The organism is Psychromonas ossibalaenae ATCC BAA-1528 (assembly GCF_000381745.1).
Taxonomy (GTDB): domain Bacteria; phylum Pseudomonadota; class Gammaproteobacteria; order Enterobacterales; family Psychromonadaceae; genus Psychromonas; species Psychromonas ossibalaenae.
This window is the reverse complement of record NZ_KB906979.1, coordinates 1-57,671: the sequence shown is the minus strand read 5'-3', so window position 1 is coordinate 57,671 and position 57,671 is coordinate 1. Positions and strand designations below refer to the sequence as shown.

General features: G+C 41.8%; 48 protein-coding genes (1 of these 48 running past the window's edge). 25 read left to right on the top strand and 23 right to left on the bottom strand.

What is annotated here, in order from left to right:
• The 4 genes from G327_RS0108490 to G327_RS0108470 form a co-directional block, all read left to right on the top strand.
• Nucleotides 1–622, top strand: partial view of a substrate-binding periplasmic protein gene (locus G327_RS0108490; RefSeq protein ID WP_019614337.1) — the 3' portion only. 164 nt of this gene lie to the left of the window's left edge; only the last 622 of its 786 coding nucleotides appear in the window; the start codon falls outside the window, past its left edge; its stop codon occupies nucleotides 620–622.
• A gap of 285 nt (nucleotides 623–907) precedes the next feature.
• Complete coding sequence (locus G327_RS0108485; RefSeq protein WP_019614336.1) at nucleotides 908–2,236, top strand: anaerobic C4-dicarboxylate transporter; 1,329 nt, start codon at nucleotides 908–910, stop codon at nucleotides 2,234–2,236.
• Nucleotides 2,237–2,551: 315 nt separating this feature from the next.
• Nucleotides 2,552–3,583 carry a polyamine ABC transporter substrate-binding protein gene (locus G327_RS0108475; RefSeq protein ID WP_019614334.1) on the top strand — a complete coding sequence of 344 codons (1,032 nt, stop codon included), beginning with the start codon at nucleotides 2,552–2,554 and terminating at the stop codon, nucleotides 3,581–3,583.
• A 7-nt stretch (nucleotides 3,584–3,590) separates the two neighbouring features.
• Complete coding sequence (locus G327_RS0108470; RefSeq protein WP_019614333.1) at nucleotides 3,591–5,984, top strand: EAL domain-containing protein; 2,394 nt, start codon at nucleotides 3,591–3,593, stop codon at nucleotides 5,982–5,984.
• Nucleotides 5,985–6,119: 135 nt separating this feature from the next.
• Here G327_RS0108470 and G327_RS0108465 read toward each other — a convergent pair whose 3' ends face one another.
• Complete coding sequence (locus tag G327_RS0108465) at nucleotides 6,120–6,908, bottom strand: AraC family transcriptional regulator (protein ID WP_019614332.1); 789 nt, start codon at nucleotides 6,906–6,908, stop codon at nucleotides 6,120–6,122.
• A 98-nt stretch (nucleotides 6,909–7,006) separates the two neighbouring features.
• Between G327_RS0108465 and G327_RS0108460 the strand changes: the two genes are divergently transcribed.
• Nucleotides 7,007–7,918 (top strand): DMT family transporter, encoded by a 912-nt coding sequence (locus G327_RS0108460; protein WP_019614331.1) that lies wholly within the window; start codon nucleotides 7,007–7,009, stop codon nucleotides 7,916–7,918.
• A 58-nt stretch (nucleotides 7,919–7,976) separates the two neighbouring features.
• Here G327_RS0108460 and G327_RS0108455 read toward each other — a convergent pair whose 3' ends face one another.
• A complete protein-coding gene (locus tag G327_RS0108455) occupies nucleotides 7,977–9,857 on the bottom strand; it encodes a methyl-accepting chemotaxis protein (RefSeq protein WP_019614330.1) in 1,881 nt (626 codons plus the stop codon).
• Between the two features lie 303 nt (nucleotides 9,858–10,160).
• Between G327_RS0108455 and G327_RS0108450 the strand changes: the two genes are divergently transcribed.
• The gene (locus tag G327_RS0108450; RefSeq protein ID WP_019614329.1) at nucleotides 10,161–11,309 is read left to right on the top strand and encodes an HIT family protein; all 1,149 of its coding nucleotides are present in this window, start codon (nucleotides 10,161–10,163) and stop codon (nucleotides 11,307–11,309) included.
• 53 nt (nucleotides 11,310–11,362) lie between these two features.
• On the opposite strand, the gene punR is transcribed toward G327_RS0108450, so the two are convergent.
• Nucleotides 11,363–12,265 carry a DNA-binding transcriptional activator PunR gene (punR, locus tag G327_RS0108445; protein WP_026339266.1) on the bottom strand — a complete coding sequence of 301 codons (903 nt, stop codon included), beginning with the start codon at nucleotides 12,263–12,265 and terminating at the stop codon, nucleotides 11,363–11,365.
• Nucleotides 12,266–12,364: 99 nt separating this feature from the next.
• Here punR and punC point away from each other — a divergent pair, with 99 nt between their 5' ends.
• Entirely contained in the window at nucleotides 12,365–13,600 is a 1,236-nt protein-coding gene (gene punC, locus G327_RS0108440) for a purine nucleoside transporter PunC (RefSeq protein WP_019614327.1), read from the top strand.
• 154 nt (nucleotides 13,601–13,754) lie between these two features.
• On the opposite strand, the gene G327_RS0108435 is transcribed toward punC, so the two are convergent.
• On the bottom strand, nucleotides 13,755–14,474 hold the full coding sequence (locus tag G327_RS0108435; protein WP_019614326.1) for an SDR family oxidoreductase: 720 nt from the start codon (nucleotides 14,472–14,474) through the stop codon (nucleotides 13,755–13,757).
• Nucleotides 14,475–14,790: 316 nt separating this feature from the next.
• Between G327_RS0108435 and G327_RS0108430 the strand changes: the two genes are divergently transcribed.
• On the top strand, nucleotides 14,791–15,885 hold the full coding sequence (locus G327_RS0108430; RefSeq protein WP_019614325.1) for a YdcF family protein: 1,095 nt from the start codon (nucleotides 14,791–14,793) through the stop codon (nucleotides 15,883–15,885).
• A 66-nt stretch (nucleotides 15,886–15,951) separates the two neighbouring features.
• On the opposite strand, the gene G327_RS0108425 is transcribed toward G327_RS0108430, so the two are convergent.
• From G327_RS0108425 to G327_RS0108405, 5 genes are all read right to left on the bottom strand, one after another.
• Nucleotides 15,952–17,622, bottom strand: a complete 1,671-nt coding sequence (locus G327_RS0108425) for a putative bifunctional diguanylate cyclase/phosphodiesterase (protein WP_019614324.1) — start codon at nucleotides 17,620–17,622, stop codon at nucleotides 15,952–15,954.
• A gap of 299 nt (nucleotides 17,623–17,921) precedes the next feature.
• Nucleotides 17,922–18,545 carry a thiol:disulfide interchange protein DsbA/DsbL gene (locus tag G327_RS0108420; RefSeq protein ID WP_019614323.1) on the bottom strand — a complete coding sequence of 208 codons (624 nt, stop codon included), beginning with the start codon at nucleotides 18,543–18,545 and terminating at the stop codon, nucleotides 17,922–17,924.
• A 96-nt stretch (nucleotides 18,546–18,641) separates the two neighbouring features.
• On the bottom strand, nucleotides 18,642–18,833 hold the full coding sequence (locus tag G327_RS0108415) for a CPXCG motif-containing cysteine-rich protein (protein WP_019614322.1): 192 nt from the start codon (nucleotides 18,831–18,833) through the stop codon (nucleotides 18,642–18,644).
• A gap of 252 nt (nucleotides 18,834–19,085) precedes the next feature.
• On the bottom strand, nucleotides 19,086–20,204 hold the full coding sequence (gene gcvT, locus G327_RS0108410; RefSeq protein WP_019614321.1) for a glycine cleavage system aminomethyltransferase GcvT: 1,119 nt from the start codon (nucleotides 20,202–20,204) through the stop codon (nucleotides 19,086–19,088).
• Between the two features lie 69 nt (nucleotides 20,205–20,273).
• Complete coding sequence (locus G327_RS0108405) at nucleotides 20,274–20,900, bottom strand: helix-turn-helix domain-containing protein (RefSeq protein ID WP_019614320.1); 627 nt, start codon at nucleotides 20,898–20,900, stop codon at nucleotides 20,274–20,276.
• A gap of 531 nt (nucleotides 20,901–21,431) precedes the next feature.
• On the opposite strand from G327_RS0108405, the gene gcvH reads away from it, so the two are divergent.
• Together gcvH and gcvP are read left to right on the top strand one after the other, a co-directional pair.
• A complete protein-coding gene (gene gcvH / locus G327_RS0108400; protein ID WP_019614319.1) occupies nucleotides 21,432–21,803 on the top strand; it encodes a glycine cleavage system protein GcvH in 372 nt (123 codons plus the stop codon).
• 164 nt (nucleotides 21,804–21,967) lie between these two features.
• The gene (gene gcvP, locus G327_RS0108395) at nucleotides 21,968–24,865 is read left to right on the top strand and encodes an aminomethyl-transferring glycine dehydrogenase (protein ID WP_019614318.1); all 2,898 of its coding nucleotides are present in this window, start codon (nucleotides 21,968–21,970) and stop codon (nucleotides 24,863–24,865) included.
• Between the two features lie 284 nt (nucleotides 24,866–25,149).
• Here the strand turns inward: gcvP and G327_RS0108390 are convergent, their stop codons facing one another.
• Nucleotides 25,150–25,698 carry a hypothetical protein gene (locus G327_RS0108390; RefSeq protein WP_019614317.1) on the bottom strand — a complete coding sequence of 183 codons (549 nt, stop codon included), beginning with the start codon at nucleotides 25,696–25,698 and terminating at the stop codon, nucleotides 25,150–25,152.
• Between the two features lie 789 nt (nucleotides 25,699–26,487).
• On the opposite strand from G327_RS0108390, the gene G327_RS0108380 reads away from it, so the two are divergent.
• The 3 genes from G327_RS0108380 to ablB all read left to right on the top strand — a co-directional run bounded on the left by G327_RS0108380 (nucleotide 26,488) and on the right by ablB (nucleotide 30,062).
• Nucleotides 26,488–26,919, top strand: coding sequence for an FKBP-type peptidyl-prolyl cis-trans isomerase (locus G327_RS0108380; RefSeq protein WP_019614315.1), 432 nt, complete (start codon nucleotides 26,488–26,490; stop codon nucleotides 26,917–26,919).
• An 827-nt stretch (nucleotides 26,920–27,746) separates the two neighbouring features.
• A complete protein-coding gene (locus G327_RS0108375; protein ID WP_019614314.1) occupies nucleotides 27,747–28,940 on the top strand; it encodes a KamA family radical SAM protein in 1,194 nt (397 codons plus the stop codon).
• Nucleotides 28,941–29,183: 243 nt separating this feature from the next.
• Nucleotides 29,184–30,062: a putative beta-lysine N-acetyltransferase gene (ablB, locus tag G327_RS0108370; RefSeq protein WP_019614313.1), complete on the top strand. Its 879-nt coding sequence runs from the start codon at nucleotides 29,184–29,186 to the stop codon at nucleotides 30,060–30,062.
• Nucleotides 30,063–30,315: 253 nt separating this feature from the next.
• Here ablB and G327_RS0108365 read toward each other — a convergent pair whose 3' ends face one another.
• Nucleotides 30,316–30,738, bottom strand: a complete 423-nt coding sequence (locus G327_RS0108365; protein WP_019614312.1) for a PACE efflux transporter — start codon at nucleotides 30,736–30,738, stop codon at nucleotides 30,316–30,318.
• Nucleotides 30,739–30,826: 88 nt separating this feature from the next.
• Between G327_RS0108365 and G327_RS0108360 the strand changes: the two genes are divergently transcribed.
• On the top strand, nucleotides 30,827–31,702 hold the full coding sequence (locus tag G327_RS0108360; protein ID WP_019614311.1) for a LysR family transcriptional regulator: 876 nt from the start codon (nucleotides 30,827–30,829) through the stop codon (nucleotides 31,700–31,702).
• Between the two features lie 156 nt (nucleotides 31,703–31,858).
• Here the strand turns inward: G327_RS0108360 and G327_RS27640 are convergent, their stop codons facing one another.
• Nucleotides 31,859–31,996, bottom strand: a complete 138-nt coding sequence (locus G327_RS27640; RefSeq protein ID WP_019614310.1) for a DUF1496 domain-containing protein — start codon at nucleotides 31,994–31,996, stop codon at nucleotides 31,859–31,861.
• Nucleotides 31,997–32,585: 589 nt separating this feature from the next.
• Here G327_RS27640 and G327_RS0108350 point away from each other — a divergent pair.
• From G327_RS0108350 to G327_RS0108330, 6 genes are all read left to right on the top strand, one after another.
• Nucleotides 32,586–33,635, top strand: a complete 1,050-nt coding sequence (locus G327_RS0108350) for an HD domain-containing phosphohydrolase (protein WP_019614309.1) — start codon at nucleotides 32,586–32,588, stop codon at nucleotides 33,633–33,635.
• A 234-nt stretch (nucleotides 33,636–33,869) separates the two neighbouring features.
• Nucleotides 33,870–34,586, top strand: a complete 717-nt coding sequence (locus G327_RS0108345) for a spondin domain-containing protein (RefSeq protein WP_019614308.1) — start codon at nucleotides 33,870–33,872, stop codon at nucleotides 34,584–34,586.
• 127 nt (nucleotides 34,587–34,713) lie between these two features.
• Nucleotides 34,714–35,460: a response regulator transcription factor gene (locus tag G327_RS0108340; protein ID WP_019614307.1), complete on the top strand. Its 747-nt coding sequence runs from the start codon at nucleotides 34,714–34,716 to the stop codon at nucleotides 35,458–35,460.
• Nucleotides 35,457–35,615, top strand: coding sequence for a hypothetical protein (locus G327_RS27605; RefSeq protein WP_019614306.1), 159 nt, complete (start codon nucleotides 35,457–35,459; stop codon nucleotides 35,613–35,615). The genes G327_RS0108340 and G327_RS27605 overlap by 4 nt, the downstream gene beginning before the upstream one ends.
• Nucleotides 35,616–35,777: 162 nt before the next feature.
• Nucleotides 35,778–36,935, top strand: coding sequence for a sensor histidine kinase (locus G327_RS25625; RefSeq protein WP_342662381.1), 1,158 nt, complete (start codon nucleotides 35,778–35,780; stop codon nucleotides 36,933–36,935).
• Between the two features lie 102 nt (nucleotides 36,936–37,037).
• The gene (locus tag G327_RS0108330) at nucleotides 37,038–38,654 is read left to right on the top strand and encodes a SagB/ThcOx family dehydrogenase (RefSeq protein WP_019614304.1); all 1,617 of its coding nucleotides are present in this window, start codon (nucleotides 37,038–37,040) and stop codon (nucleotides 38,652–38,654) included.
• A 19-nt stretch (nucleotides 38,655–38,673) separates the two neighbouring features.
• Here G327_RS0108330 and G327_RS0108325 read toward each other — a convergent pair whose 3' ends face one another.
• Both G327_RS0108325 and G327_RS0108320 read right to left on the bottom strand, forming a co-directional pair.
• Nucleotides 38,674–39,393, bottom strand: coding sequence for a DUF3108 domain-containing protein (locus G327_RS0108325; RefSeq protein WP_019614303.1), 720 nt, complete (start codon nucleotides 39,391–39,393; stop codon nucleotides 38,674–38,676).
• A 77-nt stretch (nucleotides 39,394–39,470) separates the two neighbouring features.
• On the bottom strand, nucleotides 39,471–40,370 hold the full coding sequence (locus G327_RS0108320; protein WP_019614302.1) for a LysR family transcriptional regulator ArgP: 900 nt from the start codon (nucleotides 40,368–40,370) through the stop codon (nucleotides 39,471–39,473).
• Nucleotides 40,371–40,466: 96 nt separating this feature from the next.
• Here G327_RS0108320 and G327_RS0108315 point away from each other — a divergent pair, with 96 nt between their 5' ends.
• Nucleotides 40,467–41,087 carry a LysE/ArgO family amino acid transporter gene (locus tag G327_RS0108315; RefSeq protein WP_019614301.1) on the top strand — a complete coding sequence of 207 codons (621 nt, stop codon included), beginning with the start codon at nucleotides 40,467–40,469 and terminating at the stop codon, nucleotides 41,085–41,087.
• Between the two features lie 680 nt (nucleotides 41,088–41,767).
• Complete coding sequence (locus G327_RS24260) at nucleotides 41,768–44,365, top strand: glycosyl hydrolase family 18 protein (protein WP_157601042.1); 2,598 nt, start codon at nucleotides 41,768–41,770, stop codon at nucleotides 44,363–44,365.
• Nucleotides 44,366–44,547: 182 nt separating this feature from the next.
• Here G327_RS24260 and G327_RS0108300 read toward each other — a convergent pair whose 3' ends face one another.
• The 5 genes from G327_RS0108300 to G327_RS0108280 all read right to left on the bottom strand — a co-directional run bounded on the left by G327_RS0108300 (nucleotide 44,548) and on the right by G327_RS0108280 (nucleotide 51,588).
• Nucleotides 44,548–45,729 (bottom strand): response regulator, encoded by a 1,182-nt coding sequence (locus G327_RS0108300; RefSeq protein WP_019614298.1) that lies wholly within the window; start codon nucleotides 45,727–45,729, stop codon nucleotides 44,548–44,550.
• Entirely contained in the window at nucleotides 45,722–46,063 is a 342-nt protein-coding gene (locus G327_RS0108295; protein WP_019614297.1) for an Hpt domain-containing protein, read from the bottom strand. Before G327_RS0108295 ends, G327_RS0108300 begins: the two co-directional genes overlap by 8 nt.
• Nucleotides 46,056–48,863, bottom strand: a complete 2,808-nt coding sequence (locus G327_RS0108290; protein ID WP_019614296.1) for a response regulator — start codon at nucleotides 48,861–48,863, stop codon at nucleotides 46,056–46,058. The genes G327_RS0108295 and G327_RS0108290 overlap by 8 nt, the downstream gene beginning before the upstream one ends.
• A gap of 302 nt (nucleotides 48,864–49,165) precedes the next feature.
• Nucleotides 49,166–50,380: a UPF0149 family protein gene (locus tag G327_RS0108285; RefSeq protein ID WP_083938465.1), complete on the bottom strand. Its 1,215-nt coding sequence runs from the start codon at nucleotides 50,378–50,380 to the stop codon at nucleotides 49,166–49,168.
• A 152-nt stretch (nucleotides 50,381–50,532) separates the two neighbouring features.
• On the bottom strand, nucleotides 50,533–51,588 hold the full coding sequence (locus G327_RS0108280; protein ID WP_019614294.1) for a cysteine synthase A: 1,056 nt from the start codon (nucleotides 51,586–51,588) through the stop codon (nucleotides 50,533–50,535).
• A 198-nt stretch (nucleotides 51,589–51,786) separates the two neighbouring features.
• Here G327_RS0108280 and G327_RS0108270 point away from each other — a divergent pair, with 198 nt between their 5' ends.
• Nucleotides 51,787–52,335, top strand: coding sequence for a sugar O-acetyltransferase (locus G327_RS0108270; protein WP_019614292.1), 549 nt, complete (start codon nucleotides 51,787–51,789; stop codon nucleotides 52,333–52,335).
• A 27-nt stretch (nucleotides 52,336–52,362) separates the two neighbouring features.
• Here G327_RS0108270 and G327_RS0108265 read toward each other — a convergent pair whose 3' ends face one another.
• From G327_RS0108265 to G327_RS0108255, 3 genes are all read right to left on the bottom strand, one after another.
• Complete coding sequence (locus tag G327_RS0108265; RefSeq protein WP_019614291.1) at nucleotides 52,363–53,070, bottom strand: DUF2982 domain-containing protein; 708 nt, start codon at nucleotides 53,068–53,070, stop codon at nucleotides 52,363–52,365.
• A gap of 265 nt (nucleotides 53,071–53,335) precedes the next feature.
• Complete coding sequence (locus G327_RS0108260) at nucleotides 53,336–54,442, bottom strand: M20/M25/M40 family metallo-hydrolase (RefSeq protein ID WP_019614290.1); 1,107 nt, start codon at nucleotides 54,440–54,442, stop codon at nucleotides 53,336–53,338.
• Nucleotides 54,443–54,590: 148 nt separating this feature from the next.
• On the bottom strand, nucleotides 54,591–55,502 hold the full coding sequence (locus tag G327_RS0108255; RefSeq protein WP_019614289.1) for a LysR family transcriptional regulator: 912 nt from the start codon (nucleotides 55,500–55,502) through the stop codon (nucleotides 54,591–54,593).
• Between the two features lie 70 nt (nucleotides 55,503–55,572).
• On the opposite strand from G327_RS0108255, the gene G327_RS0108250 reads away from it, so the two are divergent.
• A complete protein-coding gene (locus G327_RS0108250; protein WP_019614288.1) occupies nucleotides 55,573–56,835 on the top strand; it encodes a multidrug effflux MFS transporter in 1,263 nt (420 codons plus the stop codon).
• 48 nt (nucleotides 56,836–56,883) lie between these two features.
• On the opposite strand, the gene G327_RS24255 is transcribed toward G327_RS0108250, so the two are convergent.
• Nucleotides 56,884–57,336: a GNAT family N-acetyltransferase gene (locus G327_RS24255; protein ID WP_245542684.1), complete on the bottom strand. Its 453-nt coding sequence runs from the start codon at nucleotides 57,334–57,336 to the stop codon at nucleotides 56,884–56,886.
• Between the two features lie 59 nt (nucleotides 57,337–57,395).
• On the opposite strand from G327_RS24255, the gene tnpA reads away from it, so the two are divergent.
• A partial coding sequence (gene tnpA / locus G327_RS24250; RefSeq protein ID WP_019614286.1) for an IS66 family insertion sequence element accessory protein TnpA occupies nucleotides 57,396–57,671 on the top strand: 276 nt, incomplete at its 3' end.

Below are 57,671 nucleotides of genomic sequence, written 5' to 3'. Positions count from 1 at the left end.
TGCAGTTGGCTTTAGCGGTTATAGTTGGGATGTATTACGGGAAAGCTTCCATGAAATGGGGTATATAATCCACCTGTCAATAACCCCCTGGGCAAGAGCTGTCGCTAATGTAAAAAATTCAGCGGCTGACATTGTTTTTCCAACAGGTAAAAACAGTGAACGCCTTAAGATATTTGATTACTCATTTGAATCGGTTAATCATGCAGACTATATCGTTTATGTCAGGTCAGATAGCCCTATACAATGGCATGGTTTACAGTCTTTATCCGGACATACCATTGCTGTTAAAAACGGGTTCAGTTACGGCAATAACTGGGATGCTGCTGACTCTATCAATAAACACGATGTTCTTACAATTCTACAGGGATTTAAAATGTTAAATGCCGGGCGCGTCGACGGTTTTGCAGGTTATGAATTTAACTGGGACTATGTGCTGCAGCAGCAGAAATGGTCTCATAAATACAAAAAGCTTGATCCATTCGGCTCCTCTTCTGAATATCTGGCGGCACTTAAAACTAACCCGAGCGGTAAAGAATTATTAACGGCCTTTGATCTGGGTAAAAAACGCCTGCACAAAAATGGAAGACTTGAGCAGATAAGAATCAAATGGTTCGGCAATTAAATAAGCGCCTGCAAGTTAAAATACCGGTTAATAACAGCTGTTTCAGGCATCCGCAATCCATCTCTACTATGTAAAAATTATTACCTTCATTTTCCACACACAACCACGCATATACAATTATTTAACAGAATCATAACCTTATAAGAACGTTTGAGTCTAAAAATGTGCCCCTGTTCTAATATATAGAGATTGCTCTTATCCTGTTCTAATTATGTGAATTATCTTTAATCATTTAATTTCAAACAGTTAGACAATAGCTTAACCATCACTCTTTTAAGGATTATTATGCTGTATCTTGAGTTTTTATTTCTGTTAGTAATGCTCTATATCGGTTCCCGTTATGGCGGAATTGGTTTAGGGGTCATCTCCGGCATAGGTCTGGTTATTGAAGTATTTATCTTCAAAATGCCGCCGACATCACCTCCCGTAACTGTCATGCTGATTATTTTAGCCGTGGTGACCTGTGCTTCAATTCTTGAAGCAGCCGGCGGTTTAAAATACATGCTTCAAGTTGCCGAAAGGATACTGCGTAAAAATCCTAAACGTGTTACTTTAATTGCCCCATTCGTAACATACAGCATGACTTTTCTGCTAGGAACCGGCCACGCGGTCTATTCAATTATGCCGATCATCGGTGATGTTGCACTGAAAAACGGGATCCGCCCGGAAAGACCGATGGCAGCTTCGTCAGTCGCTTCGCAAATTGCCATCACCGCTTCTCCTATTTCAGCGGCTGTTGTCTATTACCTGGCACAGCTGGTTGATATTCAGGCTGATATCACACTGCTTTCAATACTGATGGTTACCGTACCTGCAACTCTGTTCGGTACCTTGCTAATGTCGCTATACAGTTTAAAACGCGGAAAAGAATTACAGGATGATCCTGATTATCAGGCTCGCCTAGAAGATCCTGTCTGGCGAGAAAAAATACTAAATACCACTTCCACCTCTTTAGATGAAGATCTACCGACTTCTGCGCGAAACTCCGTACTAATATTTTTAAGCGCGATTGTCACTATTGTGTTTATTGCCATGGTTCCGGAAATCAGAACCATAGTTGATGGCGGCAAGCCGATCAGTATGTCAGTCATTATTCAGATGATGATGCTGGCATTTGGCGGGATCATTTTATTAGCAACCGATACCCATCCTCGTGACGTACCCAACGGTGTTGTTTTTAAATCAGGCATGGTAGCGGCTATTGCTATTTTCGGTATCGCCTGGATGTCCGATACTTATTTCCAGTATGCAATGCCGCAGTTCCAATCGGGAATCATCGGTATGGTGACAGACCACCCATGGACTTTTGCGCTAGCACTCTTTGTTGTTTCCGTGGTGGTTAACTCTCAGGCGGCGACTGCCCGTATGATGCTTCCTGTCGGATTAGGGTTAGGTTTAGATCCTGCTTTACTGATCGGCTTAATGCCGGCGGTCTACGGCTATTTCTTCATTCCGAATTACCCGTCAGATATCGCAACGGTGAACTTCGATTCTTCGGGTACCACAAAAATAGGTAAATGGTACTTCAACCACTCATTTATGTCAGTTGGTATCATCGGCGTAAGCAGTGCCTGCTGCCTTGGTTACGTTCTCGGCCAGATAGTTATCGGCTGATAAAGCAGACAGCTTCAAAGCGTGATCCTGTCTATGCGCTTTGAAGTTGTTAACATTGATACAAATCATAAAGCTACCTGCCTTTATTTATCCGAGTTATCAGCAGCTGAACAGAAAAATAGAGATAAAGCTAACATATTGAAAGATTTAATTAACTATAGCCTTATTAAGTGGAAGTTAGGTAAAGTTTTACCGTTCAAACTTGTGAAATCAGGGCTATTATTAACAAATGGACTGCATCTAGTTATTACTCTCACGACTTCCAGCTGACGGTCAAGAGATGATAATGATATAAAATTTAAGCAGGGAGCTTTTATGAAATATATACTGCTGGCATTATTATCTGCTGTTTCAGTTTCACCCTTATCTGCTCAGGAAGTCAAAATTTATATATGGGATCATTATATTTCCGATCAGGTACTGCGTATTTTCAATGAGCGTACCGGACATACAGTCAAACAGTATCTATATGATGACGAAGTTGCTCGAGATGCCATTCTAGTTAATGAACAGGCCGGGAAATATGACCTGATTGTTGTCGATAACGCCAATACCCTCACTTATACAAAGCTTGGACTGTTCGCACCGTTATACTCCTTAACTTTAAAAAATCTAGAGCATAATTCGAAGGAATCACTGGCATCATGCGGCCGCAGCGCAGTACCCTTTGCAAAAGGCACAATGGGCATCGCCTATCGAACCTCTATATCAGCAAAAAAAATCGATTCCTGGAATGATCTTCTGCTGCCCCCGCCGGAGCATAGAGGTACTGCAATGATGCTCCATAACGATATAGATACCGTTGCCATTGCTCTGCTTGCCAAAGGCCTGGATCCATTCAGCAGTGATAAACAAGAACTAAAAAATGCTTATGCTCTATTGAGCCGTCAGTCACAATATCTACTCACATACGGCCACCCGGTTGCTTATGTCACAGAACACGGCAGCAGCTCCAAAGTCACTATGGCGGCTATCTATGCCGGTGACTTACAGAACCTCAAAGACTTTACAGGACAGTCGGACTGGCAGTATATAGTGCCGAAGGAAGGGACGCTGTTTTTTGTAGACTGTTTTGTAGCCCCGGCCAATAAACCTGTTCTGCAGGGAACAAAGGCATTTCTTGAATTTATTAATGATCCGGATATTGCTTATATGAATGCGCAGGAGATGTGGTTTTCCACCACCAATCAAAGCGCACTGACAAAAGCCAGTGAAGAATATAAAAATGACACTGAAATATCCCCGAATGAAAGTGTACTTAAACGCAGTTATCACTATCGATTACTGAGCAAAGAACAAATTATTCTTCGTAATAGAATCGTGTCTATGCTCAGTACCAAGGAGTGAAGTGTTTATGCAGCTGAGAAAAAAAATACGTTATATTCTAATACCGGTTATTGCCTTAGTTTTTACTATGAGCACGGCTGTTTACTATAATGTCTACAAAGATCAGATTATCGCCAACAAATTAATATCCCTTAATGACCGCCTGCAGAATCTGAAGTTAATGAGTAAATATCACCTAGCCTACACAAAAAGTTTTATCAGGCAGAAAATTGACAGCAAAGAAGCATTTCATATTTTTGAAGTCATTAAACAGGGAAAAGAGATGGCTGCGCCTTATATCACCCAGCTTCTTAAACGTTTTGTTGATAAACAGAATGAGTCAAATAACACCACCAATATAGTTAATGATTTTACTATTTTTGGATTTGATAAAGAGGTTTTATTTTATGTTAATACCAGCGATCCTTTTGCACAGGCCGAATTAAAAAAACAAACAGAAAAATTAATTGATAAAGCGGTACTTACGGAACCCGAAGGTGATAAATTATTCCAATATTATTACTTTATTGAAACAGACAGTGAACAGAAGTTTTCATCCATGAATATTATTGAAATATTCTCGCCCTTTTATCTCACTTCTAAACCTACATATAACAAAAATGATGAGCTTTACCTCATACAAAGTGAAATAAATGTAGACTTTGTAAAAGAAGAGATACAACGTATTATCAGTGAACATCAAGGTTATATGAGCTTCACATTTAACGACAAAAACAGTATCGCGAATAACATTTCTGTTTCCGGTACTCCGTTAATAAATAATAACGGTCTTTATGAAAGCACCTTCGAAACTGAACTGTTTGATATTAGATTTATTCTCGACGAACGCTACTTTGACGATATTTTATGGGGGATCATTTTAAAGCTATCACTTCTTAATATAATACTTATTGTAGCCTGCTCCTTGATTCTTCTGATGATGATTGACAAACAAATAATACTACCAATCACTAATCTTGCTAAAAGTATTAAGCAGGTTGAATTATCCGGTGATATGAAGCTCCAGCCTTTAACAACAAAAGATGAAGTTGCTGATCTGAATGAAAGTTATATTTCATTCATTGATAAAATCAACAATCTTGCCAGTAATGATGCATTGACCGGACTGTCTAACCGCGGCAGTTTTAATAAGAAATTATCATTAGTTAACAACCGTCCTGCTGACAATAAAAGCTACCTTGCTCTATTTTTTATTGATTTAGATAATTTTAAACATGTTAATGATACTTTCGGCCATGATGCCGGCGATCAGCTGTTAATCGCATTTAGTCAGAGATTAAAGAAAACGGTAAGAAGTGAAGATAAATTTATTACTAGTGACACAATTAACAGCATAGCCAGACTCGGCGGAGATGAGTTTGTGATCCTTATCAACGGTTTGCCGTCGCTAGATGTCATTGAGAATATTGCCAAAAGAGTTTGCGCTTTATTCAACAATGGTTTTGTTATTGATAATAACGTGTTTGATGTTCATGCCAGTATCGGTATAGCTTACTCTAATACTAATAAGGACTCGGGAGAAGCGCTACTCAATCAGGCCGACTCGGCAATGTATATGGCGAAAAGAGACGGTAAAAATACCTATAAAGTTTATTCGTCCGATATTGAAGCGGTAATTGAGCATGATAAAAAAATTGAAAAAGAGATAATTGATGCGCTGGCCAATAATGAATTATTTTTTGTCTTTATGCCCGCCTACTCAGCGGCAAACCTTAAACTACAGGGTTATGAATTATTATTAAGGTGCCCCGGTTTAAGTCGAATGAATATCGGCCCGGATATTTTTATCCCTATTACTGAAAAAACTGATCTGATAATAAAAATTGATCTCTGGGTTGCGGAACATGCAGTAATCAAACTGGCAGAGATGACCTTTACAAATCAATTTTCTGGTTTTATATCACTTAATATCTCTTCAAGATCCTTAAAAAATGATCTCCTGTACACACATCTGCAGATGTTGATTGAGCAGCACAATATTAACCCGGAACAACTCGAACTTGAAATAACCGAAACATGCCTGATGCCCGATGACAATAAAGCGATAGCCAGCCTGACGAAGCTGAAATCTCTAGGTTTAAAAATTGCGCTCGATGATTTCGGCACAGGTTATACTTCATTTAATCAGTTAAATAACTATCCGCTGGATACACTTAAGATTGACCGGTCATTTATTAAAACACTTAATCAGACCCCCGCAGGTAAAAAACCTACCCTGGATATTATCTTTGAGCTTGCCAAAGTTTATCAGTTAGAGGTTATTGTGGAAGGCATTGAAACTCAGGATGAGTTTAAACATGTTAGAAATCTTGGCTGTGACATAGTTCAAGGCTTCTATTTTACTCAGCCGTTAACATGGCAAAGTGTTATAGAGGGAAAATCTCAATTGGAGCAGGGTTAAAAAACTATTATCTTTGTCACTTTTTGTAATTAAATCTTTAAAGAGGCTATACTTGGCAGATGAATGCATTAATAGAAGATATGGGATTTAATATCTGCCGGATCAATAACAAGCAGCCTTCTCTAAGCGGTTTACTTATATTGCATGCTTGAGTTTATACTGCTCCGGTGTGCATTCAGCATATTTTTTAAACATAGTGATAAACGGGCTGGCCTGATTATAACCAAGCGTAAAAGCAATATCTTTTACGGATCTGCCGCTTCTAAGCAGCTCCAGAGAATAAATATAACGCATTCTTAAACGCCACTCGGTAAAGTTCATGCCCAGCTCATTCTGACAATGACGCGCCAGCGTTCTTTCAGTACTATGTACGCGTTTAGCCCAGACAAACAGCGGTGTATCATCGGCAGGATCCAGCTCAAGTGCCGTTAATACTGGTGCCAGTAATTTATGTTTACTAACCGGTAAGAAGTGTTCAATCTGATCTGTTATGGCTAACTGATCCAGCAGTACTTTAAACAAACGTTTATCTGCCTGACTTTGCGCAGTACGAACATCTCTATTGCGCAGATCGGAAATTACTGCATCGATAATCGCTGTTACCGCTAATAAACATACATGACCAGGCAAGTCTCCGGCCAGTTCAGGCACTATATTAACCGAACAATAATCAATGGGTTTGCGGTTATAACTCTGATGCACAATGCCGGCAGGTACCCAGATGGCCAGATTGGGCGGAGATAAAAAACGTTTTCCCTGCGCCTGTAACTCCAATAAGCCGCCGCTGACTATCTGAAGCTGTCCCCAGGGATGCAAATGCGGGCGCGTTTCGGTATTGGAACGGAAAGCATCAAAAAGAAGAAACTGTGCGGCCGGTAGGTCTTTTAGCTGCAGAGCCGGCTGAATATTACGGACACTTAACATGTTGTCTTCCTAATGAGGCTTACTGTCTGATCAGAGATATATATAACCATACAGACCTGCCACACTGTTTGCATCTTTTATTAACAGACACTAAGTCCATGAATTACCTATTTCCGCTTTTCACCGTTATCATCTGGGGCGGCAACTCAATCGTCAATGTCAGCTCGGTTTCGCTGATAGAGCCCAGCGCCATGAGCTTTTTCAGGTGGTTTTTTGCTATGCTGATTTTAACACCGTTTTGTTTACCTGCGGTTATTAAAGCACGTAAAACTATCCGCCCATATCTCGCTAAGCTGGCATTCTTAGGGCTGCTGGGCATGGTATTAAATCAGTCATTAGGTTATTACGCGGGTTTAACTACGACTGCAACTAATATGTCGCTGATTACAGCACTGGTACCGCTGCTGAGTATTTTTATCGCAGTGCCGCTGCTGGGTAAGCGTCTTTCAACACTAAGCATTATCGGCGCAGTTATTTCAATTACCGGCTTAGCTTATATGCTCGGCAGCGGCGATCTGTTATTTATGTTAGACCAGCCTGTTACCCAGGGTGACGGCCTGATGGTCATTGCTGCGACTGTTTACGCCACATACTGCGTGCTGCTTAAGCGCTGGAAAATGCCGCTGAGCAGCTGGCAGCTTATTTATATGCAGGGATTGTTTTCAGTAGTTATGCTCTGCCCGTTATGGCTGACCAGCCAGTCTCTTTTACCAACAACTGAATCACTGCCGTTAATCGCTTATGCAGCTGTCGGTGCTTCGATTATTGCCCCATGGATGTGGGTCAAAGCGATTGATTTAATCGGGGCAGAATCTAGTGCTATGTTTATGAACCTGCTGCCAGTTGTCGCAGCCTCATTAGCGGCACTGTTTCTAGATGAAAAGCTGCAGTCATACCACCTGCTCGGCGGCATTATGGTTATTTCCGGGGTAATGCTGGCGCAAATTAAACTCACGGATAAAAAGCCGCCTGCAGCTCCTGACCTTAAACCTGTTAACAGTAAACTATAAAAAAAACCCGCCGTGAAATATTCACGCGGGCTTTTTATTCTACTTTTTAATAGACAGTTTAAACCTTAAAGTTATTTAACTGATCATCCTGTTCTCCAACCTGTTCGCGCATCAGTTCAGCATGTTTTACCTGCTCATGTGCTCCATTGGTAACATCTTGAGTGATATCCCTGATATTCGTCGTATTACGATTAATCTCTTCAGAAGTTGCAGACTGTTCCTCGGCAGCGGCGGCTATCTGTAGATTCATATCATTGATCTGCACAATCGCAGACTGAATTGTTGACAGCATATCATTTGCTTTACCAGCCTCTTCCGCCGTGTTTATGGCAGCTTCGCGGCTTTGTTTAATAATTTCTTCCGACTTACGTACCCCGGTCTGCAGCTGCTCAATCATGGATCTAATTTCGCTGGTCGATTCCTGTGTACGTGAAGCTAATGAACGAACTTCATCTGCAACAACCGCAAACCCTCGGCCAGACTCACCGGCCCTAGCTGCTTCAATGGCGGCATTTAACGCCAGCAGGTTGGTCTGATCAGCAATACTTGTAATAACAGATAATATTGATTCAATATTATTGCTGAAATTTGCAAGTTCAACAACCGAATCAACTGCCCCTTCCATCTGAGCAGCCAGCTGGTTCATTGAGTCTGTCGCCGCGGAAACAACCATTACCCCGTTACCAGTTTCGACATCGGCGGTGCCGGCAGCCTCAGCAGCTACCTGAGCGTTTTTAGCTACCTCAACTGCACTTGACGCCATCTCATTCATAGCCGTGGCGAGCTGATCCAGCTCACTTAACTGCTGCTGCAGTTCATGGGAAGCTTTTTCCGACTCATCACTTACTTGAACCGTACTGCCGCCAATTTGTGAAGCAAGATTTTTAACTTTGGAAACAATGCCCTGAAGATTGCCAACAAATATATTAAATTGAATTGCCACATCTCCAAATTCATCCTTAGATATGATCGGCAGGCGTTTGGTTAAGTCACCGTTACCGCTGTTAATCTCAACTAATGAGTCACTTAACAGAGTAATAGGTTTTAAAATAGTCTGCATCAGGGTACCAAGAACAAAGAAACCGATAGCAACACTGATTAGTACACCTATAAATGAGCGCCAGCCCATTGCATCTGCCTCTGCCATCACAATATCGGCATCAACCACAACACCAATATACCAGTCCATGCCTCGAAGTCCTTTAAGCGGGGTAAAACTTACCCACATAGACTGACCGTCAACTTCAATTTCCTTAACTTTCTTGTCTAAAGCAACTGACTGCCCGTCAAATAACAACGAATAATCTTTACCATTATTTTCACTGTGGGGGTGACTAATAATATTACCGCTCTTGGTTAATAAGAAGGCATAACCCGCATCATTAAAACTCAGAGTATTAAGTGCATCAGATACAGTTTTTAAACTAAGATCGCCGCCAAAAGCCCCCTTGAAACTGCCTTTATCGGTAAAGTTAGCCACTACAGAGATCATAATCTCCTTTGATACTGCATCAGCATAGGGTTCAGTGATCATTGCCTGGTTGGCATTTCTAGCAACATCGTACCAGGGGCGCTTTCTTGCATCCCAGCCTTCAGGCTGCCAGCTCGGATCATTAGTAATACGTATTCCGTCAGTGTGCAGTCCGCCGAAAATAAGCAAAAAGTTATGTTTAAGCAGCGGGCTGTCGAAGGTTTTCTGTATGTTGTCAGCAGTAAAATCGGAGTCAATCACCTGCGCCATCAGATCTATGATTTCTAACTTACCACTCAGCCAGTAGGTTATCTGCTGCGCCAAAGCGTCACTAGATTCCTCTATCGATGCACTTGACTGATTTTGTAGGGTGCTTTTTATTTCCCGATACTGAAATAACGACAACGAACTAATCGCTAAAACCAGCACTAAGGAAGATATTAAAACAACTTTGACGGACACTTTCATAGTTACATCCTTTGTATGTATGTAAGACCAAGACGACTGAACTAACCAGCCACTCTATTAAAGAGCTTATAACTAATTGAAACTTTTGCTAAGCCGACTTCAATATATTTAAAAAATTGATGTATATATAACATTTTAATGCCTTTAAAGTTAAATGCTGATGGTTACTGACTTGAAGCATTGAAAATACTGCAAGTAAGCGGGGCTCGGAGCGGGTATCTTCATTTTGCTGTACATCTGGTCAAGTCGGTTGCATTTTTTATCTATACTCAAGATAAATATAAGAAGCCAGGGAAGATATCTATGAAACAGCAGCTCAAGCTTGAAGATGCAAAAAAAATGATGCTCAGCTGTGACATGGGCGAGCTGGACTTTGCCGAAATATTAAACAATATAAATAATGATGAACTGCTCAGTAAATATTCACCCGACGGCATCTGCCAGATTGATCCGCGTAATGGTAACCTGGTGGTTTATAACTCCTCCCGCGCTAAACGAATTCATACTACAGTTGACAAACCGCCCCAGCATCAAGAGTTCGAGAATTGTCCCATCTGCAATGGTCAAAGCTCAGAGATCCTGGATCTTGCTGAGCAGAGTGAAGGTTTTACTTTTATTAATAAAAATATTTATCCCATTTTTCATCCGATCGAAGAATTGCCTCAAGAAGAAGCTGATTATTTTTTACATCAGGACTTAGAGCATAAAGGACGTGCTTCATATGGATTTCACCTCTTACAATGGACCTCATCTATTCACGATAAAGACTGGCATAACCTGCCCTTTACTGATGCGTTAATCAGCTTTGAACAGCTGGCGGCATTAGAAAAAATATTACTCTGCCAGACAACCAGTTTTATGTCCCGCTCTATCACAAAAATGGAACAACAAATGGTAAGTGGTTATGTGTCAATCATAAAAAACTACGGGGCAGCTGCTGGTGCGTCATTAACCCACGGGCATCAGCAGATCGCATACAGCAATATTTTACCGCAGCGTTTTTTTAATAATCTACGATTTCGTAAACGCCACGAAAAGAGTTTCAGTCAGTTTATGCAGGACGAAAATCCAGCTAATTTAATTGTCAAAGATTACGGAGAAGTAATACTCATTGTGCCCTATTTTATGAAACGTCCTCTGGATATGATGCTGATGGTAAAAGACAGCAGTAAACGTTATTTACATCAGTTAAGTTCGGTAGAAAAACAACAGGTGACCCTTGCTGTGCAAGAGTCCATACAGACAATTATCGGACTGATGGAAGATATGGACATCCCGCCAGCTTACAATATGATAGTCAACAACGGCCCAGGCTGCGGATTATATTTTGAGTTTCTTGCACAGACCCAGAAGATGGGCGGTTATGAACAGATCGGTTTATTCGTCTGTCAAGCTAACGCAGTGGATTCTGCTTCACGTCTTCGTAAAAGAGTTTCATCACTGAGCAGCTGATTTCGGGCTGTTTACGGAGCTTTCTCCCCGCAGAAAAAGCAAACAATGAGTCACTAACAAAGCCATTCTGCATGTAGTTTTTCACTGTCACCGAGGTAATTCAATAACCAGATAACAGCTGGATTTAAGCTGTCATTATTCCAGGCCAGACAGCAGGGGCTGTTCGGGTGCGGTTTCAGTAATGTCCGTTCAATCAAGACCCCTTTCTCCACCAGCGGTCTTGAACGATGCGACGGCATAATACCAATTCCCAGGCCGGCAATAAAACACTGTTCAGCACTGTGCCAGTTTGGCACAACCAAACGTCTCTGATTATCCAGAAGCCAGGTCGTTCGTTTTGGAAGTTTGCGTGAACTATCATCTAAACAGATACATGGGTAACTTATAAGCTCACTCTCTTTTAGCGGCTCACTGTATGCGGCTAATTCATGATCGGCACTTACTACAAAATCCCATGAAAGAGAGCCCATAGCACGATAAGATATATTTCCAGCAATCGGTACAGAAGCTGTTGCACCAATAGCAATGTCCGCACGGCCGTCAGCTAAAGCATCCCACACTCCGTTAAATACTTCCATGGTAAGCAGCAGCTCAACATCGGGAAATTCATCGTAAAAATCCTTTACCAGCTGGTTCACGCTGGCTTCGCGTACCACATTATCCAGTGCAATAGATACACTGCTCTGCCATCCATTAGCAACCCGCTGGGTTTGAAATTTTATATCATCCATCTGCTTCAACAGCAGCCTCGCCTGCTCTACAAAATAATCACCCGCAGGGGTTAGTTGTACTTTGCGGTGCAGACGTTTAAACAGGACCACATTTAATTTATTTTCGATCGATTTAACGGTGTAACTTATAGCACTCGGCACTTTATGCAGCTCATCAGCAGCGGCTGAAAAACTGCCGCGCCGCGCGACAGTATCAATAACAACAAGATCTTGGTTGGAAAACATACGCATCAATTATTTTGAAAGGAATAGTGAAAATATACCGTTTCACAATACTAAATAGCAAGAATAAACTGTGGAAAATTTATTATTTCAGAGGTAACAATGACAAAAGAAAAAACCGTAATTCCGTATATCTGGTTAGCCGGACTTAGTATGCTGGGCTTTTTAGCAACAGATATGTATCTGCCTGCTTTTGATATTATTCGTCAGGATTTACAAACAAATGAGAGCTTAATAGGCTGGTCATTGACTATATTCCTATTAGGGATGGCAGGCGGACAGCTGGTATACGGACCTTTAGCAAAACGTTTCGGAAAAAAACTAGTATTATGTTCAAGTTTAATAATTTTCATTATCGGTAGTGTTATTTGTGCTTTTTCCAGCAGTATTGAAGTACTGTTATTCGGTCGTTTTATTCAGGCAGTCGGCGCCTGCGGCTCCACAATAATATGGCAATCATTTGTCATCGAAAAATATGATTCAAAAACTTCGCAGCGTATATTTGCAACGGTAATGCCGCTAGTTGCATTATCACCAGCCTTAGCGCCGCTATTAGGTGCTGTGCTTGAAGCACAGTTTGGCTGGCAGTCTATTTTCTACTCGTTAGTTGCCATTGGTGCAGTACTGATCCTGCGCAGCAGCTTAATTGATTTTACACTACCGCAGTCTGCAGCACCGCTTCAATCAGCAAAGTTGTCACCGGCCTCAAAACCATTAAATGTGTTTCAGTCGTACAAAACTATTCTGCAGTCAAAAAAATTCACCGGCAATATGCTCATTTATGCAGCCTGTTCAGCAGCTTTTTTTGCATGGCTGACCGGTTCTCCTTTTGTAATGACCAGCATGGGTTACTCAGGCGCTGATATCGGCCTAAGCTATGTACCGCAAACTATCGCCTTTATCGTTGGTGGTTATACCTGCCGAGTTTTATTAAACAAGCATGAACCAGCAGTAATACTGCCGTGGTTATTAAAGCTGTTCACTGTCAGTGTACTGCTTATGTTTATTGTTGCTGTCAATTTTACCAGCACCTCTATCGTACCTTTCCTGGCTCTAATGTGCTTTATGGCAGCGGCAAATGGTGCAATTTATCCGATTGTTGCTAACAGTGCTTTATCTGACTTTAAAGAAAACAGCGCATCTGCATCTGGATTAATGAACTTTCTACAGATGATGCTTTGTGTTATCGCCAGTGGTCTGGTATCGGCATTTATCAGCGGTTACGGCTTAGTGGCAATGACAACAGTAATGCTCCTTCAGGCGGGAATTGTAATACTTGCATATCCGCTAGTTGCTAAAAGCGCTAAAACACAGCAGCAGGCCCAAACAGCTCAATAAATTTATCAAAATTTAAGTTTAAAGTGGACCAGGGAGGGTTCAATGTGAATAAACAGCAAAGTTCGCATGTGCATAAAAATCAGCCATGAAATATCCATTCAAGGCTGACTTTTTTTTACCTGTGCACAAGCCGGCAAAAATACCTGCTAAATAATTACGGCTGCTGACGAGTCGGAGCTACCACAATTTCACGGATACAAACCCCTTGCGGCTGCTGATAAGCAAAAAACACTGAACGGGCAATATCATCTGCTTTCAGGACCCCGCCCATGGACTCTTTCCATGAATCATAACCATCTTTAATTTCAGTCGAGCTAGTATGCGACAGCAGTTCTGTTTCCACAGCTCCCGGAGCAATAGTTGTTACCCGTACATTTGAGTCTGCAACTTCTTCACGAACATTTTCAGAAATCGCATGCACAGCGAATTTTGTGCCGCAGTAGGCAGCATGATTAGCAAATGTTTTACGTCCGGCAATGGAGCTGATATTGATAACTGTACCGCAGTTACGCTCTTTCATCGGGGCAAGCACAGCCTGCAGGCCGTTTAAAAGTCCGATCACGTTTACATCAAACATACTTTTCCACTCCGATGAGTCCTGAGTATCAATTTGACCTAATAACATTTTACCTGCGTTATTTACCAGACAGTCAGCAGGTCCATAAACTGCTTCAGCTTTTTTAATGGCAACTTCAAAACTCTTTTTATCAGTAACATCTACTCTTTCACACAACATATCCGGCAGCTGCAGTGCTTCTAATTTATCAATGCGGCGTGCCAGTAATAAAAGCGGATGCCCTTCTTTACTGAAACGTTTAGCGATGGCTGCACCGATACCTGAACTTGCTCCGGTAATTACAATTAACTTCTTCATTTTAACCCTCAATTGATTCTATTAGTTTCACTAATTTAAATAATGCTAACGGAGAGTTACGCTGTTTTGTAACTCTCCGCGACTTGAAGTAATAATACATAAAGCTATATTGGTGATATATACGACAGAAAGAAAAATATTGTTTACATAAACTGCACAATGAAAATTACAGCGTATCTCTTTTGAGCAGATTTAAGACAAATAACAGCCATTAACCATACAATAAATTCGCTATGTAAATTAACTGTACCACTGCATTAAACAAAGTACAATTCAGCTGCTTTACCTAGCAAAATCAATAATTAAAAGGTTAACAATGAAACGTACAAAATTACTTATTCCCTTTACGCTGGTCCTATCCAGTGCTGTTTTCGTTAATACAGCGGCAGCTTCTCCTGAGAGTATTCAGTCAGATATTGAACTCAGTCAATTTACTTCCAAACGTCAGGTTGTTGAACAGTTATTAAATGAGGCCTATCAGACATTTAAGTCTCCAGCCCGCATCTCCCATGCCGGTTTTACCGCAAAAATGCCGAGCAGTATGGAGCTGATAACAGAGCGTCTTCTACAGGCCTATGAAATAGAGCCTTACAGAACAGATCTTCTTATTTCTGCCGCTAACGCTCAGGTTTATAACAGTAATATAGACAGAGCAATTGAACTGTTTGAAAAAGTATTAACTGCCGCACCAAATGACCTGGATGCACACTCATACCTGGCAGTATGGCAGCACTTTAAAAATAATAAACAAGCAGTACAAAAACACCTTAATGCTTTACAAAATATCAATGAAGGCAGGGTTAAAGATCTTAAAAAGATCATGTCAACGGTTGACCGTATCGTACAGACTCCGCTAAAAAACCAGGCAGATGTCCAACATAAGGGAAAAACGGCTATTGTCACTTTAGGTTATGCTTTAAACCCTGACGGCTCTATGCATGATATATTAATTGACCGGCTTAATATCACCTTAGCAATGGCCAAAAAACAACCGGATTCATATATCATTACCACAGGCGGGGTGCCGAAAAACCATAAAACAGAAGGTAAATTAATGGCTGACTGGTTAGTCGAACACGGCATAAACCGTTCGCGTCTTATTGAAGATAACTACGCCAGAAGTACCGTTGAGAATGCGCTGTACAGCAGTTATGCATTAGCAAGACATAATATTGATCATGCCACAATTATAAGCTCAGCCAGCCACGTTCGACGCGGTCAGGCACTGTTTGAAGTTGCCTCATGGAAAACCGGACCTGTAGATATTACTTTTGATACTATTGCAGGAGCAGATCAGCCGCTGCAAGAGTTAAAAACACCAAGTGATACAGAGCTGCTTGGTATTTACCGCGATGCGCTGCGCGTTTACGGAATGTGGAGTTACCGCTCATACCCGTTAGAACAGCGTTAATCAAAGTGTTAGCTACCAGGACAACCGCTCTGGTAGTTAACAGCGCCCGACGCAGCTGCAGGAAACTCAATAAAAAGCGATGTTTTCCTGCTGGGATTCACTGCATATTAACTGTGCAGTTTCCCTCGCAGCCAGTGCTTTATCAAAATAATAGCCCTGCGCATAATCACAGCCAAGCACCTCAAGCACCTCGTGCTGTTCAAGTGTTTCTACCCCTTCAGCCAGTACTTTCACTTGTAACACCTTACCCAGATCAATAATATGTTTGGCAAATTCCCGGTCTAATGAAGTATTACAAATATTCTCGATTAAAGTCCGATCAAGTTTCAGCTTGTTGAGCGATAAATGAAAAGTACGTATCAGGCTTAATGACGAGTAGCCGCAGCCGAAATCATCCACCGCAATATTTATCCCCAGCTCCCTAATCTGGACAACATTATCGTGCAGGACTTTTAAATTATTAATAGAACTGGTTTCGGTAACTTCAACTTCAAGCAGTTCTGCCGGGCAGTTTGTCTGCCTGATGATAGCGCTGATACGTGAGATAAAGGTAGTCATTTCCAGCGTTTTAAATGAAAAATTGACAGCAACTCTCGGCGAGTTAATGCCCTGCTCCCGCCATGCGGCTATCTGCGAACACACCTGAGTAAAAACCCATAGATCAAACTCAAAATGTAAACCGATATCTTCGGCAATGGCAACAAATATGTCCGGCCTAATATTACCCAGCTTATTATGAAACCAGCGTGACAGCGCCTCAAAACCGATAAGATGCCCGCTGCTGAGTTCGTACTGAGGCTGGTAATATATTTTGATCTGACACTGCTCTATAGCATACGGAAACTCATCAATTATTAACTTAGTGGTCAGCAGATCATCACTGGTTTGATCAGTGGCCAGACAGTACTTTGAAATACTGTATTTTTTGGCTTCAAGCAATGCTGTTTCAGCGGCTATTTCCATAGAAAGGTAGCTGTCATAGGATGTTCGTTGTGCACTAACTCCGATACTGAAAGACTTACTGATTTTAACACCGTTAGCTAATTGAACTGGATTTGCAGTTAAACTGCATAGACTTTCACACAGGCGGATGACATGTGCCGATAAAGCCGTATCGGATAAATTCTCATAGTCCTCGATTAGAACGCCGTATTTAGCATTAGAGTAACGCACAACCAGTCCAAATTTTTTAGCCGTTTTTTGCAGCATTTTCCCCAGTACAGCTAAATAGTTATCACCAACATCATAACCGTAGCGGAAATTTATAGTCGAAAAATTATCCACACTTAATATTACCAGAACCAGATTACTGATTGCGGTCACAGGAGTATGAAGCAGGTAGTTGGCTCTGGAGCTGATAGCCCAGCCGTTTGGAAGAGCACTAATCGGATCGATGGACTTGTTATCCAGAACGCGTAAGTATAATTTGAACGACTCAGCATCCCCCCCGTCACAAATGCAGTGCACTTTAACGGGCAGCTGGTAATGAAATCTATCTATTATCGTTGCTTTGGCAAAGATACCGGATTTGTTAACAGCGGCAGCTGCAGACAGCTGTTCAAGATTAACTACTGCAGAACCTAGATCAGCGGTTATTGATAATTTATCTTGTAAACGAGACGAGACAATTTCAGTACTGGTAAAACCAATCAGTTCCGTAAACACCTCATTACAAGCTGTAATAACCCCGTTTGTGACGCTCAAAACCGGCAGTAAAGTATTCTCAATATCGTCCATTATGATATGCGTTAACCTTGTATTCAATGCTATGAATATAACTGTACATTACTTTCTGTTTTAAACCATTTACTTCCACTATAAATTTTCTTTGCGGCAGACAGGTGTGACAGCGGTCTAGATTAATATCTGTTTAACCTTACAGGGTGAATATCAGAAGTGAGGTATGGTTGTTTTACTGAGGATAACGAAGCGTTTATGCAGCTTGTTGACAGGAGCTTTGCAGAAGTTGTGATCCACAAAAAGTGCGGGTATTTATAGTAAAAAAATACCCGTACTATCTTGTATTAGGCTCGTAATTATTTTTGTAGAAGATAAGAAATAGTCTCAGCTATTTTTGCAGGGTCTTTATGCCCGGCAACTAATACCTGATAACGACCGTTAACAACAAAAGTAGGTACTGAATCAATCTTAGTACGCTGAGATAACTGACTTATTTCATCAACTTTAGCAATTAATTCCGCACTCTGCTGTTCGTTGTAGTCAAAGGGGCTAACCAGGCCGCGTGAAGTAAATGCGTCAGCCATAGCTGCAGTCTTTTCTTCATCAGGAGTTTCTTTAGACATCTGCATGGCGTTAAACAGATCTAGCATAAAATCATGATCCGGCGTTGCCTTTAACTGCATTTCAGCCGCATAATAAAACATAGCGGCAAACTGTGCAGACTGATTAAATACAATATGCATTTTACCAATATCCGCATCAGCTTTTTCACTTATAACAGGTATAAAGTCTTCCATCTTACGGCAGTGACCACAACCTAGAGAAAAAACTTCTGTGACAGGTTCTAAACCTTGACCCTGCAGATTTTCAGGAAGCTGCACATACTGTTTACCCTCTTCAGGGATACTCGATTCAGAGCAGGCGGCCAGAAATAGTAGTGAAGAGAGAAGAATAAACATTGGTTTGCTGATGAATTTCATTTTTTGTCCTGATAAGTGAAGAAAATTGAATAATTAAGTTATAAAAATCAACAATATCATTTTATTAACAGATAAAAAATGAAAATTACAATGCGATTAAAACGACTCGTCCTGATGTGATACAACAATAAGTGGAGAATGGTTTTCAGGCACAGTGACATTTACAGTTATCGGACAGCAGCAGACCTGGCAGTCTTCAATATAAGACTGCTCTGCGGCCGAGCAGTCAACAACAATTTCGATTGTTTCCCCGCAGTAAGGACACTGCACAAAGCAGCAGACCAGCATGTTGATAAGCACACCTCAGATTAAAACAGCCAAAATATACAATGAATAATAAATGTATTACGTTTGTATAATAGACATATTTACTTTTTATGCAGGCAATATTTCAGCCCTGTCAACATTATGATGACGTCGCACAAAACAGCAGGTTGATAAGTGTACCCTGGATTTAACGTAGGTAGAGGTCGCATTCAATATATAAATATAGTGTATTACAGACCGGTAATACACTATATTTAGACTAGCAGGCAGTCATCAGCCGCGGAAATAACGCTGCGGAACAAACGGCATTTTCTCGACGGTCATAAGCAGTTTTTTACCACGTACGTCAGCAAAAACTTCACTGCCTAACGCCGCAAAATCTCGATGTACATAAGCCATCGCGACAGGCGCCCCCTTTGACGGCCCAAATGTACCGCTGGTGACTATGCCTATTTCATTATTTTCAGCATCAAATAGTCGACAACCTTCACGCACCGGCGCTTTAGAATGTCCGATTAAACCAACTCGTTTACGGGCGACTTCCTTGGTGCGGATCTGCTCTAAAATCAAATTTGCTCCTGGAAATCCACCCGCACGTTCACCATCTGCACGGCGGCTAGGGCTGATCCCCCAGAGCAAGCTTGCTTCAACCGGCGTGGTCGTCGGATCAAGATCGTGCCCGTACAAACATAAACCACATTCAAGGCGCAGCGAATCACGCGCGCCGAGACCAACCCATTCAACTTCACTATATGCTAACAACTGACGCGCTAACTGCTCTGCGGTATCCGCCGGCACTGATATTTCGTAGCCGTCTTCGCCGGTATAACCTGAACGGCTGACATAACACTCTGTCCCGGCTAGTTCGATTCTGCACGCATCCATAAACACCATATCACTGACCTGCGGGTTAATACGGGCTAATACCTCAGCAGCCAGAGGCCCCTGCAGCGCTAATAATGCACGATCTTCAATGACCTCAAGTTCCACATCTTCAGGTAAATTGTCCTGTAGATGTTTTATATCCTGCTCTTTACAGGCGGCATTCACCACCACGAACAGGTGATCTCCAAAATTAGTTATCATCAGGTCATCATTGATGCCGCCCTGCTCATTGGTAAAAAAAGCATAACGCTGCTTACCGGCGGGTAAATCAATAATATCCACGGGTACTAACGCTTCCAGCTCTTTAGCTGCATTCTCTCCGTAAAGGCGAAGCTGGCCCATATGTGAAACATCAAATAACCCCGCTTGTGCACGACAATGCAGGTGCTCCTTACGCACCCCTAGCTCATACTGTACCGGCATATCATAACCGGCAAACGGCACCATTTTAGCGCCCATTTCAGTATGTAATAGATGCAGAGGGGTAACTAATAATTGTTCAGACATACGTTTAATTCTCCATAGAGCGCATCTTTGCGCCTTATTATTCAGATTAAATAACTGCTGTTTTATAAATTAAGAAGCCGTAACCCAAAGGATCAGGGCGTCCTCCTCACTAACTGACGCTAACATGTGTCCCATATTGGCATCGTAATAAACCGAATCACCTTCACTTAAATTAACCGGTTCGTAAAATTCCGAAAAAAAGTTTATTTCCCCCTTTAATACCAGTAGAAACTCTTCACCGTCATGACGGATCCAGTCTCCGTAATCATCAAAACTGCGAGCCCTTATTGTAGATTTAAACGGCATCATTTTTTTGTTGGTAAGCTGTGTTGCTAATAATTCATGTTCATAGGTTGAAGTCGGATGTGTTTTACCTTCTTCACTACGCGTAATGTCACGGCGCCCTGTTGCTGTTACTTGTTTGGGCGGCGCAAACAGCTGCGGTATATCAACCTGCAGACCGTTGGCTAATTTCTGCATCGCCTGAAACGTCGGCGAGATCTGTTCATTCTCAATCTTAGACAGGGTTGAACGCGCCAGGCCTGTTTTTTGACTAGCTTCCTCCAAAGTTAAACCGAATGACTTACGTATCTCTTTTAAGCGTTTACCCAGTTTCAGAGGTTCGATTTTTTCTGATGACTGCTCTGAAGTAATGGTCATCGACGGATAAATATCCTGCGGGCTATCGTCATCCATATATGTCCTCCTTGATGTAGTCCTGTTCAATCTAGACGCTGTTATTGTGATTTGTTTTCATTCTCACACAAATTGAGACTAATAATAAAAGTGAATCTTGTTATAAACATGATCCTGATCACAAATGCGGGATAAAGTTTCCTTTAGGAAACTTATGCTCGTGAGCATTAAGGTAATCTAGGCTGTATATTATAAGCAGAGATTAGCTATACACCTGCACCATTCGCAGCGCAATATTAAAACACATTATAAAACATGACCTTATAGCATGACCACACAGGTAAACAGAAGAGAAAAGCCTAATAACAAATAGGTGGCTTGGCAGGTGCGAGTTAACAATATATAATTTCACTATTGGAAACTTACTTGTTTTCAGGGGTAGTTAAACAACAGAATGTTAATGACTTGTTACTAAATTAGCGATGTAATGGCAGTAGAACAACATTACATGCAAAGATAAATAAACACTTCACCACAGCTTCAGCTGCTGGTGAAATAAATATTTTTTTAATAAATCTTTAGGAGTTGTAAATGGAAAAGACACTGATGTTCACAGAAAGTCATGAATGGGTACGTGATAACTGTGACGGTACAATCACCACAGGTATTTCACACCAGGCGCAGGAATTATTAGGCGATGTGGTTTTTGTTGATCTCCCGGAAGTCGGCGATCATACCGAAGCAGGCGAACCCTTTACACTGATTGAATCAGTAAAAGCTGCATCTGACATTTATGCGGCGATTTCCGGCGAAATTGTAGAAATAAACACTGAGTTAGAAGATAACCCGGAACTAATCAATGAAGAGCCCTATGTCGGCGGCTGGATTGCAAAAATCAGATTAACAGATACTAAACAACTTGAAAGCCTGCTTGATGGCGACACTTACCTTGCCAGCTTTTAACAGTTATTAAAAGTACAGATGGAATAAATTTCATCTGTACTTGAAGACTATTTTAATCAATTGAAGCGCAGCAGCCAGCCAGTTATAAATATAAGAACCACAGTTTACCATCGCTTAGCAGCCGACATACGCATGCAAAAGCAATAACCGTTCAGGAAACTCTAATGACCGATACCAAACTTCTCAATCTATTAAGTGACGAAAAAGAATTTGCCGCACGTCATAACGGCCCCGATGCAGCCCAGCAGCAAGTTATGCTGGAAACAATCGGTCTCAGCAGTCTTGACCAGCTTATTGAACAAACTGTACCGGCAGCTATTCGCCTTCCCGAGCCAATGAAACTAGCCGAGCCTCAGAGTGAAGTTCACATGCTTGCTTCTCTAAAAGCGATGGCAAAGAAAAACACCATTAACCGCAGCTGCATCGGCCAGGGTTATTACAATAACTTAACCCCTAATGTCATACTGAGAAACATTCTAGAGAACCCCGGCTGGTACACAGCATATACGCCTTATCAGCCGGAAATTTCACAGGGACGTCTTGAGTCACTGCTTAATTATCAGCAGATGATTATGGACTTAACCGCAATGGAAGTTGCTAATGCGTCACTGCTCGATGAAGCAACGGCAGCAGCCGAAGCAATGACGCTATGCAAGCGCGCAGGTAAGAGTAAAAGTCTTAACTTTTTTGTGGCAGACGAACTGCACCCGCAAACCATTGATGTGGTACGGACACGCGCTAAATACATAGGTTATAATGTCATTGTCGGACCGCTCGCTGACATTGAAAATCATGATCTGTTCGGCGCCCTGCTGCAGTATCCGGGCACCAGCGGCAATGTTGAAGATCTTACAGAGATCATCGAAAAAGCACATGCGAAAAAAACCTTAGTTGCCGTTGCCTCCGATTTATTAGCCTTAACCATTTTAAAAGCACCGGGCGAAATGGATGCAGACGTAGTAATTGGCAGTGCGCAGCGTTTCGGTGTCCCCATGGGGTTCGGCGGCCCGCATGCAGGTTTCATGGCAACCAAAGACAAATACAAACGTACCATGCCCGGCCGCATTATCGGAGTATCGGTAGATAGTAAAGGTAAACAGGCTCTGCGTATGGCTATGCAGACCCGTGAGCAGCATATCCGTCGTGAGAAAGCGACATCCAACATCTGTACTGCACAGGCATTACTTGCCAATATGGCTGCTTTTTATGCTTTATATCACGGACCTGATGGTCTGCGGAAAATAGGCCGTAGAGTCCACCACTTAACCGCAATTCTCGCAGCCGGGTTAACCAGCTCAGGTATAGAATTAATTAATAAAACCTATTTTGATACTTTAACCGTTAACACTGGTGAACAGACTAACACTATCTACAACAAGGCATTAGAAGTCGGTATCAACTTACGTCATTATCAGCATATTGAAAATAGTGTAGATCAATTAGGTATCAGCCTGGATGAAACAACAACGGTCGCCGATGTTGAGCAGCTTATTGCACTGTTCACCGGCAAAACAATTAAAGCATCTTATTTAACTGCTGCGATTGAAGCCGATGAATTTGCAGCTGTTCCACAGGCGTGCCGACGCACCAGCAAATACCTGACTCATCCAATATTTAATGAGCACCATAGTGAAACGCAGATGATGCGTTATATGAAGAAGCTTGAAAACCGTGATTACTCGCTGACTCACGGCATGATCCCGTTAGGCAGCTGTACCATGAAATTAAATGCAGCCGCAGAAATGCTTCCTATCACCTGGCCGGAGTTTGGGCAGATGCATCCCTTTGCTCCCTATGAGCAGACATTAGGTTATCAGGAACTGGCAGTTGAATTCTCTGAAATGTTATGTTCTGTTACCGGTTACGATGCATTTTCACTGCAGCCTAACTCAGGTGCACAGGGAGAATATGCCGGGCTTATCGCCATTCAGCGTTATCATCATAGTAACGGTGACGACCATCGTAATATATGCCTGATCCCAAGCTCAGCACACGGTACTAATCCGGCATCAGCTTCTATGGTATCCATGAAAGTTGTGGTGGTGGCCTGTGATGAATTCGGAAACATCGATCATTGCGATCTAAAAGCGAAAATCGAAATTCATCGCAACAATCTGTCCTGCATCATGATCACCTACCCTTCGACACACGGTGTATATGAAGAAGCGATTAGTGAAGTTTGTGAGTGGGTACATGAAGCGGGTGGACAGGTTTATCTGGACGGCGCAAATATGAATGCCCAGGTAGGTCTGACTAATCCCGGTTTTATCGGCTCCGATGTATCACACCTTAACCTGCATAAAACATTCTGCATTCCACACGGCGGCGGCGGCCCTGGCATGGGCCCGATTGGTGTAAAATCACACCTGACGCCATTCCTACCGGGTCATGTTGAAGCGACTAATTCTGAGCAGGAGCAGTTCGCAGTGTCGGCAGCCGAATTAGGCTCAGCATCAATCCTGCCTATTTCCTACGCATATATTGCCATGATGGGGGAAGAAGGTCTGACTAAGGCCACTAAACTGGCAATATTAAATGCCAACTATGTTATGGAACGTTTACGTGTTTATTACCCGGTACTTTACCGCGGCAGTAACGGCCGTATTGCCCATGAATGTATCATTGATATTCGCCCGCTTAAAGAATCGTCAGGTATCTCAGAAGAAGATGTTGCTAAACGCTTAATGGACTATGGTTTCCATGCGCCGACTATGTCTTTCCCGGTACCCGGGACCTTGATGATTGAACCTACCGAATCAGAAGATCTGGCCGAGCTAGACCGCTTCTGTGATGCGATGATTGCGATTCGTTTTGAAATCACCAAAGTAGAAGAAGGTGAATGGACACTGCAGGATAATCCGCTGGTCAATGCACCGCACACGCAGGCTGATTTAACCAGCTGTGAATGGCCGCATAATTACAGCCGTGAACTTGCCTGTTTCCCGTCGAAACAAACCAAAGATGCTAAATACTGGCCGGCGGTTAATCGTGTTGATAATGTCTTCGGTGACAGAAATCTAATCTGTTCTTGCCCTAGTATTGCAAATTATATTGATCAGTAGGATTAATTGATGACTGGCAATAAAGGTTTTGACTACTTAAATGAAGTTTGTGCTCGTAATTAAGATTGTGACTCATTAGGTATGAAAAACACATAAAAGGCGAATCAGAATTGGTTCGCTTTTTTTATTGAATATTTTTAGTCAACGTACGGTTATTAGCAGGGAGGCGGACACCTGATAACAGGTGTCATCTATCCGATCTAAACCGAATTAGAAATAAATTCTGAAATACGTATTAACGAATGTTAACGGCTAAAGATTCCAGGCTAAAATTTAGTTATTTATTACTTAGTCATTTGTTGATGCATTGCTTTAACTAAAGCAACTAGTGCATCTTTTGATAACTTATCAGCCTTTTCAACAGTATCAGCCAGGTTCTTTTTGTCAGCAGCAATCGGCGTGAAATCAATTGCCGGCTTAAGTACCGTTTTGATTAATTTATTAGCCGTTTCAGGATCATTATTCGCAATAATATCTAACACTTCAGCTTTCATTGCTGCATTTTTATCTAGCAGCAGCTTAGAAATATGCGTGAAACCAACTATTTCACATTGCTCTAATGTGCCAAATTTAGGCAACATACGCCAAGAAATCAGTGTATTAGGCGTCACCTCTTCAATATCCGTTGAACATTCAGCGATAACGTTTGACCATACCCAATCAAGAAAAGCTTCATCACTACAAAGGATCTCCCTTGCTTTGTTGCATGCTTTACCAATCTTATACTTAGCTTCTCGTTTCTCTTTTGCTTTTGGTGCATTAGAATCGATGTAATGTGTTGTATCTAAGTATTGTAAGATAGTTTCTTGTTGTTCTTTTAACGCTGAGCTCATTGAGTATACCTATTTTATAACACCTCATTATTGGGTGTCTTGACGAATTAAACGCAGTGTATCTTACCAAAACAAAGTGTCTAGAAATATGGAGCGTCTGCTTGCATTAATTTCATTGCGTGTATAAATATTTACTCATAAAAAGTGTTCTTATACCTATTTATAAATAATGGTGTACTGGCTGCTGATGAAGACCGTAACATAATAGCCCCGACATACACGTTGGCTATTTCAATAAGACTACAAGCACCACCACTAATAAATACAGGCATGTTCAATGGTAAACAATCAACTAATCCATAGTAAGTGGCACAGGTATTCTGGCCACTTATGTAGGGGGTAATTGATGACATTTTCTAAGATGCTTTGCCCCTTTCCGTCCTAGAACGAATGCTGATGTCAAATAACAAAATGAAAGGTCTGACCGGAATTTTTCAATGGGTACCCCATAGTTTTTCCATTTCATATTGTTCTGTCTGTTCACCAATTCACATCCCGTTAATTTAATGGTCAAATATTGCGTAGCCAAAAAAGTTAGTTTAAGGCGAAAGTTGTAGTAAATGACGATTCCCTTTATAAAATTGATAACTCAGAAACAGCTTCTTTTAACCAGTAAGATTGAGCAGTTATTTATCGGATTTGGTATAATTATTGAGTTAAGGTATTTTGAAAAGTATGCAACATAGTCGGCGCTTTCTAAGTGACTAGTATTCATCGTATTGCTTGAATATTACCTGTTAACAATATTACTTCTTAAATCATCAGTTTATTGTTTCGGAATATATAAAAATGGCACGTAAAAAAGAGAAAAAAAACGGCAAAGGCTCAGCTGGACAAAATAGAAAAAACAGCGAAGATTTTTTAAAAAAGTACCAACAAAAATCGGACGTGATCATCACTGATTCGGGTCTAATGTATCGGGTTATTGAGGAAACCAACAACCCTCACCCTACTATGGAAGATAGTGTTGAAGTCCACCAGCGCATTTTATTAACAGATGGTAAAGTTATTGCCGATACATACAAGACCAATAGCTCTGAGAAGTTTAGTGTCGAAGAAGCAATCGACGGATTAACTGAAGGTTTGCAATATATGACATTAGGTGCACGTTATGAATTTGTGATACCTGCGGATTTAGCGTGGGGGAAAAAAGGCAACCGCAGCAGTATTGGTCCTAATGCGGTATTAGTTATCGACATACGTTTATTAGATATATATTAGCATTTTTCCAGAAGGTAATAGGATCACCCATTAGTCAGTTCATAGTAAGCTGGTATGCAAGTTTCCTTGGTGTTTTTTTCAACCAAGGGAACCACTGGAGTCTATCCCTGCCTTTTAAATTAAAATGAAGTAGTATCAACTGTAGTGCTGCAGTGATTTTGTGCACTAATTTAGAGTTACGCCAGTCATATTATCTAAATCGAAATGTGCCCCTTTTCACCTTAGAAACCTAAGTAGCTAATGCCCCAAAAGTATTTTCGAAAACTATAAATAAGCGGCCAAATTTGTTTAGTCATTTCAGTTAGAGCTTTTAATTTACATGCCTCCACTAGAGCTCACTCCCCCCTCATTCTTAGTTTGATTTCATCTTTGCTGCTGCAGAGTTATTTACAAATATAATTAGTGCTGCAACAATTCTATTGCCCTCCCTACTCGCCAGAGATCAGCACATACTAATTTTATCCTTATACCTTTAACCAATCATTGCAGCGTTTAGGTTAAACGACCAGCTTATATACCAGAGGTATTGCCTCACAGCCAAACAACTGCGCATTAGTGAAGCCAACATTCCATCACCTTAAAACTACTGCGCATACCCCTTAACTTCTTTTGTGTAATATGAATCACTTTGTATTGTGTCGTTAAATTTATGCTGATTCAGCCTGTATATTAGTTGAATAATAATGACTTACTTATTAAGCACTACCATTTCAAACGACAGCATTTTGTTAAACCGCTATTGAAGCCTTCTGTTACAAATGCAATAATAGTTAGAACACTAATGATTACAACTGTAATTACATTTACTCCGCTATAGGTGAAATTTCATGCCGCACGCAGCAATAAAAGCTAAGCAGTACACCCCTGATACCTCCCTTAGACTGGTCAAAAATACAAAAGAGAATAAGTTTTCTGACTATCAATCATTGATGGACTTTGATGTCGCAAGTCGGCCCTGGCGCGAAACATTGGCTTATTCCTTTAAAACTGATAAGCAGCTTGCCGAGGTATTCAATAATATTAACCCGGTTGATGATCAGGTACATAAGGTCATAGCCACTCGTATTACGCCCTATCTTGCCCAGTTGATGGACAAGGACGATCAGGATTGTCCGATCCGTATTCAATACGTACCTGAGCAGAATGAAATGGAGGCAGCCCCCCAAGAGATGGGGGACCAGCTAGGTGAAGATGCCATGATGCCCGAGGGTACCTCTATCGTTCACCGTTATCCCAACCGCGTGCTCTTTCTGGTACACAATATTTGCGGTGCCTACTGCCGCCACTGTACCCGAAAGCGCATGGTGTCGGATCCCCTGAATGTTATCTCGATGGATCAAATCCGAAAATCAGTGGAATACTTACGTGAACACCCGGAAGTACAGGATGTGCTGCTGTCTGGCGGTGATCCATTGCTGCTCACTGATGACAAGCTCGATCAGATTTTGTCTATGATCCGCGAAGCAAGAGCAGACCTGAAAATACTGCGCATCGGCAGCCGCCTGCCCGCTCAACTTCCTACTCGTATTACGCCAAAACTGTGCCAGATCCTGGCAACAAACCGTGTCACCCTGCTCAATACCCAGGTCAATCATCCCAAGGAAATCACTCCGCTGTTTAAGGAGCATATGGCAATGCTGCGTACCAGCGGTATTATGCTTGGCAATCAGAGTGTATTGATCAAAGGAGTTAACGACAGCGTTGAAGTGATGCGTGATCTGGTCATGGAGCTGATCTCCAATGGCATTCGCCCTTACTATGTATATTCCATGGATCCCGCTCCTGGTAACAGCAAGTTTCAGGTCAGCTATGATCGTATGCTGGAAATCTACCATGGCATTCGAGGCTGGGTATCAGGGCCTGCTATTCCGACCTTTATCGTTGATGGTATTAGCGGACTAGGTAAAATGCCTGTACAGCCGGAATACGTCAGCAAACAGGAGCTCGATGGTGAAACCAAACTCATCGCGACTAACTTTGAAGGACGCAGCACCGACATGACTTTCCTGCTGGGTGAGTAATCATGTACTATTTTGATTATGCCGTTTTTGCCTGCGGCTTAATTGGCAGCCAGTCTTTGTCTGCTATTATTTTCGTCGCCATGAAAAGGTTAAATATTACTATCCGGACAGGTGAAACATCAAAGCCAGACACGGGAGTTCTCCATCGCAGTCCCGGATGTCGGCTTTAACTGCCGGGCTGCGTTTTAGTATGCAAACATTTTCCAGTACAAATAATGACGGTACAACTTACTGAGGACAATTATGAGCGAAGTCATCTGCAGCTTGTTTGATACCTGTGATCTGCTTGAAGGAGCTAGTATTCAATATGGCCCTAACAGCAGCCGGGTTTATTTGATGTCAATGAAGCAAGGTAACCCGGCTCAGCTGCCAGCTGCTATGCATAAACTTGCCAAAGCACAGGGTTATGGCAAATTATTTGCCAAGGTTCGGCAATGTGAGTCGGAACACTTTTTCAACCACGGCTTTACCGAGGAAGCGCGCTTACCGGGGTATTACCAAGTTATGGGACAGGGCGAGGATGCCCTATTGTTATGTGCTTATCTTGATCCTGAGCGCCAAATAGAGAGCAGAACAGCAGAATATAAAAGAGTACTAGATCTGGCCTGCAGTAATCTGTCCGGGATAAATCTATCCAAAGTAACACCTGCTCCTCATTGGCAGGTTATGCCATTGGATAAAATGTATGCCGAAGAGATGGCCCGTTTATATCGAGAGGTATTCCCCAGCTATCCCTTCCCCATTCATGAGGCTCGCTATTTGTGTGTAACCATGTCCGATAATGTCAGTTATTTCGGCATCAAACACCAAGGCCGACTGATTGCCTTAGCCTCTGCTGAGCGGGATTTGGAAAATATGGCTGTGGAAATGACGGACTTTGCGACTTTACCTGAGTTCAGAGGGCAGCATCTGGCCGAAGCACTACTGGATAAAATGGAATCGAGCATGGAACAACTGGGTTTTCGGCAGGCTTTTACCATAGCCCGTGCGGCTTCTGTTGGTATGAACAGAACATTTGCCAAAAATGACTATCAGTATCAGGGGCGGTTAATTAACAATACCCAAATAAGTGGTCAGATTGAAAGTATGAATATCTGGTGTAAACCACTGAATGTTGACTAGACAAGAGAGTTCAACAGTTTAGGGGGAGAGAAGCGCCGCATAGGCTGTATCCCCCCAAAGTCACAAACTTAATTACAGTTTTTTCCTTAAAATATATTTAATAAACATTGATTCCTGTAGTCTCCATTACCAGCAATCACTGAACAGCAGCCATGCTTCAACTAATTTAAAAGGGCTTTTACAAAAGTAGAAGCCCTTTTAAATATTCAACACCTGATTTTAAATTTAGGTCAGATTGAAAGCACTTATTTTATTACACTTCTATAGCTGCAGGTTTAAAATTTTCACGAATAGTATCGTAACTCCAATTATAAATAACGGCATAAACTACGAAGAATAATGACAGCCCGATATTTATCATGAAAACAGAAATGAAATCTCGATCCAGTACCCACATAATCATCGGCATGCTCACAGTTAGCAACCCTATTTCAAATCCAACTCCATGACCTAAACGTTTTACAACCCCTCGAGATAAACGCTCCGCACCGAATATTTTATCAAACCCTAGATTATAAACGTAATTCCAAAGCATTGCGGTAAGTGAAAGGGAAATGGCTAAGCCGCTGACCGTTGCCGGGTTATGGTCAGTAAATGCTTTAGATAAACTGATTAATATAATTAGCGCTATTACTTCAAATAATATGCTGTGAAAAATACGTTCTTTGATAGACATGCTTTTATTCCTTAAATAATAAATTCACAGTCAATGTATATGAATATACAATGAGGTCTAGTTAGTTAGTATCAGTTTTGGTGATAGTATGTGTAATTTAGAACAATTAAAAATGTTTGTCCTGTGCGCTAAACTAGGCTCTTTTTCAGCGTGCGCTAAGAAGCTGGGCAAGGTCCAGTCTGCAGTAAGCCAGGGCATAGCAAACTTAGAAATAGATGTAAATAATCAACTATTTGACCGTTCGACACGTAAACCAAAATTAACCGAGGCGGGTCAGCATCTACTGACATTTGCTGAAGCAGCTCTGCAGCAGGTACATGAATTTGAGTGTGCGGCTAATGCGCTGAACAATAATGAAGAGAGTAAACTTAGCATAGTCATTGATGACGGCCTGCTGCTGGAGAGCTTTTATAACATTATTGAACAGTTTGCAGTGCGTTTTCCAGCGACTTCACTGGAGGTCTTTTCTGCAGCCAGTTCAGATATTATTGATCTGGTAAATAACGGGGGTGCCGATATTGCACTGATGTACAGTGATATGTCATTCACTACCGAAGTCGACCTCTGTTACATAGGCAGCATAGCATTTACGGCAGTCGTTAGTCCCGTTCACCCCTTAGCAAAGCTTTCAATCGTATCAGCTCCGCAGTTAACAGCCCATCGCCAGCTTATGGTTAAAGGCCTCTATAATAATCAGTCTCAGTCAGTGCCCCTAGCGCCGCTAATATGGTGGGCGAATGATTACCGTATGCAGCTGCGATATATAGAAAAAGGAATAGGCTGGGGTTACCTACCCTGGCACTTAGTCGAAAAAGAGCTGATTTCCGGTCAACTGCATGCTTTAAAACTAAGTTTTGATCATAAAGCCTGGTCGATCCCCGTTGAACGTATTACTCCTAAAAATCGAATTATGGGGCCGGCCTGTCTCTGGCTGGCTGAACAATTTACCACCCTGCTTGAATAAGCGCAGAAAACAGGTTTTACTATAAGATAGATAAAAAAAACACTGAACCCGCAAGTAAAACCATATGGTCAATAAAGTCGGGTTCAGTGCTGGTTAGAGAGAAACACATATATTTTTTCTGTACTTTCAGCTCAATGGTACTGCTGTTCTTAAAGATCAGGGGTTATCAATATCACTGCTGCTCTGGTATATCCACAGCCCCTTACTGCACACCAGTACATCTGTACCGCTGTGCACATAACTTCCATCTGCATAACTAACATTATTAAAATAACAACAGGGCTGTTCTTCCACCTCCTGCCTGAGTACTTAAAATTCATCATCAGTATCAACAGCAATAGGCGAATTTTTCATTTCAGGAACTTGTGCACCGACGTTAGCAATAGATTTACTTGATTCATAATAAACATTCCTTAGCGTGAACAACAGCGGCAACCCCTGCACAGGCAAGATAAAGCTTTGTTAGTATAGCTGATAATGCAGTGCTTATACCGGGCTTAATATGATGCTTTAATTAATCCAAAAGCAACAGCAGCACGACTTCGTTACTCTTACCTAAAAGCTACGATAAAGCACATTCAAGCTTGGAAAATCAGCTGATTTTTTTGTTTATTAACCTTTAAAACAGCGCAGATCAAAGCATATTTTGCAGTGCGTAACCTTCTCTACCTCGTCCCTAACGTTAATGTAAAAATAACAAATCACTCACCATCAACCATTTGTGACAACAATATATTATAAAACACTTTATGTTGACTATAATCTGATATGAAGGCAGATAAATGGTGCCTTTTATTTAAAAAAGATAGTGCTACGTTTGATTATAAGTTGTTGTAAAAAAGCAAAAACTAATCATCTTATCCGACAGAAGAGTACAAATAAAATGGATAATTTTGAAGATCTGAATATTCTAATTTGTGATGATTCAATCACCAATGTTCTAATTCTAACTAAACTGGTTGAAAGTGAAATTAGTGCGGGTGTTGTTACCCTTACTGATCCGAGAGAAATTGCAGCGACCCTGGCAGAGCAGAGAATTGACTTGATCTTACTGGATCTGGAAATGCCCCATCTCAACGGCTTTGAGGTAATGCAGCAGGTCAGAAAAACCTATGAATCTGATCAACTGCCGATTATCATAATTACCGGTACAACCGGTTTAGAAACAAGAAACCACGCTTTAGAATGCGGTGCCAATGATTTTATTAATAAACCCGTTGATCAAGTAGAAGTCATCTTAAGAGTAAAAAACTTACTTAAAATCCGTGTGAGTTACCTGCTGCATGAGAAATATAATCAAATACTGGAACAAAAAATACAACTGCGGACAAAGCAGTTAAATAAATCAATTCATTCCTTACTGCACAGCCTTGCTGTAGCAGGTGAGTTAAAAGATGACGACACCGGCAAACATGTAATTCGAGTAGGGAAATATGCGCGCATATTAGCCGAAGGTTACGGGCTGCCCGCAGAACTGGTTAATATGATTGAGCAGACAGCGCCACTACATGATATTGGTAAAATAGGTATACCTGATAAGATTCTGCTAAAAGCCGGTAAACTAGACAAAGCCGAGCGCTTAATAATGGACAAGCATACTATTTTCGCGGAAGCGCTGATCGGCAGTAATGACTCAGATATAGTGCAGATGGCCAGAGTTATTGCTCTTTCCCACCACGAACGCTGGGATGGAAAAGGCTACCCGTCTAAACTGCGGGGCGAGTCGATTCCCATTGAGGGACGTATTACAGCCATCGCTGATGTATTTGATGCACTGACAACACAGAGATCTTACAAGGAGGCCTGGCCCGTCGAAGAAGCGGTTAATTATATTTCAGCCTCCTCAGGTCATGCCTTTGATCCGGCATTAGTGACTGTTTTCCAAGAAAACATATCCAGTATTATTGAAATAAGTAAACGCCTGGCTGATTAAATTTACACGCATCCCCTGGAGGAAAACAGCGGCAGCTGCATCATTTACTGAGTCATTTTGCTGTCTAATAATCAGCAGCCTGGGGCAAAACGATTCTAAAACTCATGCACTTCTTATTTTTCAGCTGCCGCAAAAAAAACGTCTTCTCAACTAAATTGTAATAACTCAGTGATAACTCCGTTATTTGTGCTGTTTATACTGTTGACTGTTGTCAGACAACACAAGGAGTTCACAATGAATACCAAACAACTAGCAGCTGCCGGATTAATCAGCTTATTCAGCATAAGTGCCGGTGCTAAAGATCTCGACATCACTATAACCAACCTCACCTACGGCGTTTATTTCACACCGATTATTGCCGCGGCACATAACGGCGGCACCAATATTTTTACTAGCGCGTCCGACGCATCAGCTGAGCTTCAGGCTCTCGCAGAAGGCGGTGACATTTCAGGTGTCAGCGGCACTCTTGCAGCTGCCGGCGCGGATTTAGTCGAAAATCCTGCGGCAGGTTTATTAAGCGGATCTGCAAGCAGCAGCTTTACTTTATCAGCAGCTAAAGGCAACAGATACTTGTCGCTTGCCGCTATGATGCTGCCGACTAATGACGGCTTTGTTGGTTTAGACAGCTGGAAAATACCCAGAAAAAACGGCACTTATACCATCTTGCTGAATGCTTATGATGCCGGTACAGAAGCAAATGATGAACTGATTGTCGGCGGAGCCGGCGGCGCTCCGGGTGTTCCGGGAATTCCGGCTGCACCAGGCGGGGATGCAGGGGTTAACGGCACAGGAATCAGCGACCCGCAGAGTAACGGCAAAGTTCATATCCATCGAGGCATAGTTGGCGATGATCTGCTCAACGCAGGGCAAAGCGATCTGGACAAACGTGTACACCGCTGGATAAACCCTGTTGCTAAAGTAACAGTAACCGTATCGGGCAAAAAACACTGAGTATCACGAGCAATAAATAAAAGACTATTGGACAAATCAGGGCAGGCCTGGCAAACAGCTCTGCCCGCTTCTATGATATTAGAAACCTAAGATGTATTGGCACCTGAAATGCTAAACAGGGAAAACTATGCAGGACTCTATACTGATTGTTGAAGATGATCAGGACATCGCCGAACTGATTAAAGTACATATGCAGGACCTTAATATGCATGTTGAGCTGTGTGAAAACGGTGACAGCGGTCTGGCTATGGCTGTCGACAGTGATTATTCTCTGCTGATATTAGACATCACCCTGCCCGGCTGCAGCGGCCTGGATATCTGCAGACAAGTACGACAGAGTAAACCAGAGCAGGCAATACTCATGTTAACTTCACGTACCTCTGAAATAGACCGGGTAGTCGGTCTAGAAGTAGGAGCTGACGACTACATGACTAAACCTTTCAGTATTCGTGAACTTCAGGCAAGAGTACATGCTTTATTACGGCGGGTGCATCTATTAGAAAAAAGCCGCAGTAATGACAATAAACACAGCCCGGACGATACCGTTATCCGCAGCGGCAGGCTGAAGATTGACCTGCGCAGTCATCAGGCACTTTTAAATACAAAAATATTAGACCTTACCTCAACCGAATTTGATTTATTAAGTTTTATGGCCCGCCATCCTAATCAGGTATTTTCACGCACGCAGTTACTTGAGCAGGTATGGGGTTATCAGCATAGTGGTTATGAACACACGGTTAATTCTCATATCAACCGGCTGCGTAACAAACTGTCAGCGGATACAAAAGCACCTTTAAGCGAAGCAGTCACTCCGATTATCCAAACAGTATTCGGGGTAGGTTATAAATTTAACCCCGAAGGTACAGCTAAATGAAAGTAACTTTATACCAAAGACTGTCGTTATCTCTCGTTATTATATTTATCTTGATTACCGGACTATTTATCTGGTGGTCAGAAAACCTTGAACAGTTATCACGTAACGAAGCAGAGCAGCGTCTGCACCTTTCTATTGCAGATCACCTTGCCTAGGATAATCCACTATTAAAAGAAGGGCTCTATGACCATGATGCATTAAAAAACCTGTTTCACAGTTTGATGATTCTTGGCCCCAGCTTTGAATTTTATCTTCTCGATAGTAAAGGAAAAATAATCAGTTACTCCGCTGAGCCTGATAAAGTTAAACGGCAAAAAGTGGATCTCGAACCGTTAAACGCCTTCATTTCTCGCAGCCGCTCATTACCAATCTACGGTGACGATCCAAGAAACCATGAAGGGCAAAAAATATTTTCAGCTTCAGCCGTGTACAACGGCGATAAACTGCAGACTTATTTATATATCATCATCCGAGGTGAAATTTACGACTCGATTTTTTCAGATATTCAGTCTAACCAGCATCTGTCTCAGTCCATTGGTCTGCTGCTGGGTGCGGTTATTTTCTTTTTTTTCGTTTTGCTTGGTTTATTACGTTTTCTAACTTTGCCGTTACAAAAACTCAGCAGCAGTATGCGTGCTTTTCGTATTGCCGGATTTGAAAAATCAAAACTACAGCTTAATGACTGGCCCTCTGCCGCACATAATGAAGTACATGAATTAGGCTCGGCATTTAACGAGATGGCAGAGCAGATAAATTATCAATTGGCACAGCTGCAGAGCAGCGATAAACAAAGACGCGAATTATTAATGCATTTATCGCATGATTTAAGAACCCCGCTTGCTTCACTGCAGGGTTACCTTGAAACAGTAAAATTAAAAGGCCGCGATCTGTCCGAGCAGCAGCAGCAGCGCTTTATTGATATTGCTTTTAAAAACGCCAGCCAGTTAAATAAACTTGTCGAGCAGATATTTGAGTTAGCTCACCTGCAGGACGAACAGGTCACTCTTAATCTCGAAAGCTTTCCTTTGGGCGAACTGCTGCATGATATTGCAGCCAAATTTTCATACAAAGCAGGCGAAAAAAACATCAGCTTAAGTGTGCAGCCTGAACAATGTACATTTAATGTCTATTCCGATATTGGTAAGCTGGAGAGAGTATTAACTAATCTGCTTGAAAATGCTGTTCGTCATACCGCTGAAAATGGAAAAATTATTATTAAAGTTTCTGAACAAACCGTTAACCAGCTTAAACTGCAGGTAATCGATAACGGCAGCGGTATTAATGCGGCAGAATTAGCCTATGTTTTTGATCCAAGATATCGTGCCAGCAACGCAGTGAATGATCAAAAAGAACATAGCGGTTTAGGGCTGGCCATCACCCATAAACTGTTAAGCCTGTTGAAATCTGAAATTCGTGTAAGCAGTGAATTAGGGCATGGTACCACCTTCAGCTTCAATCTTAACCGCTGCCGTTAATCTTAAAACGCTTGTACCTGTGCACTTTAAGCCGGGGCTGCTATGCTGTTAAGCTAGCGCCCGTTATACACTTCTTTTTGTCTAACCCTCGAGATAAATAAAATGAAAGATGCGCACAGTCAACGCTGCAGTATAGTGAAACATTATCATCAGGAAACTAAGCACTTCCCGGATCACCCCGCACGTTCATCCGGATATATGGACTGGCAGAATCAACCCGCACCTTTTCGCGACTATTTAGGGGCTCCGCAGATTAAGCTGCCGTTACAACAGCAGGAGCGCAGCCTGTCTTATCAGACGCTGTACCAGGCAGATCTTGTACCAGCAGCTGAAGTTTCATTAAACACTATCGCCATTATGCTTGAACTTGGCATGGGACTGTCCGCATGGAAAAAGTATGGCGATACGCAATGGGCATTAAGAATGAATCCATCAAGCGGCAACCTTCACCCTAGTGAATGTTATCTCGTCTTACCTGAGTGCGCTCAACAAAAAGCATCTGTCTGTCATTATCAGCCCTACTTACATGTGCTTGAAGAAACGGCATTATTGAACACAGAGCAGGCAGAGTGTTTTAAAACACTTGATGGTTTTGCACTGATTTTAACCTCTATTGCCTGGAGAGAAGCCTGGAAATACGGGGAAAGAGCGTACCGTTACTGTCAGCTTGATCTCGGCCATGCTTTAGGCTCGCTTCGTTATGCCTGTCAGCTTAACGGCTGGAAAATGACTATGCTCCCGCAGGTCGACGAACACTGCCTGGATCATTTCCTGGGACTAGAAAACAGAGACAGGCACAATAGCGAAGCAGAGCATGGAGCCTGTCTCTGCTGGATCAGTACTAAGAAGCCGCATATAGAAAAAATCACAGCATGGTTTGCCGCTCAGAACACACCTGATTACCCCTATCCGCCAAACCGTCTTAGTGAAGAGCATATTGACTGGACAATTATCCACTCAGTGCAGCTGGCTGCGCGATCATATGCTGAAGAGCTGGAGCTGCAGCAGCCGTTAACTAGCGTTCAGCAAGATAAAATACAATCCAGCTATAGCGCAGAAACCATTATTAGAAAAAGACGCAGTGCACAAGAATATGAGCTCAACAGTAGTCACATAACCCTGGCTGTTTTTATTCACAGTTTAGCAAAAACCCTGACAACACAAACTTGCCCTCTTGATATTTATCCCCATGCCTCTGAAGTGCATTTTGCTGTTTTTGTTCATGCTGTACAAGGGCTGGAACCGGGGTTATATATGCTGGTACGCAGCCCTTTACACTTAACACAGCTGCAGGAGCAGTGCGATAGAAATTTTCTCTGGCAGGAGGTGCAGGCTGGAGTTCCATTATTCTTATTAAAGAAAGGTGATTTTCGACAGCAGGCGCGGGAGATCAGCTGCCAGCAGGCAATTGCATCAGACAGTGCCTACAGCCTGGCAATGATCGCCCGTTTTGATAAGCTTCTGAGCAATACCCCGAGTATGTATGCACGTTTATTCTGGGAGTGTGGTCTGCTCGGCCAGCTGCTGTATTTAGAAGCTGAAGCTTTTTCAATGCGGGGTACCGGCATAGGCTGTTTTTTTGATGACCAGATGCATGAGCTGCTGGGATTAAAAGATCAACAGTGGCAGGATCTGTACCACTTTACAGTCGGTAAACAGCGGGATGATCCACGCCTGCAGACTAAAGCTCCCTACTGGCATTTACAGCGTAAAATCTAACTTTTACCAGCGAAACAGCTTACAAATCAACTTTTGACTGTTCACGTAATTCGCCGCGAATATCCAGAATTTTGCGTTTATAAATAAACTTCACCATCTGATAATCAATCTGTGGTGCAAACCAGGCGATAAGCGTGCGGTCATTTTTTCCCGTCTGCTGCAGACGATATGTATCCAGTTTACCAAAACTGCTGTCTATTTTTTCTTTAGCGGTTACTTCGAAAAAATAGTGTTCCACGGAGTCTGATGTCTGCATGTAAAACTCGAAATGTGTCTTGCCGGCTTTAAGGCCTTCACTGATCTGCACAAAAAGCGTATTAAAATCGATGATTTTGTCTTGCTCATTTAAAAAGGTCCGGCGCTTGCCATTCCGCAGTATCGTGCTTTGATGTCCGTCTTTAAAAAATTCGGCCGTCATACTGACACGAGAAAATCCAACACTGTTTCGTTGAAAACTTTTACTTAAAAACATCTGCGAGTTTTTATCCCAGTACATTTCAGAAAGCTGATTACCACCAAAATAGATATACAAAAAAGATAAATCCGCGCGAGTATCAGCAGTGATTTTTTCTCCCTCATACTGTAACTCCCGGATTATTTCTCCTACGGTTATTTTTTTGTAAAAAAGATCGTAGGTATAACGCTGCTTTACAGGTGCAGACTGCGGGCCATGCAGCGCCGACAGCAGACTGCTGTTAAGTGATAAAAACAATAGAAGAATTAAGCTTTTATAAAACAAATTAACACCTTACATTTTCTGCATACAACAATAGTTAGAAGTATAGGAAATTTTAAAATTGATGCGCTCCTATGCTGTTATTCGTTTTGTAAAACCTGTCGTCCGTAACGCACTATTTCCTGAGAGATCTGCTTATTTACGCCTTTAACTAAAATCCAGCTGTGCCAGTACAAGGTTTCAATCAGCTGCTGCTGCGGGCAGAGATTAATTAATTCATCGTTTGCCAGTTCATTTTCTATCTGCAGCTGTGGAATTAAACAATAAGCCAGGCCGCGTTTGGCCAGATCAACAAACGCTTCAGATGAGCTGACTCTATGACAGTAATACTCGCTGGAATCGAGTTCAAAATGTTTGCCGATAAAGTGCAGATGCATATTATCCTTCTGGTCATAGGTGATGCCCGGCGCCATTTTTAAACTGGCTTTACTGACACCTTTGCTGAAATACTTATTTTTAAACTCTTTAGAGGCCACCAGAATATAATTCATTTCACCCAGTTTAAAAGAATGGTACCCGGGTAAAGGTTTCTGCACATTAGTTACGCCGCCGATAGCCTGACCTGAACGCAATTTGTCCAGCGTATGTTCACCGCTTGCAATCAGCAGGTTCATCTCTACCAGATTGTTTTTTAAAATTGGCGACATCGCATCGATAAACCAGGTCGCAATACTGTCAGCATTCACCGCGAGTGATACTTTAATCGGTTTGCTCGGCGCATCAGAAGATAAACTCGGCAGTAAATCACTCTCAAGCTGCTGCACCATTTTATAGTGGCTTAACAGCTTTTCTCCAGCAGGAGTTACTGTTAGTGGCTGACCGCGAATAACAACCGGCTGGCCGAGCTTTTCCTCCAGACTTTTAATACGTTGTGAAACTGCCGGCTGGCTGATGCAGAGTTTTTCGGCGCCAAGTTCAAAACTCTGCTGTTCAATCACAGCATTTAACGCGGCTAATAATTTATAATCAAACCCCTGCATAAGCACACCTTATCTGCGATAAAAAATATTAATTATACTTATTCAATTCGTCGATGCAAAATCTTTGCTTCTTAGGTATAAAAACAATGAGATATAATGAGTTTAGTATTAGCAGCCAAAGGTTTTGCATTAGGGATCAGCATGATCCTGCCTATAGGCAGTCAGAATGCAATGATGTTGAATCAGGGAATAAATAGAAATCATCATATAGCAGCCGCGACTCTTTTTGCTTTGTGTGACATCTTATTAATAATACTGGGTGTAGCCGGCGGCAGTTTACTGTTAACCGGCAGCGCGCTGATGTTTAATCTGCTGACCTGGGGCGGCATTATCTTTTTATGCACTTATGCATCACTGTCAATAAAGTCAGCACTTCAACAGACAGCACAAAACCGCGAGCAGACTGCGGTTAAAAAGCCGCTGAAGATAGTTTTAATCACCTGTTTACTGGTTACTTTCTTAAACCCGCATGTTTATATTGATACGGTCATGATCATCGGCAGTGTCGGCGGACAATATCAAGGAAGCAGTAAGATATATTTTATGCTTGGTGTCATGTCGGCATCGATTGTATGGTTTTATACGCTGGCAGTCGGTGCCGCTAAACTATCTAAACAACTGAGCAGAAAAAATACCAAACGGGCTATTGATTTGATCGTTGCCGTCATCATGTTTTTTATTGCCTGGTCGTTATTCAGAAGCTGGTTAGCTCATTAACTCTATATCTTAATTTATTTTACGCTGTGCGTTATTGACTCTAAATTGTAGTCTCGATTGTTTTGTTACTTTGATATAAATATATCAATTTCTGGATATATTTATTCTGAGCTCCCGCTTTGATTAAATTGTCAATTAGCTGAATATTATTAGCATACTCAAGCTTTCTTAGTCAGATTATTCACTTATGGCCTTATATCAGGGGGGCGCCCAACAAAAAAGAGTGATGCAGATCGCACCAACAATACGAGGTAAAATAAACACCCCGAAGGGGGTACCCCTCATTAGGTGCCAAGGTTATTGATATTTAAGGGCGATTATCGTAACCGTCTGTTTTAACTTAGCTTTCCATATGAAACACATACAAATAATCATTTTATTCTTTCGTTATTTTCTTTATTATCGCGCTTAATTTCTATAAACAAGGCAACGACGGGCTCATAAAACCAGTAAACCATTGCTATGCCATAAGCTTTTTGTGATTTTATTGTTACATGCAACGTCTTTTCAACCTTACGGTGATTTCAATTTCCCATGCAGGGTGAAATGCTGTTGTACAGATAGCAATGGCTGTAAGCATTTTCACTGCAGGTATTCTGCAATTCGACGTAAATGCCTTTATATGAAATTAATATAACAATTACTAGGAAGACTATTAGGAAAACTATAATGAAAAAAACATATTAACGTCAGCAATTCTGCTGAGCTTTGCCTGCACAGCAAGTGCAGCAGACAAAGCACCTAATGAACCAAGCATCTCGGTATGGGAGTCAAGTAACTTACAATTCTCTAAGGTAATTCTAGACACTAATGGAACACCTGGCCGGGGTTACAAAGCAATGGTTCAATACCAGGATGAGGCTGAAATATCTATTCAGTTTAATCTTTATAGCGGTGAAGCTACTGATTCTTATAACATTTTATTTGACGGTAATGTAGTTGATTCCGGTTCTGTTCATGGCAGCAAAACAACTGCAGTCTTTGAGTATTCAGAAGGCGGCAAATACGACTTACAAGTTCAGACATGTAATAGTGCAGGTTGTAGTATCAGTAAGACGCATGACTTGATCATCGCTGATACTGACGGTTCCCACTTAGATCCGCTGCCGATGGATATTGATCCAAATAATAAATCTTACACAACAAATAAAGACACGGTCGTAGGCACTTACTTTGTTGAATGGGGTATTTATGGTCGTGATTATACGGTTGATAATATTCCAGCAGATAACCTGACCCATATTCTTTACGGCTTTATTCCTATTTGTGGCCCTAACGAATCATTAAAACCACTAGGTGACAGTCATAAAGCCTTAACTGATGCCTGTGTCGGATCAGAAGATTACGAAGTAGTCGTTCATGATCCATGGGCTGCATACCAAAAAAACTTCGAGCATGCCGGCCAGGACTACAATAGCCCTATTAAGGGAAACTACGGCATGATGATGGCGCTTAAACAGCGTAATCCAGACCTTAAAATACTGCCTTCTATCGGCGGCTGGACTCTATCTGATCCTTTTGCTGATTTCACTGATAAGAATAATCGTGACACTTTTGTTGCTTCGGTTAAAGAATTTCTAAATACCTGGAAATTCTATGACGGTGTTGATATCGACTGGGAATTCCCGGGCGGCGGCGGTGCCAACCCAGACTTAGGCGATCCGGATAAAGATGGGCCTACTTACATTGCATTAATGCGTGAATTACGCGTTATGCTTGATGACCTGGAACGAGAAAACAATAGAGATTATGAACTAACATCCGCTATCGGTGTTGGTTATGACAAAATTGAAGATGTAGATTATGGTGAAGCAGTCCAGTACATGGATTACATTTTTGCTATGAGTTACGACTTTTACGGTGCCTGGGATAATGTACTTGGTCACCAGACCGCCATTTCCTGTGGTACCTACATGGCTGAAGGTCAATGTGAGGGCATCGGTGCAGAATTTGAAGGCCCAGCCTACACACTTGAAAACGGTATTAATTTATTACTTGCACAAGGTCTCCCTGCTAACCAGCTAGTTGTTGGTGTAGCGGCCTACGGACGCGGCTGGTCTGGTGTTATGCCGTCAAGCCTGACAGACTCTTCCGACCCATTTACCGGTGTAGGTAATGGCAAACTGCAGGGAACACCAGCTATCGGAGTCTGGGAACCTGGTACAATCGACTACAAAGGCATCAAAACAAACATGCTGGGTGAAGACGGTACTGGTATTAACGGCTTTGAATACGGTTACGATGCAGAAGCGAATGCGCCGTGGGTTTGGAATCGTTCAACGGGTGAATTGATCACTTATGATGACCAACGTTCGGTTATAGCTAAAGGCGATTACGTTCGAAAACTGGATCTTGAAGGTTTATTCTCATGGGAAATCGATGCGGATAACGGTGATATTCTCAATGCAATGCATGAAGGTTTGGACGGATACGTAGCTGAGCTTCCTAACCCGGGTGAGGGAACTGAAGACCCAAGTGAAGGTACTGAAGAGCCAGGCACTGGTACTGAAGACCCAAGTGAAGGTACTGAAGACCCAAGCGAGGGAACTGAAGAGCCAGCTCCAACAAATAGAACTCGTGCTGATGCAGGTGAAGATCAGACAATGCAGTTTGTTGTAGGAACAACAGCCTTTCTTGACGGCACTGGCTCTACTGTTAGTAAAAAAGGTGAAGAGCTTACATACCAATGGGCGAAAGGAACAACCAAAGGTATGAAAAAGAATGCGGTTAAACTTCGTAATGTTACTAGAGCAACGGCAAAAATTATCTTAGATGATGATGCAAGCCTTGCTGACAACGGTACAATGGTATTTAAACTGACTGTAACAGATCAAGCCGGTGTATCACGTACAGATAGAGTGACTTACACGTTCAACAATGAAAATTCAGAGCTTCCTGAAGAAATTGAAGAAGCTGAAGAAACTCCTGAAGAAAATACCGAATACCCAGTATGGGCTGAAGGTACCACATATGCTCTAGGTGATGTAGTGCAAAGTCGTACTTCTAATAACCTGTTCTCAAGTACACAACCTAGCTGGTGTACACAAGCTACCTGGGAACCTGAAGGTAGTAACAGCAGCAGCGCCTGGACTCCATTTGTAGAAATCCAGCAGGTTAATCCTGAGATACCTTTCTGGGAACTAGCCGGCGGCTACTCAGCAGGCGATAAAGTTCAGAGCAATTTCTCTTCTGAAATTTACACATGTGACGTAGCAGGCTGGTGTGGCCAAAGACAACCTGAGTCAGGTAACGGCTGGGAAGATGCTTGGGTAAAATAACTCTCTTAAAAGTTAAATAAAACCTCTCAAAGCCGGAAGTTAATATTAACATCCGGCTTTTTTACCTTTTCATCTTAGGCACCCATTGCCAGCGCAGACAAACATCACAAAGGCGGCTTCTGCATTCACACAACTAGTCTGATTAATGCCTTCTGATAAGCAGACTCTGCTGATAATGGGGTTCATTTCTTTTTATCCAGCACTTTATTCACTGCTTTAAGAATTTCAGTTTTATTGGAAGGTTTTAAAAGATACCCATTAAGCCCTTGCTCAGCCCATTTTTTAATCAATTCTTTATTTTTATTACCGGTTAATGCAATAACAGGTAAACTTTTCCCGCCTGTTACCGCTTTAATTTGCTTGGTTGTATTGATGCCGTCTAATTGGGGCATAAACAGATCCATCAATATAAGTTCATAACAATTCTTTTTAATTTTTTTAAGTGCACTTAAACCGTCATCGGCTACATCAACAACAAAATTCTCATTATTTAATACTTTCACCAGCATATCGCGGTATAAAACATTGTCTTCGACCACGAGTATTCTTTCTCTTCCTCGTAACGGCGGCTCTGCTAACTCTTTTTGCAGCCTCGCTGCTCTTTGATTAGGATTTGAATCGGACATGTCGTTTATCATAGCCACACGGCTTTCAAAAGTGGATAAGCCGTTTTTCTGCGCTAATAACTGTCCGATAAGGCTGTCTAAATTCTCTCTTATACTGCTTTCCAGGTCAGCCAGCATCGGTTCGATATGACTTTTATTTATTTTCGCCAAAATAGCTCTAGAAACATCATCAGGCTCGACTGAATCCGGAGAATTGATGACTTCTTTGCAGGAAGAGATCGAACCTAATAAAGACTGCCTGCATTCGCCGCTCTGATCAATTAAAGACGATAAATTCTCGCCAATATTCTCAAGTTCTTCGTCATTGATCCCCGCGTATCTGGTCGATGTCTGGCTGGACTGCAGTCCATTATGAACAATCATTTTTAATCTTAACTTTTCGTATAAAGGCTGATAAACAAAATAATCGTCAAACAACCCTTTTAAACAGCACCGGAATGCCGCAGCTGATTCACGATTGTTACATAACAGAACACTATGGTGAGGGTAATCCAGGCACTTATTCTCAATAATCTGGTTATACAGTTCGATATTTCTTTCAATCGAGCTTAATGCCAGTAGTATAACGGCTGGTTTACATTTATTTATAATCAGACCGATTTTACTGTTTACCGGCAGAGTCCGGTATTCTTCGACCTGCTCAGCAATGATAGTGGCAACGCCTAACACATCCTCTTCATTTTCATAAATCATAATAACTTCTGGATCGCGGCAAGCTATTTTAGAACGGTTAGCCATTTTTCACCTCTTTATGCACCAGTAACAGTGACTCTTTTATCTGTAAGATTTTCTGTTTGCTTTTTTCTTTATTATTTTCTAAAGCAGCATGCTCCAAGGCTTCCAGAAAATCCGCAGCCTGTTCTGCACCCACAGCTTTGGCTGAAGTTTTTAGAAAATGTGCCTCTTCTTTGACAGCAGCTAGATTTTTTTCATTGTACAGTGAGGCGATTTTAATAAGTGATATTTTTGCCTGCTTTAAAAAATCTATTTCAAACTGACGAATACTCTCTCGGTCATCACCAATCAGATCGATCATCACATTACGGTTTAATACTTTTCTCGATTCAGCCATTTACATACCACCTGGTCATCACCTTTTTAAGATCTTTAAGTACTACCGGTTTACTAACAAAATCATTCATTCCTGTTGAGTAACAATATTCTGCATCACCAGCCATAGCGGCTCCTGTGATAGCAATAATTGGAATTTCAGCTCTGCTTTGTGTTTTTTCTATCTCACGTATACGCTTTGCCATATTATACCCGTCAAGATTGGGCATATGGCAATCCGTTAAGATCACCTTATATTCATTAGCCTGCCACTTCTCTATGCCCTGCAGACCATCTTCTGCCAGATCACACTGATAACCTAATGTTGAAAGCTGCTTTACGATTAATTTTTGATTTAATGGATTATCTTCTACAATCAGCACATCGGACGGCAGTTGTTCTGGGAGGCTGTTAATAACCAGGTCTGATTCTAAGTCCAGGTCTAAATCTAAATCTAAATCTAAATCTAAACCCAGGTCTAAATCATCCATTGTAATATCATCAAGTTCCAAGGAAGTTTTATTATCCAGCAGCTTTTGAGTTAAAATCAGCAGCTGCATTTTTGTCATCGGCATAATGGGTAAAATAGGACAGTCAGGTATTGATAGTCTAATACTCTTTATTAACGCCCGCGGGACAGCCACCAGTAAGTTATCTACAGTTTCATTCGTCTGATAAATATACTGCAGCTCATCCAGCTGATTTTTATCTGCATCCATCAATAACAACACAACATCAAAATTCTTTAACGCATCTGCAACGGCACTAATATCAACCTGCTCAACCTCGGCATATTCACAGCTCAGGTGCGCTAATATTGTTTCATGCATAACATGCTGATCATGGAAATGGGTCACTGCAATACTTTTATTCTGCAGACAAGGCAGCGGTTCCGTTTTTCCTTTAGATCGCCAGAATGGAATTTCAATACCAAATGTCGCTCCATGTCCCAGACTACTGTCTAAGGACACTGTCCCCCCCATTAAACAGGTAAGCTTCCAGCAGATAGCTAAACCCAAACCTGTTCCACCGTATTTTCTTGTCGTAGAAAGCTGTGCCTGAGTAAAAGGTAAAAATAATTTTTTCTGGGTTGGTTTATCAATACCTATGCCGTTATCCGTTACGGTAAACAACACCTGATAAATGATACCGTTAGTTTCAATGACTTTAGTCCGCAGTGTAACAATGCCGGGTTTATCCTTGGTCGACTCGGTAAATTTAAAGGCATTGCCAAGTAGATTAAATAATAACTGTCTTACCCTTACTGCATCACCTTCGAGTAACTTAGGTAATCTGGGATCCTCTTCAACATCGAATTGAATAGACTTACTACTGGCTGTCGGCAGAAATAACTGCACAACGTTATCAACTACTTCAGCAACAGAAAAATCACGCTGTTCTAACTGCATTTTTCCTGCTTCAATTTTCCCGATATCCAGAATATCATTTAAAATATAGATAAGATTTGTTGCCGAAGTGCTCGCTGTCTCAATAAGATCCATTGACTCAAGGGACTGTTTCGATAATGCCAGTAAGTCTAAAGAGCCTATCACCGCATTCATGGGAGTTCTCAATTCATGACTCATCATAGACAAAAATTCAGTTTTAGTCTGACTTGCATTTTCCGCTCGTTCTTTTGCCTGCTGCAGCTCTTTAGTACGCATAGAAACACGCTTTTCTAATTCACTGTTTATTTTTTTTAACTCTGTCTGAATACTGTTAAGTGCCGTATGATCAAAAAAAACACCGTCGATTCTACTGTTTTTACCAAACAGATCTTTGCTGACTTTGCCTTTTCCTAAAAAGTATTTGAACTGCCCGTTAGGAAGTACTGCTCGAAATTCCTGTTCAAACGCCCTACCCGTATTTAAAGAATCCTGAATCGCTTTAAATACAATATCTACGTCATCCGGGTGAATACGTTGTGACCATTTATCTAAATTTCCTGTATCTTCAGCTTTCAATGCAAACATATTATTTGCCTGTGTATCCCAGTCCCAGATCCACTCTGCCAGCTTATTTTTTTCCGCCCGCCAGGTACCTATTTTACCAGCCTCAAAAGCTAAGTTTTTTTCTTCAATCACATTTTTCAATGCTAATAAAACTTGCTTTGACTTAGTACTGTCATGTAAAGAGCCGACAAAAAGAAAGTGTCCGTTATCAGATAGAGAAACCTCACTTTTTAATTCAAACCATTTGTCCTTTTGATCAACTTTAACCCGGAATTCAAAGTCAATTCGTTCACCAGCGCTAACTTTGTTTATATCAAATGCGTTAAACTTTGCCTGATCAGAAACTGCAGCTTTGTTTACCAGATCATCCCATACAGGCGGCTTATCGGCATCAAGACCGATTAGCTCTTTTAATTTAAGAGAAAAGTATAAAAAGTTCGTCTGCGGCATATATTCCCAAGTACCTATACCCGCACTTCTAACTGACTGATTGAGCAGTTTTAATTTATTTTCAGTAATATTCTGCGGTACAGTCTGGACATTAACTTTATTGAATAAAAGACAATACTCATCTTCTGTCTGCGGGTTTTCTTTTATACTCAGATAGACACTCTGTTTCTTTCTCTCTTCAAGTAATAAAAATGCATAGCTATGTTGATTATTTATAAGCAGCTTTAAAAAATAAACTGCAGACTCAACTGCAGTTTTTTCAGGAAAGGACAATAAACTTTGTACTTTTCGTCCGATCAATCCATCTACAGCAATATTAAACTGCTCAACAAAAGCGGCATTTACAGTAACAATATTGCCCTGACTGTCGCAGACTAATATCGGGTATGGTGTTAGATCAAATCCACATTGACTGGTCATTGCCCTTTTCATCCTTGCTGTCAAATTGCTTATGGATAAATAATAGTATCTCTTTGAAAAATAGCATTATATCCAACTGAACTATCAGTATAGTTTTGTGACACCAATTTGTTTTAAGTATTTTCAGCACAAAGCATCAAGGGGTTTACAACTGCCTGTTTGTCTATAGGAGTAAATTTTTTCAGGATAAATGCGTTATGTCTTTAGATAAAGCAAAGTGAAGCGGTTTGATTTGTTAACAGAAGCAGGCTGCGAGTGAGAGTTATACTCACCCGTAATAAAAGTATAAAAATACAGTAATGCTATTTACGTCTTAACCAGAATAGTGCGCCGTCTACTGCCCGCCAGGTTTCTTTACCTGCGAGGTTAATATAGGTAAGTGCTTCGCTTTTATCTCCGCTCTGATAAGCCTGAGGTACCTGCTTGGGAATTTTACTCTGACCAGTAAGGTATTTTTCAAGGTGTTTATTGGATTTTTTAAGTTGTCTCTTGATCTGTTTTGACTCTTTACTGTCTCCTGACTGGGCAAATAACATCAGAGCTTGTGCCGCCAGCATAAAGGTACTTCTTTCTTCATAGAGATTAAGCAGCCCTTCAACTTCTGACCAGCGCTGTTTAATAATTAAATAATTGACCAGTGGATAACGATTCGCCTGATTATCATTCGGATTTAATTCAATAAGTTCCTGCAGTTCCTTAATAGCCGGATCGATCAATCCTTTTTCAAAATTTATCTGCGCACGTCGTGCTCTTAATACCATGTAAGGGCGGATTTCAGGGTTAAGCCACATCTGGCCCAGATTGTTTTTTTCAAAATCAGGCCCAAGTTGTGCAGCTTGAAAGGAAATCATCTCCTCAAGCAGGCGGCAGGCATTATCATCACTTTGATGCATGATAATCTGGGTAATTTCCCTAAAGGCCTGTTCGTCAACTTTGCTTTCTTCTTCCTGTGCGCCTTCATCTTCGCCTGCAAAACGCATTTCATGAATGAAATCAGCAATTAAAGTCGTTAATAAGCGCTTCATACGATGCCCTGCCAACTCATAATCATCATTTTGTTTAGAAAAAATATGTTTAGCATTTTTTATACTGGTAAAAGCAGTCAGTGTTTCTTTGATGACTAATAAATCATCTTTATGTCGAGCAGATAACAACTGTACATCGATAAAATTAAGCGACTTAATCATGCCTAAGCACCAGCTGGGCAGCGCAGATTCAGGTGATAACGAAGATTTAAAATCAGTTTTAGAAAGTACGCACTTTGCAGGGAGCTTAATTTTCATCTCCATTACATCATCCATTTGTGATGTGTAAATCTGCAGTACAGCCTGCATCTGTTCTTCATTGTCCAGCACGATATCGCCGAACAAATCTTCCATCCAGAGCGACGGGACTATCAGTTCTGGTGAGCATGCTAAACCCATGAAATAACCTTGAATAAAATAATAGTCTGGCTTTAATGAGCTGAAACTGGAAAACTTAATCGTTTGAAGACGCGCTTTTTGTGGTGAGATCATAATAATAAATTGTCGATTCTTGAAAAAAAAGCAAGCTTACTCTTTTTGATCATACTTTATCAAGTCTCTATTAATAAACCACACAAACATGCTGTAAAAGTGTCGTTGACATAACAGTGCTGCTTTATAGTATTTCTGTTCCTGACTATTTGTTAATGATCAACATTTACAACATTAGTTTCAGGTTCATTCTGATAGCGGGCAAACATCTCCGCCAGAGACTCACCTTTTTCACTAATGCCTTTTTCAGTCAGAAACTGTTTATTATAGAGTTTTGACGAGGAGCGCTCAGCTAGATCACAGCAGAAAGTCACAATGGTTTTACCCGCCCCCATTTTTGCCGCCGCGTATAATGCGCCGGCTGCATTGAGCGCCGAACTGCTGCCTAAAACAAGACCATCAATCTCGCGAAGATGACGGGCGATAGTAACCAGATCCTGATCAGGAAGACTAACTGCATGATCAATTCTCGCTTCGCGAAAATTCTCCACACTGCGCATAATACCGATCCCTTCAGTGAAAGAACTGCCGCTGCTGACATATTGACCATTTTTAAGGTAAGAGTAAATTCCAGAGCCTTCAGGATCAATCAGCCAGGTCTGCAGGGCATGATGTTTTTCTGATAAATAACGTGAATTTCCGGCAATCGTGCCGCCCGTTCCTACCACGGATACTAATGCATCTATTCTGCCTTCTGTCTGCAGCCAGATTTCCGGGCCGGTGTTTTCATAATGTGCCTTACTGTTACTGATATTTTCAAACTGATCTGCCCACCAGTAATTATTATTTTCTTCACCAAGCCGTCTGGCTGTATGGTAAAAATGATTAGGATTAGCAAATGGACAAGCGTCCACCAGCATCAGCTGCGCATCATATAAAGCAAGCATCTGCTCTTTTTCAGGCGCCTGTCCCCTGGGCATAACCGCTAACATTTTAAATCCCATCGCTTTGGCAACCAGTGCCAGACCGATACCTGTATTACCCGCAGTACCCTCAACTATGGTCATTCCCGGCGTCAGTTTCCCACTGTGAACAGCGTCTTTGACCATCTGCAGAGCGGCCCGGTCTTTAATAGATCCACCGGGATTCTGCTGTTCACACTTCAATAAAATTTCGCAGCCGCTTAAATCAGAAAGGCTGTTGATACGTAACAGATCGGTATTACCGATCAATTCAGTGACGTTTTTTGATATTGAGGAACAATGCATAATTCATACACCTAAATTGAAAACAATATAATAAATACTAGGCGGATACAGTTTTAAATCAAGCCTGTTACCACCTTAGTATCTGCTGGTAATGCCTTAAGGAAAGAAATAAGCTCAGGCAGAAATAAGTAGTCGTTATTTACTTGCTTTGCTTCACCTTTCGCAGGCATTATATAAACTTTTTGTTAAGGGAAAACAATGACAACATCAACAAACAATTATCAGAAAATGATTTCCGGTCAAGAATATAACTGCCTTGATGCAGAAATAGCAGAGTTACGCAGCAGACAGCAGCGTCTGAATCGACAAGTCAACCAATCGCTCGAGGCTATTATTGATCCGCAGCTGCTGCCGCACAAATCTCCCAGCGCGATTGTGTCACTGCCCTTCTATGTCAGTTATGGCGTGCATATTCATCTTGCTGAACAGGTCTTTATCAACAGCAATGTCACCCTGCAGGATAATGCGCCCATTTATATTGGTGAACAGACAATGATAGGGCCTAATGTACAGTTTTATACCTCGGACCATCCGCTTAATGCTGACAGGCGGGTACAAGGAATGGAAACGGCAAAAGCGATTCACCTTGGAAGACGAGTCTGGGTAGGCGGCGGCGCTGTCATTTTGCCCGGCATTACAATTGGCGATGAAGCTGTTATAGGAGCGGGTTCGGTAGTCACTAAAGATGTTGCGGCCAAAACAGTTGTAGCTGGTAACCCGGCAAAATTAATTAAAACAGTGCCGTAAAAACCAGCTGAACAACTTGAACTTGTGCTAATCCTGCATATGTCCGGAAACAAAACTAGGATGATAACGACAATATTCCAGACATTCTTTCAATAAACTTAAAAAGTCACTCATGTCCCTATCTAAGCTGCTGTCCGGTAAAAACAGATGATAACCATAGGCCGTGGCTAGCTGTTCGCTCCTATGCAGCCAGGCCGCAACCGGTCCTTGGTAGGTTACATCATTAAGGACATAGGGATCAAAGTTGACTAAACAGTCATCGAATGTAATCTCCTCATTTTTCGCGGCTAAATTTAATAACTCCTGCTGTTCATGGAGCAGTTTATTAGCCAGCCTAGGAGAAATATTCTGCGCGATATTTTCCAGATTTTTCAACTTTATACCTAAGTAAGGCAGTTCTTTATGCTCACCTTCAATATCCGCTTTGACATCCCCAACACGAAGAATATCCTGCCAAGGCAGCAGCCAGTAACCAGAGCGGTGTACATAAACGATTTTTTCAGGATAGATAAAATAACTGATCTGCGGTTCTAAAATTTTAACAACACCGATGAAAGACACCAATAGACATGCCAATGAGAGTAATATTAACTGAATTTGACTTAAATCCCACACTAGCAGGTCGAATATCATACTGAAAATAAGTAATACACCTCCTAAACATACCAGAAATTGTTCATTACGTTTTGACTTAGGCCTTACCTTAATAACCTTTTCCGCTGTTCCTTCCGACATAATATATCCTCCTCACAAGCTTTCCTTTGCTAAATGAAAATGCCCTGATTCGGTGTTATATCAAAATAACAGCAAATTATTTTGCCCGAATATTATAGGGTTATATAAATTGTAGGAGTAACTTTGCAATCTCGCTAGTGAATTTATTGGGATATAGCCGCACGGACTAACAGAAGTAATTTTTTAACACAACACAATAGTGCTTTTGTAATAGTTGGTGAGAAGTCTTTATCCCCCTCACCATAAAGCTTAATGGCGTAGATAATCAGCTGCTGAGGTAGGTGTAAAGAAACTCAGTAATAGAAGTCATATCAGAAACTGTAATGTATTCTTCAGTGGTATGTACTTTTGCCATTCCCGTCGATAAATTAACGGTCTTAAGCCCTTTTGCATTAAAGATATTGGCATCGCTGCCGCCGCCTGTGGATTTCGGAAGTGCTTCAACATCGTTAGCAGTAAATGCAGCTTTAACAGCACTAAGCAGCGGATCATTTTCAGCAATACGGTAGGCATCATATGAACGGTTGGATTCTATCACTATAGCTGCGCCATGCTTTGCTGCTGTCTGTTCAAATAAATCCACCATATGCTCAACCTGAGCTTTTAACTTTTGATCATCAAGAGAGCGGGCTTCAGCTTCCAGATAGAGATCCGGCATTACAATATTTGTCGCACCGCCGCCTTTAACAAAACCAATATTAGCCGTTGTTTCATGATCAATTCGCGAAAGCTTCATTTGTGAGATAGCGTCGGATGCAACCGTTAACGCATTAATACCCTCTTCCGGGGCTAGACCTGCATGTGCAGGTTTTCCGGTAATGTTTATTTTCAGACTCTGCTGTCCTGGAGCCAAGGTGATAATCGTACCAATTGGGCCTCCGGAATCTAAAACAATTGCCTGTTTAGATTCTATGCGCGACATATCAAAATGCTGTGAGCCGAGAAGCCCGCCTTCTTCATAAACCGTAAAAGCCAGTTCAATGGTTTTATGAGCCTGTTTATCTGCCAGCAGACAGCGAACAGCTTCCATAATCGCAGCAATGCCGGACTTGTCATCTCCGCCTAAAATAGTATCGCCTTTCGAACTAATCACACCATCGATAATCTGCGGCTGTATCTCTTTGCCCGGCGATACCGTATCCATATGACAGCTGAGTAAAATACTGTCTGGTAAAGTCCCCTGCAGACGGGCATAAAGATTAAATCCGTTAGATATCTCAGCGGGGACCGCAAGCTGCTCAACTTCAAAACCAAGCTCAAATAACTGGGAAGCTAAAATTTGTGCAATCTCTTTTTCGTTTCCAGACTCACTGTTGATCTTAACAAGTTCAATAAAGTGGCTGATTAGTCGTTCCTGATTAATTCTGTTCATAAATTTCTCTTAATAACAAAAAAAATAACTGTAACGCAATTTTCCTCTGCTTACCTAGAGCAGGTCAAAAAAAGCGTTCTTGTGCACACAAAGCCGGCAATATTTACATTACTAACATTTTGATTTTAAAGACCGCGGTGCTGACTGCTTAATTCGGCAGCTGCGGAGCAGAAAGATCGCTCTGTTCATCATGGAGCTTTTCTTTTAAATACTTTATAAATACCTGGGTGCGCGTGTGCTCATATTCAAGCGTCGGATAATAAGCACAAACCGAACGGTGATCGGCAGTGATTTCCGGCAGTACCTGGACCAGTTCACCCGACTCAATCACATCTTCCAGCATCTTTCGGCTGGCCAGGAGAATACCCATCCCGCATTTAGCCCCGTAAAAAAGTGCTTCCGGATTAGTTGTTGCAAAATTCCCCCTTAAAGTAATACGCTTCCCGGTGGATAGTTTAACTTCCCTAACAGGCCTTTCTCCCCAGATCAGCATATTATGATGCTCTAAATCACAGGTGCTGCCGGGTATACCATATTTTTGCAGATAACTGGGCGAAGCGAAAAATTCCGCATGATTTTCGAAGAGTGAAACTGATTTGTAGCTGTGGCTGTTAAGCTGTTCAAGCTCGCGGCTGATAAATACATCAACATAATTCTCCGGCATCTGACCCGGCAGCGTCGTCTGCAGCTGTACTTTTATTTTTGGATAAGCCCGTAAAAACTCATCAAGATATTTAACGATAAATTTTGAACCAACAGCAATTGTTGCGCCTATTTTAAGTATGCCGGCCGGAGTCTGGTGAATAGAGCGCGCTTCATCGACTAATGACTGCCACTGATCCAGCTGCAGCCGGGAACGCTGGTAAAACAACTGACCTGCTTCGGTCTGATCAATTGAGCGAGTCGTTCGTTTCAGCAGCTGCACTCCGACCCTTTCCTCAAGCCAGTTTATGCGTTTACTGACAGCAGATCCGCTGGTATTAAGCTGATAAGCAGCGCCGTTAAAACTGCCCTCTTCAACCACTTTGATATAGCTGCGGACACAAAGCATCCAGTCCATAGGTAATCCTCGCTGAAAGTGAAATATTAATAGACATCATTAAGTCCCAGTGGGACCCAATGATGTTCCTATGCAGGTTATTATCATTTATATCGCACAAATGTACACTAACACTATGAATATAAAAACAACTAGCTTTAATAAAATACCACTCGCTCTGGCGATGATGATCATTGCAACCGGGCAGGTCGGTGTCAGTATATATCTGCCGTCATTACCGCTAATAAGCCATGAGCTGGCGGTATCACAAGCTGATGTACAGCTTCTGGTCACGCTGTTTTTACTCGGGTTTGGTCTTTCTCAACTGCTTTACGGCCCTTTATCGGATTCCATCGGCCGCCGCCCGGTCTTCCTGTTGGGACAAGGCATCTATCTGCTGGGCACCTTAGTGTGTTTTTTGATGACAGAGAGTTTCACTGCATTATTAATCGGCCGCTTACTGCAGGGGTTAGGTGCCGGCAGTGCTTCCGTGCTGGGACGCAGCGTAATACGAGACAGTTATCACGGCACGCAGTTAACCCAGGCTATGTCTTATATCGCCATGACAGCTTCAATTCTGCCGATTTTAGCACCGGTTATCGGCGGCTGGACGGCCTGGCATTTCGGTTGGCAGTCGGTATTCACCCTGGTACTGCTGTATCTGTGTGCGATTTTCACCCTGGGTTATTTTATACTGCCGGAAACCCTGCCTTACCAGGCTAAAAAGTTCAGCATAAAAAACACCCTCAGCGGTTACTGGAATTTATCCCGTAACTACCAGGTTATCTCTTCTGCAAGTTATAACTGGATAGGTTATTTATCCAGCTTAGTGTCAGTCTCTTTACTGCCTTTTCTGCTGCAGGACGGGCTGCATTTAAGTGCAGCAGAATACGGTCAAGTGATGATTATCCCCTCAGCCGGATTATTAATCGGCAGTTTATTATTGAACCGTTTAATTAAAATTATCTCAACCAGTCAGCTTATCTACATATCTGCCGGAACTATGATGTTTTCCGGCGCCTGGCTGATATTTAATGAGATGTCATTATTTAATATAGTCTTCGGATTTACACTGCTGGCCGCGGCACAGGGAATAAATACCCCTCTTTCAATCAGTTTACTGCTTGCGCCGCACACTAAGCAGGTCGGTGCGGTTTCAGCACTTTCCGGAGCGGTACAGATGTGCTTTGCAGGCCTTCTAGGCGGTTTCTTAATTAAATACTGGGTCACCAGTCAGATTAGCCTGGGTATTTTCTATTTAATCACCGGACTGGCAATTGCGACAGTATTAACACACAGCCGTATAAGAAATGCAAAAGTTAATAATGCAGTACTAGCAGCATCTGAAAAATAACCAGGGTAAATACAGCAGGCGGCAAAGTCACAGCCGTCTGTTATCTTGCTATAAAAGTACAGCTTTTCGGCCTGGTAATCCCCTCAGCTGCTCGTCATATTTTTCCATATGATAGTTTATCAGTTCCTGATCTCTTACCTCAACCAGCTGCTGTTTTACCACCTTAAAACCAAAGTGTTCAAAAAATGGTTTTGCGGTAATACTGACTTGAGCAAAATAGTGTTTTATTTTTTGTTGTTTACCCTGCGCTAGAATATGCGTCATCAGCGCTCTGCCGATACCTTCTCTCTGGTGAGCCTGATGGCAAAAAAAGTGGTCGATCAGACCATCATTCTGCAGATCGGCATAACCAACAATTTCACCGTTCAGCTCTGCAATATAAGGCTCAATATCCGTCATTCTTTTATTCCAGATAAACATATCCATGGAGTCCGGCGCCCAGGCCTTAAGCTGTGGAGTACTGTAGTCAGACTTATTAATAGTAAACGTCCGGCCAACCACACGTTCAATTTCATATCCAACTTGATTACAGTCCTCTAAAACATATTGAGGAGATTGGAATGAAACTGACAGCTAAAGATAAATGGACAAAATTAATTACAGAGCAGCAAGAAAGCGGCTTAACCGTTGCTCAATTTTGTCGTGATAACAGCCTTAACAGCAAGTCTTTTTATAACTGGCGGATCAAAATAACCACGCTTTCAGAAGCGCTGTCTTTTGTTAAAGTTCAATCCGCTTCAGCACCTGTTCCGATTTCAAAAAATTCGATTCAACTGCATTTTTCAAATACCTCCTTATCATTACCAGGCACTGTTTCACCAGTCTGGGTAGCCGCC

What these genes read in the sequence shown, in the direction of transcription:
- G327_RS0108485 (WP_019614336.1), top strand. Translation starts at nt 908, where the DNA reads ATGCTGTATCTTGAGTTTTTATTTCTGTTAGTAATGCTCTATATCGGT.
- G327_RS0108475 (WP_019614334.1), top strand. Translation starts at nt 2,552, where the DNA reads ATGAAATATATACTGCTGGCATTATTATCTGCTGTTTCAGTTTCACCC.
- G327_RS0108470 (WP_019614333.1), top strand. Translation starts at nt 3,591, where the DNA reads ATGCAGCTGAGAAAAAAAATACGTTATATTCTAATACCGGTTATTGCC.
- G327_RS0108465 (WP_019614332.1), bottom strand. Translation starts at nt 6,908, where the DNA reads ATGTTAAGTGTCCGTAATATTCAGCCGGCTCTGCAGCTAAAAGACCTA.
- G327_RS0108460 (WP_019614331.1), top strand. Translation starts at nt 7,007, where the DNA reads ATGAATTACCTATTTCCGCTTTTCACCGTTATCATCTGGGGCGGCAAC.
- G327_RS0108455 (WP_019614330.1), bottom strand. Translation starts at nt 9,857, where the DNA reads ATGAAAGTGTCCGTCAAAGTTGTTTTAATATCTTCCTTAGTGCTGGTT.
- G327_RS0108450 (WP_019614329.1), top strand. Translation starts at nt 10,161, where the DNA reads ATGAAACAGCAGCTCAAGCTTGAAGATGCAAAAAAAATGATGCTCAGC.
- punR (WP_026339266.1), bottom strand. Translation starts at nt 12,265, where the DNA reads ATGTTTTCCAACCAAGATCTTGTTGTTATTGATACTGTCGCGCGGCGC.
- punC (WP_019614327.1), top strand. Translation starts at nt 12,365, where the DNA reads ATGACAAAAGAAAAAACCGTAATTCCGTATATCTGGTTAGCCGGACTT.
- G327_RS0108435 (WP_019614326.1), bottom strand. Translation starts at nt 14,474, where the DNA reads ATGAAGAAGTTAATTGTAATTACCGGAGCAAGTTCAGGTATCGGTGCA.
- G327_RS0108430 (WP_019614325.1), top strand. Translation starts at nt 14,791, where the DNA reads ATGAAACGTACAAAATTACTTATTCCCTTTACGCTGGTCCTATCCAGT.
- G327_RS0108425 (WP_019614324.1), bottom strand. Translation starts at nt 17,622, where the DNA reads ATGGACGATATTGAGAATACTTTACTGCCGGTTTTGAGCGTCACAAAC.
- G327_RS0108420 (WP_019614323.1), bottom strand. Translation starts at nt 18,545, where the DNA reads ATGAAATTCATCAGCAAACCAATGTTTATTCTTCTCTCTTCACTACTA.
- G327_RS0108415 (WP_019614322.1), bottom strand. Translation starts at nt 18,833, where the DNA reads ATGCTGGTCTGCTGCTTTGTGCAGTGTCCTTACTGCGGGGAAACAATC.
- gcvT (WP_019614321.1), bottom strand. Translation starts at nt 20,204, where the DNA reads ATGTCTGAACAATTATTAGTTACCCCTCTGCATCTATTACATACTGAA.
- G327_RS0108405 (WP_019614320.1), bottom strand. Translation starts at nt 20,900, where the DNA reads ATGGATGACGATAGCCCGCAGGATATTTATCCGTCGATGACCATTACT.
- gcvH (WP_019614319.1), top strand. Translation starts at nt 21,432, where the DNA reads ATGGAAAAGACACTGATGTTCACAGAAAGTCATGAATGGGTACGTGAT.
- gcvP (WP_019614318.1), top strand. Translation starts at nt 21,968, where the DNA reads ATGACCGATACCAAACTTCTCAATCTATTAAGTGACGAAAAAGAATTT.
- G327_RS0108390 (WP_019614317.1), bottom strand. Translation starts at nt 25,698, where the DNA reads ATGAGCTCAGCGTTAAAAGAACAACAAGAAACTATCTTACAATACTTA.
- G327_RS0108380 (WP_019614315.1), top strand. Translation starts at nt 26,488, where the DNA reads ATGGCACGTAAAAAAGAGAAAAAAAACGGCAAAGGCTCAGCTGGACAA.
- G327_RS0108375 (WP_019614314.1), top strand. Translation starts at nt 27,747, where the DNA reads ATGCCGCACGCAGCAATAAAAGCTAAGCAGTACACCCCTGATACCTCC.
- ablB (WP_019614313.1), top strand. Translation starts at nt 29,184, where the DNA reads ATGAGCGAAGTCATCTGCAGCTTGTTTGATACCTGTGATCTGCTTGAA.
- G327_RS0108365 (WP_019614312.1), bottom strand. Translation starts at nt 30,738, where the DNA reads ATGTCTATCAAAGAACGTATTTTTCACAGCATATTATTTGAAGTAATA.
- G327_RS0108360 (WP_019614311.1), top strand. Translation starts at nt 30,827, where the DNA reads ATGTGTAATTTAGAACAATTAAAAATGTTTGTCCTGTGCGCTAAACTA.
- G327_RS0108350 (WP_019614309.1), top strand. Translation starts at nt 32,586, where the DNA reads ATGGATAATTTTGAAGATCTGAATATTCTAATTTGTGATGATTCAATC.
- G327_RS0108345 (WP_019614308.1), top strand. Translation starts at nt 33,870, where the DNA reads ATGAATACCAAACAACTAGCAGCTGCCGGATTAATCAGCTTATTCAGC.
- G327_RS0108340 (WP_019614307.1), top strand. Translation starts at nt 34,714, where the DNA reads ATGCAGGACTCTATACTGATTGTTGAAGATGATCAGGACATCGCCGAA.
- G327_RS27605 (WP_019614306.1), top strand. Translation starts at nt 35,457, where the DNA reads ATGAAAGTAACTTTATACCAAAGACTGTCGTTATCTCTCGTTATTATA.
- G327_RS0108330 (WP_019614304.1), top strand. Translation starts at nt 37,038, where the DNA reads ATGAAAGATGCGCACAGTCAACGCTGCAGTATAGTGAAACATTATCAT.
- G327_RS0108320 (WP_019614302.1), bottom strand. Translation starts at nt 40,370, where the DNA reads ATGCAGGGGTTTGATTATAAATTATTAGCCGCGTTAAATGCTGTGATT.
- G327_RS0108315 (WP_019614301.1), top strand. Translation starts at nt 40,467, where the DNA reads ATGAGTTTAGTATTAGCAGCCAAAGGTTTTGCATTAGGGATCAGCATG.
- G327_RS0108300 (WP_019614298.1), bottom strand. Translation starts at nt 45,729, where the DNA reads ATGGCTAACCGTTCTAAAATAGCTTGCCGCGATCCAGAAGTTATTATG.
- G327_RS0108295 (WP_019614297.1), bottom strand. Translation starts at nt 46,063, where the DNA reads ATGGCTGAATCGAGAAAAGTATTAAACCGTAATGTGATGATCGATCTG.
- G327_RS0108290 (WP_019614296.1), bottom strand. Translation starts at nt 48,863, where the DNA reads ATGACCAGTCAATGTGGATTTGATCTAACACCATACCCGATATTAGTC.
- G327_RS0108285 (WP_083938465.1), bottom strand. Translation starts at nt 50,380, where the DNA reads ATGATCTCACCACAAAAAGCGCGTCTTCAAACGATTAAGTTTTCCAGT.
- G327_RS0108280 (WP_019614294.1), bottom strand. Translation starts at nt 51,588, where the DNA reads ATGCATTGTTCCTCAATATCAAAAAACGTCACTGAATTGATCGGTAAT.
- G327_RS0108270 (WP_019614292.1), top strand. Translation starts at nt 51,787, where the DNA reads ATGACAACATCAACAAACAATTATCAGAAAATGATTTCCGGTCAAGAA.
- G327_RS0108265 (WP_019614291.1), bottom strand. Translation starts at nt 53,070, where the DNA reads ATGTCGGAAGGAACAGCGGAAAAGGTTATTAAGGTAAGGCCTAAGTCA.
- G327_RS0108260 (WP_019614290.1), bottom strand. Translation starts at nt 54,442, where the DNA reads ATGAACAGAATTAATCAGGAACGACTAATCAGCCACTTTATTGAACTT.
- G327_RS0108255 (WP_019614289.1), bottom strand. Translation starts at nt 55,502, where the DNA reads ATGGACTGGATGCTTTGTGTCCGCAGCTATATCAAAGTGGTTGAAGAG.
- G327_RS0108250 (WP_019614288.1), top strand. Translation starts at nt 55,573, where the DNA reads ATGCAGGTTATTATCATTTATATCGCACAAATGTACACTAACACTATG.